We start from the raw sequence: 57,671 nt of genomic DNA, 5'->3' as shown, positions 1-57,671 counted from the left end.
CCTCCACACGCCCGATGAGCGCCGGTTCGAGATCGCTCCAGTCGCGCACCCGCGAGCGGATGCGCCGCCACGCCCGCGCGATGTCCGCCTGGTTGGCGTGCGGCAGGCCCAGCGCCGCGCACGCCCCGTGCTTCCACTCCATGTGGCGCGGGACCTCCGGCCAGGCCGCCAGGCCGAGCCGCTGCGGCTTCACCGCCTGCCAGATGTCGACGTAGGGGTGCCCCACGATCAACGTGTCGGCCCCGCCCGGCCCCCTGCGCACCGCGTCGGCGATCCGCGCCTCCTTCGAACCCGCGACCAGGTGGTCCACCAGCACCCCCAGCCGGCGCCCCGGGCCGGGCCCGAACTCCGCGACGATGCCCACCAGGTCGTCGACGCCGCCGAGGTGCTCGACGACGACACCCTCGATGCGCAGGTCCTCCCCCCACACCTGCGCGATCAACTCCGCGTCGTGCCGGCCCTCGACGTAGATCCGGCTGGCGCGCGCGACCCTGGCCCGGGCACCCGGCACGGCGACCGAGCCGGACGCCGTCCGGGCCGCGGCGCGGGGTGCCGGGCGACGCGGTGCGGTGAGGATCACCGGGCGGCCGTCGATCAGGTAGCCGGGGCCGAGGGGAAAGCCGCGGGTGCGGCCGTGCCGGTCCTCCAGGTCGACGCGACCGTATTCGACGCGCACCACCGCACCGACGTAGCCGCTTTCCGCGTCCTCGACCACCAGGCCGCGCTCGGCCGGGTGCTCGGTCGAACGGGGTTTGCGCCGGCCCGGGGCGAGGACGTGGGTTTTCGAGGTTTCATGGCGATCCTGCACCCGGCAATACTAGGAAGCGTTGCGGCCAAACGCCGTTACGGCACGCCTGGAAGGCACCAGAAGTCCCAGGAACCCGAAATTGTTAAAGCGCTAAGGATTCGGGCGCAAGACTGAAAAATTCATAAATAGTCGTAAGTAACTGCGTTGTCTTACCGGGCAGTTGGCGCTGCCGCTGATAAGTTGCTAGATGCCGCTAATGCACAGCGTGTGGCGGTGAGTGAGGTGACGTTATGGACCTGTCCCATTGGGTGTCGAGCTTCGTCGCTTTTTTGCGCGCCGGCTACGTCCCGCCGACGGTTTTGCCGCATCGGCGCGTATCCAATGACGAGATCACCGCCATCACAAGAGAACTGATCATGCGCAGGTGCCGGCCGATCAGCGCCGCCGACGTCGGGGTGGCGATCACCTACGTCACCAACGAGCTGCCCTCGGAAGGCGACATCGCGCGCGTGCAGCGCCGGCTGCATGCGATCGGCTGCGCGCGCGACTAGGGCCGGCTCGATATCGGGCGCCCAACGTCGACGTGTTGGGCAAAATCGCGGAAAGTCGGCCCCACAACTCGACGTTCGGCGCCGGGCGGACGGAGACGATGGTCACGAAAGCCGCCGCCCGTCGGTGCCGAAGAAATGCAGATGGGCGGCTTCGGGCTGCAGCCGCACGCGGCTGCCCTTCTCCGGCGGGTGGCGCCCGTCGGCGCGGGCCACGACGGGCTGGCCGATCACATTGCCCGAACCCGTGATTCGGCCGTACAGGTAGGCATCCGCGCCGAGATCCTCGACCACGTCGACCTCCATCTCGACGCCGACACCCCCCAGTTGGAAGTGCTCGGGGCGGACCCCGACGACGACGTCACCCGCCGTGCCGGCGATCTCGCGCGGCACCGGGATCGGCCAATCCCCCAGCGAGACCGACGCACCCACGATCGGAAGGGTGAACAGGTTCATCGCCGGTGATCCGATGAATCCCGCGACGAACACGTTGGCGGGGTTGCGGTAGAGCTCGCGGGGCGTCGCGAACTGCTGCAGCACCCCGTCGCACAGCACCGCGACGCGGTCACCCATGGTCATCGCCTCCACCTGGTCATGGGTGACATAGACCGTCGTGGTGCCCAAATGCCGTTGCAGCGCGGCGATCTGGTTGCGGGTCTGCACCCGCAGTTTGGCGTCCAGGTTCGACAGCGGCTCGTCCATCAGGAACACCTGCGGGCGGCGCACGATCGCGCGGCCCATCGCCACCCGCTGCCGCTGCCCGCCGGAGAGGTCCTTGGGTTTGCGGTCGAGATAGGGTTGCAGGTCAAGCAGTTTCGCCGCGTCCAGCACCCGTTCGCGGATTTCGGCCTTCGGGGTCTTGGCGATCTTCAGCGCGAAGCCCATGTTCTGCGCCACGCTCATGTGCGGGTACAGCGCATAGTTCTGAAAGACCATCGCGACGTCGCGGTCCTTGGGATCGACGCGGCTGACGTCGCGGTCGCCGATCAGGATGCGCCCGGAATCAAGCGTTTCCAGGCCGGCCACCATCCGCAGCGAGGTCGTCTTGCCGCACCCGGACGGCCCCACCAGCACGACGAATTCGCCGTCCCCGACCACCAGGTCGAGGCCGTCCAGCGCCGGCCGGTCGGCTCCCGGGTAGCGCCGCGTCGCCCGCTCGAAGCTCACGGAGGCCATGGCTACCCGTTCATCCCGGTGACGGCGATGCCGCGCACGAAGGAGCGTTGGGCGACGGCGTAGATGACGACGAGCGGCACCATGATCACGATGGAGGCGGCCATGATCACCGGCCACCGGGCGACGTATTCGCCCCGCAGCCGGACCAGGCCCAGCGTCAGCGTCGCCAGGCTGTTGCGCTGCAGCATCAACAGGGGCCACAGGAAGTCGTTCCACACGTTGACCCAGGTGAGCACCGCGAGCACCATCACCGCCGGCCGCGCGTGCGGCAGCAGGATGCGCCAGTAGATCTGCCACGGGGAGCAGCCGTCCAGGGTCGCCGCCTCCTCCAGATCGGTAGGGAGCGTTCGGAAGAACTGCCGCATGAGGTAGGTGCCGAACGCGCTGCCGAACAGGCCCGGCACGATCATCGCCCAGGGGGTGTCGACCCAGCCCAGCGTTCGCATCAGGATGAACTGCGGGATCACCGTGACCGTCAGCGGCACCATCAGGGTGCCGAGGTACAACACGAACAGCGTGTCGCGGCCGCGAAACTTCAGTCGCGCGAACGCGTACCCGGCCAGCGAGCAGAAGAAGACCTGCCCCGCGGTGACGCACCCGGCGTACAGCACGGTGTTGAAGAACATGCGCCAGAACGGCATCAGCGTGAAGACGTCGGTGTAGTTGGACCACCGCGGGTGGGCCGGCAGCAGCCTCGGTTCGGCTACCTCGCCCTCCCTCTTCAGGGATCCGGAGACCGCCCAGGCGATCGGGAACAGCCAGCACCACGCGACGCCGAGCAGCGCGGTGTAGACCAGGACCGCGCGAAGGGCGTGGCGCGTGAACACCCGCTCAGCCGAACCCACCGGAAGCCTCCAGCGATCGCTGCCGGGTGAGGCGCAACTGCACGACGGTCAAGACCAGCAAGATGGCGAACATCACCCAGGCCAGTGCCGACGCGTAGCCGAATTCCAGGAACGAGAACGCGTGCTGGAACAGCATGATGCCCAGCACATAGGTCGCGGTTTCCGGCCCGCCGTTGGCGCCGTTGAGGACGTAGACCAGGTCGAACGCCTGGAACGCGTGGATGATCGAGATGACCGCGACAAACGACACCGCGCCCCTGATCAACGGCACCGTGATGAACGCGAACTGCCGTATTTCGCCGGCTCCGTCGATCCTGGCCGCCTCGTAGACGCTCTCCGGCACCCCCTGCATCGCCGCGAGCAGGATGACGGCGGCGAACGGCACGCTGCGCCACACGCTGACGATGCACAGCGAGATCATCGCCCATTGCGGGTCCACCAGCCATGGGATGGGCCCGATCCCGACCCAGCCGAGCATGATGTTGAGCAGCCCGTTGTCGGTGTCGAAGACGAACTGCCACACGACCGCCATGACCACCGACGAAATCGCCAGGGGCAAAAAGACGATGGTGCGAAAGACCCCGATGCCCTTGATCTTCCGGTTCAGCACACCGGCCACCACGAGGCTGATGAGGACGGTCGGCACGACGGTGCCGATGGTGAAGACCACCGTGTTGCGGACGGCGATGAGAAACAGCGGGTCGGAGGTGAACAGCTCTTGGAAGTTTTTGAGGCCCACGAACTTCGGCGGGCTGAAGATGTCCCACCGCTGAAAACTCATGTACAGCGAGAACCCGAGCGGAAACAGCATGAACACCGCGACCGCGGCCAGGTTGGGCGCGACGAACAGCCGACCCGCCCGGGCGCGCCGCCGCGAAGGACCGGAGCCGCTGGGCCCTTGGCGGGCAATCGATGTCATGGGCTGCGCAGCACCTCGTCGATGGCGGGAGACATCGCGGTCAGCGACGTCGCGGGACGGGATCCGCGCAACACCGGACCGAAGTTGCGGTCCATCAGCGCAACGATCTTCTCCCACGCCGGGGTGACCGGCAACCCGTCGGAATACTCCGGTCCCTCGGTGAGCACCGCCTGGTTGCCGACCCTGTGGTGGGCCGCGGCGAAGCCGGCAGAGCCGAGCGCCGACCGCAGTACCGGCACGAAGAGGTTGGACTCACCGATCAGCGCCTGCCCCTCCGGGCCGGTCGCGAATTTCACGAATTCCCATGCCTGTTCCTTGCGGCGGCTGCTCGACGAGATGGCCAGCCCGGTGGAGCCGATGTTGGAGCGCGCGGGCTGCCCCTGGCGGCGCGGCCCCACCGGCAGCGGGGCGACGTCGAAATCCAGGCCCTCGGCGCGGACGAAAGTCTGGTGGCGCCAGTGGCCGCCCAGCGCGATCGCCGCCTTGCCCGAGGCGAACAGGTCCGGCGTGGACATCGACTGCACGTCGGAGGCGTTGGGCGCCACGCGGTGCTTGTTGGCCAGGTCGGCGTAGAACTGCACCGCCTCGATGAAGGCGTCGTCGCCGAAGTTGAAGTGGGCCGGGTTTTTCAGCGGGGTGGACCACGGCACGCCGTTGTTCATGGCGAACAACCCCGCCGAATAGTACGAAACGAACACGTTGACGAACCCCCACTGGGTGGTGCGCCCGGATCGGTCCCGCTTGGTGAGAGCGGTTGCGGTGTCAAGGAATTCGCCCCAGTTCCATGGTTGGTCCCACCGTCGGGGCGGCGCCGGGACGCCCGCGTCGGCGAACAGCCTTTTGTTGTAGAACAGGTAGTTCCCGGACCACTGCTCCGGGAGCGCGTACTGCCCCCCGTTGAACGTGAAGGTCTCGTACAACGACGAGATGCCGTCCGCGGCGAGTTGCGTTGCGAAAGCCCGATCGTGGGCGAGCATGGTGTCGAGGTCCAGCAGCACCCCCCGGGCGGCCAGCTCGGCGTAGGTCAGGTCCCAGGCCATCAGGACGTCGGGGCACCGGCCGCCGGCGCAGAACGTCGACAGCTGCTGCATCACGCCCGGGGCGGACAGGACGGCCCGGACCTTGATGTCGGGGTGGCGGCGCTGGAATTCGTCGACGATGCGCATCCTGGCGTCGCGCTCCTCCGGGTTGGCCGCGAAGAAGAACGTCAGCGCGTCGTCGTCGGGGGCGCAGCCGCCGACCCAGGGGGCGGCCATCGAGGCCGCCGCGAGCGCCCCGGCGCCCCGCAGCAGCCCGCGCCGCCCGAACGGCCTATCCGGCATCGCGCGCCCCCTGGGCTGGTGCGGGGAGCGCGAGGACGGCCCGGCGCAGGTCGTCGGGATTGCCGGTGATGTCGACGGTGTGAATGCGGTCGTCGGCCCCGATGCCGATCCGCAACAGGACCTGCGGGCGCCCGCGCGGGGCGATCACGATGCCCGGCAGGCCGTCGACGAGCAGGACGGCACCGGCCCGCGCGCGCCCGGCGAAGCGGCGGGTCTCCTCGGCGACGCGCCGCGCCCCGCGCAGCTCGGTCGGCACCTCCTTGCCGACCAGCGCCGGATCGACCCGGCGGACCACGTCGGGAGCCAGCAGTTCGAGCAGCGTGGCGATGTCGCCGCCGGCCGAGGCCGCCAGAAACGCCTGCACGACCTCGAGGTGCCGGACCGCGCGGCCGGGCGGGGCGGCGGGAGGGGCGTGCAGCCGCGCGCGGGCCCGGCTGGCGAGCTTCTTGGCGGCCGCCGGCGAGCGGCCCAGCAGGCCGCCGATCTCCTCGAACGGCATGGCGAACGCGTCGTGCAGCACGAACGCGACACGCTGCGCGGGCGAGAGCCGGTCGAGCACGACGAGCAGCGCCTGACTGACGGAGTCGGCCAGCAGGGCGGCCTCATCCGCGGGCGCCGCGGCCGCGGCGAGCCGGTCCAGCTCATCGGGATCGGCGAGGGGTCGCTCGGCGCGCCGCTTGCGCACCCGAAGTTGGTCGATCGCCTCGCGCGCGGTGATCGTGGTGAACCATCCGGTGAGGTTGGTGATCTCGCCGGCGTCCGAACGACTGGCTTTTAGCCACGCCGCCTGCACGGCGTCGTCGGCGTCTGCCGCCGAGCCGAGCAGCTGATACGCCACCGACCTCAGGTGTGGTCGATCCGCGTCGAACCGTCGCGCGAGATCCACAAGTCCCCGGGGTGCGCTCATGGGTCACCTTTCCTGCGTGGGAGTCGTCAAGAAGATGACCGCATCCATCGAACTCTCTGTCGCAAAAAGGAGACCAGCACCATGACCCTATCGATTGTGCGTCGCGGCGTGCGCCGTCGCCATTCGGCTCGCCGTTGCCGAAACACCGGAAACAGCTGTCAGCCAAGGGGTTGAGATCCGATGTCGCACCTGAACACCGCGTACCTCGTCGTGACGCTGGCGACCGCCGCCGTCACCGCCGCCATCGCGGTCGCCGATCTGATCCCCGCCGGATTCGTTGTGGCGAACTCGGCCGAGGTCGGGGTGCCGCGGTCGTGGTTACCGGCGCTGGGCTGGGTGAAGCTGGCCGGGGCCGTCGGGCTCGTGACCGGGCTGCTCGGGCTGCCGGCGCTGGGGATCGCGGCCGCCGCCGGCCTGGTGGCGTTCTTCGTCGGCGCCGTCGTCACGCATATCAAGGCCCGGGTCCTCTACAACATCGCGTTTCCCGGCGCCTACCTCGGCCTGTCGGCGGCGACGCTGGCGCTGATGGTCGCGCGCTGACCCGCGCGAACGGGCGGCTTATCAGGCGGGTTAAGCGGGAAAGTAGCGGACCGCGTCGATCGCGTTGGGTCGCCGCGCCACGTCGACGAACAGAATGCCGCGCCCGTGTGCCGTGGTGACCGACGCCGCGACGGTGCTGCCCGCGCCGATCACCTTGGTCCAGCTGACCCCTTCGAGCCGCTCGACGAGTTCGGCGGCGTCGAGCCGGTCCCCGTGATCGGGGTCGCCCAAAGTCATTGCGGCCGTTGAGGACAGCGGCCGCAACGCGCCGGCTTCGTCGTTGGCGGCGACGGCGCCGAGGAATGCCTCCGCCAGCCTCTTGTGCCGCGCGCCGGCCCGCCGGAAGCCGGCCAGGAATCCGAGGCTCCCCCGCAGCCCCTGATTGGCCAGCAGTCCGCGCGACAGCTGCACGGCGGGCGCGGCGGCGCGCGACCCGGTTCGCAGGAACTGCTGCACCATCGCCGGCAGCTCCCAATAGGCGCGCAATCGGGCGATCCGCCAGTCCCCGTTGGCCTCTCGGAGGTCGTAGCGCAGCAGCGCCGGGATGTGCATCGTCACCGCGGCGCTCATCGACACCTCGAGTTCGAGGTCGCGCAGCACGGCGGTGCCGAACACGATGTCGAGGTCGCGGTGGAACGTGATGTCGCGCGGGCCGATGAAAGTGTCGTAGAAGCGCCCGATCTGGGCGTGCCCCACGTGCGGGCGCGACCCGACCGGGTCCTCGACCCGGCCGTCGTCGCTGAACAGCCCGGTCCACCCGGCGCGGTCGTGTGCCGCGGCCGCCTGCGGCGACCGCTCCACCGCGGCGAGCAGGCGTTCACGATTCAGCGGCACCACCATCACGGGCCGCCGACCAGTTCGACGCCGGCCGACCGCATCGCCGCCAGCGCCTCGTCGGCCGACTCCGGCGCCACGGCCGCGGTCAGGTCCAGCAGCACCCTGGTGGTCAGGCCGGCCCGCGCCGCGTCCTCGGCGGTGCGCCGGACACAGTGGTCGGTGGCGATGCCGACCACGTCGACCTCGTCGACCTCGCGCCGGCGCAACCATTCGAGCAGCGGGGTCCCGGTTTCGTCAGCGCCCTCGAAGCCGCTGTAGGCCGCCGCGTGGGCGCCCTTGCGGAACACCGCCTCGATCCGGGCGGGGTCGAGCTCGGGACGGAAATCTGCGCCCGGGGTTCCCGCGACGCAGTGCGGGGGCCACGACGACGAGTAGTCGGGCCGGTCGGAAAAGTGGTCGCCCGGGTCGATGTGAAAGTCCTGTGTCGCCACGACGTGGTCGTAGCCCGGCCCGCCGACCACGTATTCGTCGATGGCGGACGCCAGGCGCGCGCCGCCGCGCACCGGCAGCGAGCCGCCCTCGCAGAAGTCGTTTTGCACGTCGACGATGATCAACGCTCGCACGCGCTCCACCCTATCCTCGCGCGGGCGGCCGCGAGCTGGGCCGATACGCGGGCGGTTTGTTTGCGGGTCGTCGGGGTAACCCAGCTGCCATGTTGTTCCGCAGAATCGCGAGGCCCCTTTTGTCAGCGGTGTTCGTCGGCCAAGGCATCGACTCGCTGCGCAATCCCAAGCCGGCGGCCGAGGCCGCGGCGCCGACCGTGGATGGCCTGCGGGCGCTGCCGGACCCCGTGGGCAGCCGGATTCCCAGCGATCCCCAGACCTTCGCGCAGATCACCGCGGCCGTCCAGATCGGCGGCGGCTTGCTGCTCGCCACCGGCAAGGCGCCGCGCGCCGCGTCGGCGGCCCTCGCCCTGACCGTGCTCCCGGCCAACCTCGGCGCGCACATGTTCTGGAGCGAGCGCGACCCGCAGCTCAAAGCGCAGAAGCGCAAGGACTTTCTGACCGACCTCAGCCTGTTGGGCGGGCTGATGATCGCGTCCGCCGACACGGCGGGCCGGCCGTCGCTGGGGTGGCGGGGCCGCCGGGCCGCCGAACGGCTCTCCGAGCGGGTGTCTTCGGCGCTCCCCGGATCCGCGGAGTCCCACGCTTTCGACGCCGACTTCGGTGAGCTCGGGGAGAAGATCGCGCGCGGCCTGCACGTCGGCGCCGAGCGCGGCCGCGAACTGGCCGGCACCGCCGCCGAGAAGGGCGCGCCCTACGCCGGGGCCGCGCTCGAACGCGGGCGCGAACTGGCCAGCACGGCCGCCGAGCGGGGCGCCCCGTACGCCGAGGCCGCCCTCGAGCGGGCCCGCGAATTGGCCGAAACCGCCGCGGAAAGGGGTGCCCCGCTGGCGAAGAGGGCGCGCAAGCGCGGCGAGGAACTCGCGGGCACGGCCGCAGAGCGGGGCGCTCCCCTGGCGAAGAAGGCGCGCAAGCGCGGCGAAGAGCTGGCCGACGTGGCCCGCGACCGCGGCGTTGAACTCGCGGAGATCGCGCGGCTGCGGGGCAGCCAGTTCGCCAGCGAGGCCGCCGCGCGCGGCAGCCAACTGGCCGACGCCGCGCGCGAGCGCGTCGAGGACGGGGTCAAGCCGTCCCGTCGCCGGCGCCCCTGGTAACCACGCGATCGATCGGCTTTAGCGGGCGCTAGCGGCCGCGCACGTACAGCGCCCACGACACCGCCACGAGAGCGAAAGCGGCGAGCTGGACGCCCACCAGCCAGCCCGCCGGATAAAGCGTTCCGGTGACGTAGTGGGCGATGAAACCCCCGGGTGGCAGTGGCGGCAAACCGGCGTGGTGGCGGGCCCAGCGTTCCGCCCACGTCAATGGGCAGTCCGTCCGGTTCGTGGCGATGGCCGCGCCCCAGAGCACCGCGGGCACATGCAGCCACATCGTCCACCGCCAGCGCAGCGCGAGGAAGCCGCCGGCCACGACATACCCGATGAAGGCGAAGTGCGATGCCACGATGAGCCCGACCGCGAGCGTGTACATCGATTAGTCCCCCGCCACGAACGCGGCGACGATCGCGTCGACGCCCCGACCGGCATCGACGGTCATGCCGTCCTCGTCGGCGCCCAACGGCTCCAACGCGTCGAACTGCGAGCGCAGCAGCGCGGCCGGCATGAAATGCCCGAGCCGCGCGGCCAACCGGGCGCCGATGAGTTCCGGTGAACCGCGCAGGTGCAGGAAGGTCACGGGCGGGCAGTGCGCCCGAAGCCGATCGCGGTAGGTGCGTTTGAGCGCCGAGCAACTCACCACGCCGCCGTCGCGGTGGGCGGCCAGCCATTCGCCGACCCTGTCCAGCCAGGGACGGCGATCGTCGTCGGTGAGCGGCTCACCGGCGGCCATCTTGGCGATGTTGGCCGGCGGGTGCAGGGTGTCGGCGTCGATGAAGGGCACCCCCAGCCGCCGGGCCAGCGCCGCCCCCACCGTCGACTTGCCCGATCCCGAGACGCCCATCACGACGACGGGTGGCGCGGCGCCTACTCGGCTCGGTGGCGGTTCCATTCCACCCAGCCGACGCCGCTGCGGCCATCCGCGGTGCGGACGCTGGCCCAGGCGCGCGGAAACTGGCTGGCCCGCCCGTCGTCCGCGGTCAGGCGCACCGGCGCGTGGCCGCGCACCTCGAGGTCCGCGGCGATCTCGCCGGGGCTCAGGTTCAGCGCCGCGTCCAGGGGTAACCCGTTGGCGTCGAAGGCCTCCCGCGAGGCGACGGTTGCCAGCTCGGTGACCGTCACGTCGGCGCCGCCGGGCTTCTGGGCGTAGCCGATGCTGAACTCCGGGGCGCCCGGAATCCGGATGTTCACCCCGTGCAGGTGGGTGCCGTCGTCGAGGTGCAGCGCGGTCCAGATCCAGTCCATGCTCCACCAGTCGCGCACGCCCCACGAGTGATCGCGCTGCCCGGGGACCGCGTCGAGCCGGTAGCTGGTGCCGTCGACCGTGACGGTTCCCGATACGGTGCAAGGGATCTCGTAGCGCGTGGTCACCCGGTACTTGTACGGCGCGCCGTCGGTGGTCCACACCAGGTTCATCGTCACCTCGACGGGGGTTCCCGGCTCACCGCGCAGCAGCGCCGACGGGTCGGGGTAAGCCTCCCCACGCCCGCGCACGTCGACTCGGTAGGCCCGCAGCGGGACGGTGGCGGAGTGGCCCGCCTCGAAGGCGTCGGTGCGCACCGCCCACGGGTCGGTCGGGAGCGCGACCTCGGCGTCGGCGACGGCCACCGTCGGCATCTCGGGCCCGCACAGCAGCGCGTGCACCCAGGCCTTCTTCTGATTCGCGATCAGGCCGATGCGGAACCAACCGCCCAAACCCTGTGCGGCGTCGATGAAGTCGGCGTACCAGCTCTCGCTCCACAGCGGTTCGGCGGTCGGGGCGTGCGCGAGTTCGTCGTCCTCCGACGGGCGCAGCGGCTCGGGCGCCGCCGCGTCCGGCGCGGCAACCGGCAGCGTGGCCAGCGCGTCGGTGTCGAGCACGTGGTCGCAGTTGCGTTGCAGCATCGTCATGAACATCCGGTCGCCGCGGTCGGTGCGCTCCACCAGCATCGACGAGACGATCGCCATCATCACGCCGAAAAAGCTTTGGCGCCGCACGCCTTCGGCGACGTCGGCGAGGCCGATCGGCGGGTGGGTGCCCAGCGCCTCGTGGTAGGCGCCCAGCAGTTCGTCGTAGCGCTCGCGGCGGTCCTCGGTGCGCAGGGCGCAGCCGAGGAAGTAGGACAGGTCGGTGAGCGCCGGCCCCCAGGCGACGGTCTGCCAGTCGACCACCGTCAGGGCGCGGTCGGCACCCGCGGTGCCGAACAGGAGGTTGTCCAGCCGGTAGTCGCCGTGCACCAGCCCCCGGATGCGGTCCGGCTCCGACTCTTGGGCGAGGTAGCCGTCGAACGCGGCCACCAGGCGCTCGCACACCACCCGGTGCTCCGGCGCGATCAGGTCGCCGTACCGCTCGACGAAGCCGGCGTACAGCGTCGCGATCATGGCCTGGTTCAGGGGCGCGTCCCGGTTCAGCCAGGGCGCCTCGGCCAGCGTGGTGTCCCCCAGCAGCGGGCCGTGCAGCCGCCCCAACTCGACGACCGCGATGTGGGCTTGTTCGGTTGTGGCGCCCGCGATTTCGTCACCGACGACGGCCGGCCCGGCATCGCCGAGCAACAGGTCGAACACGCCCGTCGCGGTGTCGAGGGCGGCGTGGTAGCACGGCGCGATGGGCCCGCCCAGCCGCGGGGCGATGTCGCCGTAGAAGCGGACCTCGCGCTCGTAGAGGCCCAGCGCCGACCCCGTCTGCCGGCTCACCGGGTCGGAGGCCGCGACCTTGAGCACCACCGACGCGGGCCAGCCGGCTTCTTGATGTGCGTAGGTCAGGCGGACCCGATAGCACTCGCTCATCTGGCCGGTGCCGATGCGCTCCACAGCGAAATCGGAAATGGGTCCGGTCCCGATGGCGGCGGCCAGCCAGGCGGCGGTGAGATCACCGGGGCGTTCGATGACTTGCTCGGTGTCGGCGTGCATGAGCGTCAGCGTGCCAGGTCACTGGGCAAGGGAGAAACCGTCCCAGGCGATTCGGCGGTGCGGGTGGGGGTCGAACTCGACCCGGGTCTTGCGGTCGAAGACCATGACGGCGCGGTCGGCGAGGGTGTAAGCGGGCCAGTCGTCGCCCGGCGACCCCGTGCGGCCGAACGACCGCCACCGCCGCTGCACCTCGTTGCTGACCCGCAGGGCGGCGCGACGATCGGCGGCGGCGGTCAGCAGCGCGCCGAACCGGGTGCGGTAGACGTCGAAGACGGCCAGCAACTCGGTGGCGTGCGTCGCCCCCAGGCCCGTCCAGCGCAGGGTGCGCGGGGCGTAGTCGTACCGGTACAGGTAGGTGGGCGCGTGGCCGCAGTGGGCCTCGGCGAGCTGCCAGGCCGCCGAGCTGAACGCGAAGTCGCCGCCGAGCTGGATGCACGCGGCGGGCGCGGGATAGTCGGGGTAGGCGGCCGTAATGCGTTCGCGGGCACCCGGTTCCGTGTCGGCCAGCAGTTCCTCGATCATCGACTCGTTCGTCGGCAGCATCTTGAGGAACCGGGTGAACAGCCGGCCCTCCTCGGCGTTGGTGCCCACGATGAGCGGCACCCGGTGCGCCCGGCCGCGCCGTATGGCCTCGACGGGCTCGACGGGCAGGGTGTCGTCGCCGAAGCTCGGGCCGATGGGGAAGGCGCCCAGCCGGTTCTCCATGCCGTCGTCGATGAGCCGGTGCTGGGCCGCGACGATCTGCGCCGCCGACGCCCGCATCAGCGCGTCGGCGGCGTTCCCGGTGCGCGCGCCGAGCAGGCGGGCGAACCGGGTGGCGAATTCGTCGGCGACCTCCTTCGGGCGCACCAGCCCCGACGCCGGGCTCTCCGAGATCGCCCGGGCGAACAGGCCCTCGGCGGCGGGCACGGCCAACAGCGTGGCGGTGATGCACGCCCCCGCGCTTTCGCCGAAAATGGTGACATTGCCCGGGTCGCCGCCGAACTCGGCGATGTTGTCCCGCACCCACTGCAGCGCCAGCACGAGGTCGCGCAGGTACAGGTTGCTGTCGATGGGGACCTCGGGTGTCGACAGCGACGACAGGTCCAGGCAACCCAGCGCGCCCAGGCGGTAGTTGACCGACACGTACACGCAACCGCGCCGCGCCAGCGCGGCGCCGTCGTAAAGCGGCGTGGCCGAGCTGCCCAGGATGTAGCCGCCGCCGTGGATGAACACCATCACCGGCAGCGGCGCGTCGGACGCGGCCTCCGGGGCGACGACGTTGAGGGTGAGGCAGTCCTCGCTCGTGGGCTGGTAGCGACCCAAGCCCAGCATGGTGTAGCGGCGCTGCTGCGGCGCGCAATTGCCGAAGCCGTGGCAGTGGCGCACGCCCGACCACGGCGGCGCCGGACGCGGCGCCCGCAGGCGCAGCCGCCCCACAGGCGGGCGGGCGTACGGGATGGATCGCCAGCGGTGCACGCCGTCGCGGGTGAAGCCCTCGACGATGCCCGCGGTGGTGCGGGCGCGCGTGGTGCGCTCATGCATACCAGTGACGGTAACCGACACCGCGGGCGCACCGTGCGGGTAGCGGCCGAATCCCGGCGCGTGGCGGCTAGCCTGGCGGGATGCGGATCGCCGCGCTTCTCGCCACGACGTTGCTGCTCGCCGGATGCTCGCACCCGGGGAACTCGGGTCAGCCGCAAACCACCACGCCGACGTCGGCGGGGGCATCTCCTTCCGCCCCGGGCACGACCGGGCCGTCGGGCGGCAAGCCGCCCGCCCCGTCCGCCGCGCCCGCGGCCGGCGCCGCGGTCTCCGACGTCATCGCGTGGATCGAGGCGGGTCACCCCGCCGACCCGGGCCGCTATCACAGCGCGACGCGCGACGGCGCCAGCACCCCGCTGGGCGCCGACATCGCGCTGGCGGCGGCGTCCGGCGCCGTCTCGTGCATGACCGATTCCCAGCACACCGGCGGCGCGCTGGCGTGCCTGGTGAACCTGACCAACCCCCCGCCCCGCCCCGAGACTGCCTACGGCGACTGGAAGGCCGGCTGGGTCGATTTCGACGGAACCAGCCTGCAGGTCGGGTCGGCACGCGCCGACCCAGGCCCCTTCATCAACGGCAACGGGCCCGAGCTCGCCGACGGGGATTCGCTGTCGTTCGGCGACTACCGGTGCCGCGCGGACCAGGCGGGCCTGTTCTGCGTGAACTACGCCCACCAGTCGGCGGTGCGTTACGCCGCCGCGGGCATCCAGCCGTTCGGCTGTTTGAAGCCGGTGCCGCCGCCGGACGGCGTCGGCGCGGCGTTCCGCTGCTGAGCGCCCCGAGGCCCGGCGTCGACTTGTTGCGAGAAATCCGCCGTTTCCGCCTCAACTACTCGACGTTGGGCGCCGCGAGCGTGGCGAACAGCTCGCGCATCTCGTCGGCGGGTCCGCCCGGCACGGTGTAGCCGGCTTCGTCGCGGATCTCGTCGAGGTGGTCGCGCACGTCCTCGACGGACAGGCCGTCGCGGTGGAAGCCCCGCGTCCTGCCGATGAAAAATCGCGCGACGTGCCCGGCGCCGACGGTGAAGATCTCTCCGGATACCGGGCACTCGCGGTGCGTCAGGAACGCCGCGACCGGGGCCACCAGTGCCGGGTCCAATCGCCGAAGATACTGTCCGACAAGGTCATCCAGCACCGCCTGGGCCGCCGCGTCGCCTTCGGCGACCGGTCCGCCGGTCGCGCCGTCGACCGAGTGCGCCATCATCCGGGTGGAGGCGATCGGGGCGATCGCGTTGACCTTGATGTGGTGCTCGGCGCCCTCGGCGGCGAGCGCGCGGGTGAAACCGATCAGGCCGGTCTTGGCCGCCCCGTAGTTGCTCATCCGTTCGGCGCCAAGGATTCCGGCGGCCGAGCAGGTGTTGAGTATGCGGCCGTAGCGCCGGTCGCGCATCACCGTCCACGCCGGTCGCGTCACGTAGAACGCGCCGTTCAGATGCACGTCGACCAGGGGGTCGAGCCGATCGGAGGTCATGTCCTCGAAGGGCGCGTCACCGACGATCCCGGCGTTGTTGATCACGATGTCCACCCGCCCCCAGGCGCGCAGCGCGGTGTCGATGATCGCCTGCCCGCCTTCGGGGCTCGCCACGCTGTGTGCGTCGGCAACCGCCTGGCCGCCGCTGCGGCGGATCTCCGCGACCACGGCGTTCGCCGCCTCACCGTCCGCGCCATCCCCGGTCACCGATCCCCCGGTGTCGTTGACGACGACGCGCGCGCCCCGCGCCGCCAGCAGCAGCGCGTACTGCCGGCCCAGTCCGCCGCCGGCGCCGGTGATGACGGCGACCCGGTCGTCGAAGCGCAGCTCGGGGGATGACATCGTCACCAGCTGACCGGGAGCTCCTTCAGGCCATAGATGTTGGCCCGCTTGAACTGCAACTCATCCAGGGGCACCGCCAACTTCAGGCCGGGCAGCCTGCGCGCCAGCGTGGCGAACGCGACCTGCATCTCGACACGGGCCAGGTTGGCCCCGATGCATTGGTGCACACCGTAGCCGAAACCCAGGTGTCCGCGGGGGTTTCGGTCGGGGTCGAACGTCTCCGGGTCGTCGACGAACTCGGCGTCCCAGTTCCCCGCGGGCAGGTTCATGATGACGAACTCCCCCGCGCGGATCCGCTGGCCGCCGATCGTGAGGTCCTCGGTCGCCACCCGGTCGACCTGGCTGTGCACGATGCTGAGATAGCGCATCAGCTCCTCGACGACGTTGGCGATGACGGCGGGGTCGTCGGTGCGTCCGAGCCGTTCGAACACGTCGGGATGGTCAAGCAGCGCAACCGTTCCCAACCCGATCATGTTGGCGGTGGTCTCGTGGCCGGCCTGCATCATGATCACGCTGTTCATGGCCGTGGTGGCATGGTCGAGCTTGCCCGTGGCCACGTATTCGGTGAGCAGGCGGCTGATCAGGTCGTCGCCGGGTTCGCGCTCCTTGCGCAGGATCAGCTCCTCGATATAGGCGTACATCGCCGCGAAGGCGCGGCCCCTCTCCTCGTCGGCGCACTTCGGGTCCAGCCCGACGGTCGTGTAGTGCTGGAAGAGCGCAAGATCCTCCGGCGGCACCCCCAGCAGCAACGCGATCACCAAAGACGGCACCGGCAAGGCGAATTCGCGCACCAGGTCGGCCGGTGCCCCGGTTGCGACCATCTCGCCGAGATAGTGGTCGACCATTTCCTGGATCTGGGGGCGCATCGACTCGCAGCGCCGGAAGGTGAAATTGGTGGTCAGCATGCGCCGCAACCTATGATGCTCGGGGTCGTCGGCGCGTGCGAACATCACCGGGACCTTGTTGTCGTCGTCCGTCGGCATGATGGAGTCCGGAATGGTCTTGGCGGACAGGCGCGGATCGAGCAGCGCCGCCCTGATGTCGTGGTAGCGGCTGACCACCCAGATCGGGTTGCCGCCGAACATCGCCCGGCGCAGCCCGGGCCGCGCCCGCCACTCCGTGAACTCCGCCGGGGGCGCCAACGGGCAGCGCGAGTCCCGCTCTATGGGCAGCATAGGAAGATCGGCGTCCCGACCGCATTCGGACGACACGGAAGGTTCGGAAGGCTCGTAAGGCTCGGAAGGCATTGCCATAGGCCGCATTTCCCACTAACTGTCAGGTGTCTGCCAGTTCTACAGGGTAGAGTGAAGGCTTGTTGGCAGTCAACTGTCAGTTAGGCTGGGTCCATGACGACGGTTGAGGAGGTCGAGGATCGGCCGTTGCGGGCGGACGCGGCCCGCAACGTCGAGCGCATCCTCCGTGCGGCGCGCGACGTCTACGGCGAGCTGGGGCCCGACGCGCCGGTGGAAGCGGTCGCGCGGCGCGCCGGTGTCGGCGAGCGAACGCTCTACCGCAGGTTTCCGACGAAGGCCGACCTGGTCCGGGCCGCCCTGGACCAGAGCATCGCCGAGGATCTCACGCCGGTGATCGATGCCGCCCGCCGCGCCGACGACCCGCTGCGCGGCCTCACCCAATTGATCGAGGCGGCGATCTCGCTGGGGGCCCGCGAACACAACCTGCTGACCGCCGCGCGCCGGGCCGGCTCCCTCACGCCCGACATCTCGGTGTCGCTCAACGCCGCGCTCGGCGAGCTGGTCCGCGAGGGCCAGCGCGCCGGCCGGGTCCGCGCCGACCTGGTGGCCGACGACCTCCCGCGCCTGGTGGCGATGCTCTTCGGCGTCCTGTCGACGATGGACGCGCGCAGCGACGGCTGGCGGCGCTATGTCGCCCTCGTCGTCGACGCGATCTCCATCGACGAGCGCCTGCCGCTGCCCCCGGTCGCGGAGCTGCGCTATGAGGTGGGCCCCCACAGCTGGCCGCTCTGACGGTCCTAGTTGATGGTCACCCCGGCGTCGACCTTGAACTGCAGCCCCGTCACATACCGGGACTCGTCGGAGAGCAGGAACAGCACCGCGTTGCTGACGTCGGCGGGCTCGACGGCCGGCGTGGGCATCGCGTTGACGAAGATCGGTATCAGGTCGGGCCTTTGCTCGCCCAGCGCGACGCCGAACGACGGCGGGATCATGCCGGTATGGCAACCGGTGGGAAGCACCGCATTCACGCGCACGTTCTGGGCGGCCAGTTCGTTGGCCAATCCCAATGTCAAACCCACGACACCATATTTCGCGGCCGTGTAAGGCATCTGTAGCGGGAAACCTTTCATGGCGCCCGCGGAACTGATGTTGACCAGACTGCCGCCTCCCTGCTCGAGCAGGTGCGGTATCGCCGCCGCGCAGGTGTTCCACACCCCGATGAGATCGATGTCGACCACCGTGCGCCACTGATCGAGTGTTGTTCTGTCCCAGGGCGCCGACGTCAACACGCCGGCATTGGCCACCGCACCGTCCAGCCCGCCCAGCTCGCTGACGCCGTCATCGACAGCCGAGCGCAACTCCACGTCGTCACGGACGTCGACGACGCGGCTCACGCAGCGACGGCCGAACTCCCTCACCAGTCGTACGGTCTCGGCGAGGTCGTCCTCGCTGGCCAGCGGGTAGTCGATCTGCGGCAGGGATTGACAGATATCGACCAGAATGAGGTCAGCGCCTTCTTCCGCGAGGCGCACGGCATGGCTGCGGCCCAAACCGCGGGCGGCGCCGGTGATGAGCACACGTTTCCCGGCAACCCGCCCCGGCGGCGAATTCGTCACCGCCCGTTCCACATCAGGCCGCGCATCGTCGCCGACAGGGGAACGTCATCCACGGCGATCAGACCCCGGGGCGCGCGGCACACCCAATCGATCGCGTTGACCACGCGGCCCGCCGTCGAAATGCAGCCGGCGTCAGTGGAATCGAACAGTGGGTGGCTGACGTGGGTGTTGATCTCCACCCGCGGTTCGCCCTCGACGACGACGCGGTGCACGCCGGTGTGCCCGTCAGGCGGAAACTCCCAGTCCGGCGCCGCGGCCCGGGTGAGCCTGGTGACGTGCTCGAGGGTGATCACCGGCGTGCCGTCGCGCACGCCCTCGGTGGCGAACCGCACGGCGGCCATCCGCCCGGGCTCCACGGTCATCATCGTGCAGTCGATGCGTTCCGGCGTGTACCAAGGTTCGACACGTTGGCGCACGTCGTCCAGTTTGATGTCGAGATTGTCCGCCAGGCTGCGGACCTGACCTCCCCACATCGACACGATCACCCCGGGCAGAAACATCATCGGCGAGTCGTCGTCCGGCGCGGAGCCGAACCCCATTGCGGCACCGGTGAACTCGGCGTCGTCGTAGTTTCCATAGTCGAAGATCTCCTGAACGGTGATCGACGAGACGCGGGTGGTCAGGCTGACCGCCGAGTGCACCAGCGTGTCGCCGGAGAAGCCCGGGTCGATTCCGTTGACGTACAGCGACGCGTCGCCGGCCTCGCACGCCTGTTCCAACGGCACCCGCAACCAGTCCTCGGCGTGGCGGGGCGTGACCAGCCAGACCAGCGACGTGCCAACCACGTTGGTTCCCGCCGCGAGGAACTTGGCCATCTGCTCGATGGCCTCCATGGGCCGCGTCTCGCCCTGCGAGGTGTACACCACGCAATCGGCGCCGAGGCCCACCAGGGCGTCGACGTCGTCCGTGGCCAGGACGCCGGTCGGCTCGTCCAGCCCGCACAGCTCGGCCGCGTCCCTACCGATCTTGTCTGTGCCGGCGGCGTGCACGCCGACCAGCTGCAGATCCGGCCTGCCGATGATGGCGCGCAACGAGTGCCGCCCCACATTGCCCGTCGAGAACTGAATTACCTTGCGCACCGCCCGCTTCTCCTTCGCCAGGTCACCTCAGTAGTCCGGTATCGGCAGCGGCGAGTTGTTCGAGTCGATGCCGCCGTCGACGTGGAAGATGGCGTTGGTGGCGTAGCAGTCGCGCGTGCACAGATACACCGTAAGGCGCCCGAGGTCCTCGACGTCGCCCAGCCGATGCAGCGGCGTGGCCTCCTGCATCTTCTCCAGCGAACCCGGCATCAGGTCCAGGCTGCTCTGCAGGCCGTCGGTGGCGAACGAACCGAGCGCGATGGCGTTGACCCGAATCTTCGGCGCCAGTTCCTGCGCCATCGCGCGGGTGAGCGATTCCAGGGCGCCCTTGGCCACGCAGTAGGCGGTCAAGGCGCGAATGCCGAACCGGGCGGAACCCGACGAGATGTTGACGATGGAGCCGCGCCCGGCGGCGAGCATGTGCGGGGCCGCGAGCTGACTCATGATGAAGGCGGAGGTCACGCACCAGTCGAAGGTGTGCCGGAAATCCTCGTCGGTGATGTCCAAAAACCGGGCGTACGTGGAGCCGCCGACGTTGTTGACGAGGATGTCGATCCGGCCGAAGCGCTCCATGGCGGTGTTCACGACCCGTTCGCCGTCCGGGCGGCTCATCGCGTCCGCGACGAGCGCCAGCCCCTTGCCGCCGGCGTCTTCGATCCCCTTGATCGTGCCGACGATATCCGCCTCCGTACGTGCCGTACCGACCAGCGTGGCGCCGGCCTCGGCCAGCACCCGGGCGATGCCGGCGCCAACCCCCTTACCGGCGCCCGTGACGATCGCTACCTGGCCATCCAGCCGGAACTGCTCCAACGCCATGCTGGCTCCTTTAATCGACGGCGACGGGGGCGGGGTCCAATCTAAGGGCGCTTTCTGACTAAAGTCAACGAATGTGCGGCGCGCCGATGAGATACTCTCGAAGCTGTCGGACGAGCCGGGTCAACCGTGAGGACTGAAATGGCGGTGGCGGACAAGCTATCTGCGCGTGAGGCGAAGCGCCTGCAGACCAGGGAGCGGTTGTTGGGCGCCGCGATCGCCGAGTTCACCAGGTCCGGGATGACCGACGCCGACGTCAGCACGATCGTCGCCGCGGCCGGGGTCGCTCACGGCACCTTCTTCTTCCACTTCCCGACCAAGGAGCATGTGCTGCTCGAGCTGGAGCGCCGCGAAGAGGAGCGCATGGCCAAGCAGCTGGCACAGTTCCTCAAGTCCAAGCACGACCTCTCGGCGACCCTGAACGAGGCCGTCCGGATGGTGGTCGGGTTGGAGCGCCGGCTGGGCGATCTGCTCTTCAAAGACTTTCTGGCGCTGCACTTCTCACCCACGCGGCCGCCCGCCGAGGACGGCCGGGATCACCCGTTGATCGTCGCGGTCGCCCAGGAGATCGCCGACGCTCAGGAGCGCGGTGAGACGGCCGCCGACGTCAACCCGATGAACAGCGCGGTGTTCTTCCTGCTGGGCCTCTACGCGCTGTTGGTCACCACGACCGGGTGGCCGACGGGCAACGCGCTGCTCGAAGACTACGTCGCGCGGACGCTGCGCAGCCTGGCGCCCTAGGAGCGCACGAGGCCGCGCAGCGACACCAGCCCGAGTTCCTTGTGCGTGAGGAACCCCGGGGCGGCGTCGCACACCGCCGGAATCGTGTTGGCCGGGCCCATCGCGGTCCAGGTGTACCCGGGCTTGGGATAGTTGCCGCTGGCATCCGGCGGTGCTTGCAGGATCAACTCGGTGGGCTCGTCGCCCCGGATCACGATGCGGTAGTGATAGTGACCGCCCCAATCCGGTTGCGGCTCAATGGCGTCGTATTCGTCCATGGTGTACATCTCGTGGAACGTCATGAAGGGCCTGCCGTCCACCCACGTCGTCCACTTGTGATGCTGGGAGGCGACGGTGCCCTTCTTGATCACGCCCTTGAAGCCCGGCATGTCGCTGGTCGGCCCTCCCTCGAACGGGATGTCCCGCGTCGCCGTGCCCAGATCCACCTCGGTCGTGTACTTGTCCACCACCTTCCCGAACCCTTCGGCCACCATGGCCATCGACTGGGCGAACAACGGCCATGCGTTGCCCAAAAGATTTGGCCCGGACCGAAACTCGTCGGGGTCGCTGCCCATCCCCATCTCGTGCAGATACTTCAGGGTGTCCTTGCCGAAGTTCACCACCTCGTAGATGTCGATGGCGTCGATCCGGCTCACGATGCGGGCCAGGGTCAGCACGAGCAGGTCCCCGGCGAAACCGGGGTTGATGCCGCCCGCGTGGAACGAGACGCCGCCCTCGCGGCAGGCCGCGTCGATCTTGTCGATGTCGGCCCTGCTGTGTTCGGTTGGGTACCACCAGGCCCCGCCCGAGGCGACCACGTTTTTGCCGCCGCGCAGCAGGCGGCAGACCTCGTCGGGATCCGACCACAGCGGCGCGTAGAAGACACAATCGGCGTCGAGCGCCTCGATGGCGTCCTTGTCGGTGGTGGCGAGCACGCCGATGGGGGCGGTGCCGACGAGCTCGCCGGCGTCCTTGCCCACCTTCTCCGGGCGGTTGCACAGCACGCCGACCACCTCGTATGCGGGGTTGCCGATGAAGTGGCGCAGCGCCACCGATCCGACATTGCCCATGCCCCACTGGATCACGCGATATTTGCGGTCGGTCGAAGATTCCAACGGCTGCAACGACATTGCGACTCCTCGGCTGAGCGTTCGCACAGCGTAGGCACGCCGCCGAGCCGATGTCAACGGTCGGACCGGCTGACTGATGTCAGTTTGGGGATACAACCGCTCCGATGAGGAGTGCCACATAGCCGCTATGTCACAGACGCATCCGCCACCGGTCTTCCCGGCCGCGCGCTTACGATGACTATAGTCAGTTTGTTATGGTGGTACCCGCACTTGATCTGCCGGCGTTGACGGCGAGGAGGGCCCGTGAATCTGGCGCAGGCGCAGCAAGGCCACGTCGCGTTGGACGACCACGTGGAGCGGTCGGCGCTGGCCCAGCGGCAGGCCGACAAGTGGCTCATCAGCGGGAGCCTGTTGATCGGCACCGCCGCCCTCGGCGTCTTCGGCCTGCCGCTGTTCCTGCGCGGCGTGTGGCTGCTGCGCCGGGGACAGCGCGAGGGGCTGTCGGTCCGGCCGATGCTCGTGACCCTGATCGGTTATCTGGTCATCATCGACGCCGCGATCAACACCGTCGGGTGGGCTCTCGACCTGGTGGCCAACCACACCCTGCTGGCCCGCGTGCTGCTCAACGGCTGGGGCAACATGTTCGACGCCGGCTACTTCTGGCACTACAACGAGCTGTGGGTCGGCGGCGCCGCGGGTCCCGGGGAGAAGGCCTGGGAGGTCGGCCTCATCCTGACCGTCTTCACGATGCGGATCGCGGCCGCGATCGGCTTCCTGCAGATGAAGCGCTGGGGCCACCAATGGATGGTGATCACCTGCTGGATGGGCGTGGTGATCTGGATCGGCTACGTGTTCAACATGACCATGTTCGCGGACGTGCGCTACGCCGGCGTCGTGCTGCCGGTCGTCGGGTGGTGGCTGTACGACATCTTCTACATCACCCCGTTCCTGGCGATCCCGTACCTGCACAGCGTCAACCGCGAGATCTTCACCGATTGACGTGGCGGCCAACAGGTATCACCGAATGTTTCGCATGTTTCGAATGTTTCAGTCCTTCGGCACAGGGGCGGTGTGGAACCCGCCATCGAGGAGGTCGGATCGTGGCTTATGTCTGGGAGATCCTTCGTTACGTCGCCGCCTGGGGCGGCACCGGGCTGGTCATCTGGTTCTGGTATTGGCTGTTCTCCAACATCGGGACGTTCTAGGCGGTTCGGCCCATGGCTGACTGTTCGGATGCGGGCGCGATGGCGGTCGAACGGAGTTGCGCCGTGACCGCGGTCGCGTTCAGCGAAGGCCGCCGCGAGGGCGCCCGCCTGGTCACCGGCGAACGCCGCGCGTTCGGCCTGAACGGGAGCCTGGCGTTCGTCCACGTCCCCTATCCCGCCCCCGACTTGGGCCCCGATTCGGCCAAGCCCGGCTGGACGCGCCGCACCCTGACATGCGGTGTGGCAATGCAGTGTTCGCCGTCGAAGGAGCGCATCACCGACTACCGGTTGAACGAGCTGTCGACGCGCGAGCTGTGCGCGCTCACGTTGGTCGAAGCCGGCGTCGCCCTCGGCTGGATGGCGCGGCGCTGGCCGGGCCTGCTGCCGGAGCTGCGGCGGGCGGTGCCCGACCTGTGCGCCCGCGACGCCGACCTGGGCGCGGTCGAAATGCTCAACCTGGCGATATCGCTGGCCCGGACGACCCGCGCCCTCACGGTCCATCCGCTGCTGGGCGGCCTGCCGGCGGCCCACACGACACCGCGCGGGCTGGCCGACAACCTGCGGCGCCGGTTCGGCAGGATGCCATGGACCTCAACGCAAAAGCGCCTGCCGCAGCCCTACTCCGTTCCCGTCGGCGGCGACGGCGGCATCCGCAATCCCAACTTGCCGCCGCCCAGCAGGCCCCAGGACGACGACGCCGGCGTCTCCCCCGAGAACCGGCCCGGCATCCCGTACCCCGAATGGAACATGTGGACGCAGCGCTTCCTGCCCGACCACGTGGCCGTCCTCGAGCGCGCGCACGCCCGCCCCATGCGGGACCCGGCACCGGTCACCGTCGACGTGCGCAAGTGGTTCGAGGAACACACCCATCGCGCCATGACCAACCGCCGCGAGGACGGCTCGGACCTCGACGTCGACCAATACGTCAGCCACTACATCGATCTGGCGACCGGTGAGGCCGGCGAGCCGCGCATCTTCCGCGAACTGCTGCCGAGTGGCCGCGACGTCGCCACCGCCCTGCTGCTCGACGGCAGTTCGTCGCTGGGGGTGCACGGCGGACGCATCTTCCGGCTGGAACTGACTTGCGCCGATGCCCTTTCGCGGGCCATGACGCTCGCCCGTGAGCGCCACGGCGTGTTCGTGTTCACCGGCAACACCCGGCACCGGGTCGAGGTGCACTGCCTCAAGGACTTCGAGGACCGCCGGTTCGTGCCGCCCAGCGGACTGGGCCTGCGCACCAGCGGCTACACCAGACTCGGTGCGCCACTTCGCCATTTGACCAGCCGTCTGCTGGCGCAGCGTTCCGAGCGGCGGCTGCTGATCGTCATCGGTGACGGGCTCATCTCCGACGAGGGTTACGAGGGCCGCTACGCCTGGGCGGACGTCGCCCACGCGGTCGAGGAGGCCGGCGACGCGGGGGTGTCGATGTACTACGTGGGCGTCGGGCCCGCCCGTGTCGATCCCCTGCCGGACGTGTTCGGGCCGCGCCGCTCCCAACGCATCCGGCGGGTGGAGGACCTGCCGCGGGTGCTCGCCCACGTCCATCGACAACTCGTCGCCGCATGACCGCCCACCACCGCCCCGTCACCGCAAGAACGACGCCAAGGACGACATGACCACCGACACCTACCTCGCGAGCGGCAACGAAGTGCGGCTGTTCGAGCAGGCCTACCGCCGCCGCATGCCCGTGATGCTCACCGGCCCAACCGGTTGCGGCAAGACGCGGCTGGTCGAGCACATGGGGGTGCTGCTGCAGCGACCCGTCGTCACCATCAGCTGCCACGACGACCTGACCAGTTCCGACCTCGTCGGCCGGTTCATGGTGACCGGCGGCGACGTGGTCTGGACGGACGGCCCGCTGACCCGGGCGGTCAAGGCCGGTGCCATCTGCTATCTGGACGAGGTCGTCGAGGCCCGCCACGACTCGCTGGCCGTCCTGCATTCGCTGACCGACCACCGCCGGTCGCTGTATCTGGACCGCGCCGGCGAGGTGGTGCGCGCCCCGGACACGTTCATGCTGGTGTGTTCGTACAACCCGGCCTATCGCAGTTCGCTCAAGGAGCTCAAGCCGTCGTTTCGCCAGCGGTTCGTCACCCTCCCGATGACGTATCTGGCGCCCGACCGCGAGGCCGAGGTGATCGTCGCCGAGGCGGGCATCCCGATCGCCGCGGCGCGGCGGCTGGTCCGGTGCGCGGTCGCGATCCGCACCGCCGACCAAGCCTTTCACTTCGAGCCGCCGTCGACCAGGGTGCTGGTCAGCGCCGCGCACCTGATCGCCTCGGGCGCGGACGAACTGGACGCGGCGGAGGCCTGCATCCTCGCGCCGCTGAGCGTCGACGGCGCGGTCACCGACGGTCTGCGCGAGGTCGCGGCCGCCACCCTGGCCGCCGCCGAAACGTCAGCAAGTCAGACCACGTAAGAAAGGGAGCCGATCGTGATCGACCAGAAAGAACGCAAACGCAAGAGGGCGCTCATCGTCGTGCAGGTCGCCATCTACGGCTACCTGCTGACGATGTTCCTCATCCAGCTCTACATGTCGTTCGCCCGGGGCTGGTGGAATTTATGAATCCGCCGTCGGTGAACCACGTTTCGGCCGACGCGGGCCAAGCCGCCCCGGTCGGGCTCGACGATCACTACGAACGGTCCCGTCGATCGCAGCGCCGGGCAGACAAATGGATGATCGTCGGGGCCGCGCTGATGGGAATGTGGGTCCCGGGGCTGATCGGGTTTCCCATCTTCGTGCGCGGCGTCTGGTTGCAGCGGCAGGCGCTGCGCGCCGGGCTGTCGGTTCGCCCGATGATCGTGACCCTGATCGGGTATCTGGTCCTGATCGACGGCTGCCTGAACAGCCTCGGCTGGGCGCTGGACCTGGTGGCCAACCACACCCTCATCAACCGGGTCTTGATGGTCGGTTGGGGCAACATGTTCGACGCGGGCTACTTCTGGCACTACAACGAGCTGTGGGTCGGCGGCGCCGCGGGTCCCGGGGAGAAGGCCTGGGAGGTCGGCCTCATCCTGACCGTCTTCACGATGCGGATCGCGGCGGCGATCGGCTTCCTGCAGATGAAGCGCTGGGGCCACCAATGGATGGTGATCACCTGCTGGATGGGCGTGGTGATCTGGATCGGCTACGTGTTCAACATGACCATGTTCGCCGACGTGCGCTACGCCGGCGTGGTGTTCCCCGTCGTCGGCTGGTGGCTCTACGACATCTTCTACATCACCCCGTTCCTCGCGATCCCCTACCTCCACACCGTCAACCGCGAAATCTTCACCGACTGAACACTTTCGAAGGAGCACCCACCGTGACAGCCACACCGGCCCCCGCACCCGACGAGGAAAAGAACCCGGCCGAGGAGCTGCCGCCGGGCACCACGCCGTACTACGCGCGGATGCACAAATGGATCAAGCGTGCGGTCCTGGTCTGCCTGGTCGCCCTGGTCATCGAGGGCGCGTTCACCCTGCCGTTCATGGCCGTCTACTACGGCTACCCCACGCTCAGCCTCACCGAGATCTGCAGCGAGCTGCTCAAGGTGCGGTACTCGAACGACACGCTGGAATGCAAGTACCCCTACCCGCCGTTCGGGCCGCCCGAGGGCGCCGAGGGAAAGGCCACCGCCCAAGACATCTGGGGAATCCAGCCCATCCCGAAGTATCACCGCCTCGGATTCCGCGAACTCGTGAAGATCCACGACGACCGGCTCGCCCGCCAGGCGGCCCGCGATCACGCGGCGCCGCACCCGTGAAAGGGCCGGCCGGTTGACCTATCGGGTCGTTCAGTGGACGACGGGTAACGTCGGCAAGGCTTCGGTGCGGGCGATAGTCGCCAACCCGACACTGGAGCTCGTCGGCTGCTATGCCTGGTCGCCGGGCAAGGCCGGGCGCGACGTCGGCGAGCTGTGCGGGATCGAACCCATGAATGTGAAGGCCACCAACGACGTCGACGCCCTGCTGGCCCTGCGGCCCGACTGCGTGGTCTACAACCCGATGTTCGCCGACGTCGACGAGCTCGTCCGCATCCTCGGCGCCGGCATCAACGTGGTGGGCACGGCCGGCTTCATCACGGGCCACTTCCTCGGTGCGGGTCGCGACCGCATCGCCCGGGCCTGCCGCGAGGGCGGGGCCACCATATTCGGCAGCGGCATCAACCCGGGCTTCATCCAGCTGTTCGCCATCGTGTCGGCGGGCCTTTCCGACCGGGTGGACAGGGTGTCCATGCTGGAATCCGTTGACACGACTATTTACAACTCGCCGGCCACCGAAATACCGATGGGCTTCGGTTATCCCATCGACCAACCGGACCTCCCGGCGATCACCGCGAACGGCTCCGGGATCTTCCGCGACGGCGTGCTGCTGATCGCCGACGCGCTGGGCACCGAACTCGACGACGTGCGCTGCGCAGCCCAGTACGCCCAGACCACAGAGGATCTCCACCTCCCGGGAGACTGGACGATCGGGAAGGGTTGCGTAGCCGGCGTCGACGTCCGGTGGCAGGGCATCGTCGGTGGCCGAGAGGTCATCGAGATCCGCGGACGCTGGCGCAAGGGCCAGTCTCTGGACCCGGACTGGCCGCTGGACATGGGCTACACCATCGAGGTCCAGGGGCGGCCGACGATCAAGACCACGCTGAGCTTCCTGCCACCCCCGGACTTTGCGGGCGAAACGTTGGACGACTACATCATGCTGGGACTCACCATCACGGCCATGCCGGCGATCGCCGCGATACCGGCCGTGGTCTCGGCTCCTCCCGGCATCCTGACCTACACCGATCTGTGCGGCGTCCTGCCGCGCGGAGTGTTGACCACCGGCTGAAGGAGGCACGATGCCCGCCGAAACCCAATCGTCGCTCCACCACGTCGTTTTCGCGGTGGCGCCGGAGCGGCGCGCGGCCACGGCGCAACTGTTCACCGATCTCGGCTTCGCGTTCGAGACCCTGCAGCTGGCCGAACTCGGTGTCGACGTTCACCTGGATTGGAACCGCGGCGTCGAGCTGATCAGCCCGACCCCCGGCTCGGACGCCGCGGTCGCCCGATCGGTCGCCGAGTTCCTCGACCGCCACGGCGACGGGATCTACACGGTGGTGCTGCGCGTCCCGGACGCCGCGGCGGCCGAAGCCATCGCCGAGCGCAACGGGGCCACAACGCGATTCCGCCAGAGCTTCTCCGGTGAGGGCTCCTATCTCGACGAGATCGACCTGTCCGTTTTGGGTTTGCCGCTGACCTTCCTGGCGACCAACATCCCGTGACCCCGCCGAACGAAGGGAACAGACGGCATGGCCGCGACGCGTGACCCCAGGGGGCTCCCGCAGCTCGACCTGGCCGACCTGCCGATGCCCCGCCTGCAGCTGCGGATGCTCGCGACGGAGCCGTCGTGAGTGAGCTCAGGTTCGACGGAAGGGTCGCGATCGTCACCGGCGCCGGGGGGCGGGAGCCGAGCCTGGGCCGGTCACACGCCAGGCTGCTCGCCGAGCGCGGAGCCAAGGTGGTCGTCAACGACCTCGGTGTCGGTCCCGATGGGCGAAACATACTGCGGGCCAACGCCGAACAGGTGGCCGAGGAGATTTGCGCGGCGGGCGGCGAGGCGGTCGCCGACCTGCACAGCGTCGCCGACGAGGACGGCGCACGCAGCGTCGTCCAGACCGCGCTGGACGCGTGGGGCCGCCTCGACATCCTGATCAACAACGCCGGGATCTGCTTCATGACGCAGTTCGACGAGATCACCGACGCCGACATCCGCAGGGTCATCGACGTGCACCTGATGGGAACGGTGTGGATGTGCCGGGCGGCGTGGCCCCACCTGCGACGCGCCGGCTACGGCCGCATCGTGAACACCACGTCCGGGGCGATGTTCGGGGTGCAACACCTGTCCATCTACGGTGCCGCCAAGGGCGGGATATTCGGCCTGACACGCGGCCTCGCCCTCGAAGGCGCCCCGCTCGGCATCAAGGTCAACGCGCTGGGCCCGGCCGCCAACACCAGCGCCATAAGGCATTTCAACGACCCATCCGCGTTCACGAAGCTGATGGAGGATCACTTCCCGACCGGTTTGGTGTCACCGGCCGTGGCGTTCCTGGCCCACGAGGATTGTCCGGTGTCCGGCGCCAACCTCGAGGCGGGCGGCGGAAACGTGAGCGTTCGCGTCTTCGGTCAGACCACCGGCCACTACGACTCCGAGCTCACGATCGAAAAGGTGCGGGACAACTTCACCGCGATCGCCGACACCGCCACGGCGAGGTTGATGCCGGACCTGCCGAATTCCGGGGAGCTGGCTCCAGGTGAGGCCATCGCGGCACCGATCGAAGTCCTTCCCAAACGCTACCAACCGGGCTGATCACAACGCTTCCGTCGCATAACGCGTTGCGCCACAAAAGGAGTCACGATGACCGTCGGCACCGCAGCACCCAGCGTCTTCGACGCGGGACTCCCGACCCTGCACTACGACATCACCGACACCGTGCACGAAGTCGCCCCGCGCATTCACGAGGTCCGCGAGCAGTCCCCGATCGCCATCGGCCCGCTGGGTCCCGAGGTACTCGGCTACGAACTGGCCCGCGGGATACTGCGCGACCCCCGATTCGTGTTCCCGCCCGGCATGCACATGACCGCGCGCGGCATCACGTCCGGCCCGCTCTACGACAGGGTGCTGGGCACCATCCTGGGCATGGAAGGCGAGGAGCATCGGCGATTGCGCAGCCTGGTGTCGAAGGCCTTCACGCCGCGGGCGTCGGCGCGCATGGAAGGCACCATCGCCTCCGTGATCAACGAACTGGTGGATCGGGTCGCCGACACCGGCCGATGTGATTTCGTCGCCGACATCGCCCGGCCCTACCCGATCCCGATCATCTGCGCGCTGCTGGGCGCGCCGCCCGAGGACTGGGAGCAGTTCTCGCGATGGGCCGAGGACATCTTCAAGATCGTCCGGTTGGACTCCGACCTCGTCGGCGAGCAGGACGTCGTCATGCGGGCGTGGGACGAGTTCGACGCCTACATCGACGACATGATCACCGAGCGGCGCGGCCGGCTGACCGACGACCTGATCTCCGAATTGATTCGCGCCCAGGACGGGGGCGACCGACTCAGCGACGCGGAGATGCGCATGCTGGCGTTCAGCATTCTCAGCGCCGGCACCGACACCACCCGCAATCAGCTCGCCGCGTCCATGCACGCGCTGTGTGACCATCCCGATCAGCTGGCGTTGCTCCGCGACGATCCCGGCCTCGCGATGCAAGCGGTCGAGGAATGCATGCGCCACTCGCCCGCCGTGTGTGCCACGCTTCGCACCGTCCTCGACGATGTCACGTTCGCCGACTACACCTTTCCGGCCGGCACCTTCATTTCGGTGAACACCTACGCCGCCAACTGCGACCCGGAGGTCTATCCGAACCCGGACCGATTCGACATCACCCGGACCGACCCGCCACCCATCCTGACCTTCGGCGGCGGCGCCCACTACTGCCTGGGCGCCAACCTCGCCCGAGTCGAGCTCGCCGGGGCCCTCAAGGTCCTCGCCCGGCGCATGAGCAACCCGCGCCGCGTCGCGGTGTCACCGTGGAAGCCGATGCTGGGACTGAGCGGGCCGCTGGGCCTGGACATCGAATTCGGCTAGCGCACCGTGTCTTCCGCGGCGAGCTCGAGCACCCGGATCTCGCCGGTGGCGCCGTCGACCTCGACCATCGCGCCGGGTGGCAGCGACTTGGTGGCCCCCTGAACGTCGACGACGCACGGGAACCCGAACTCGCGCGCGACGACCGCGGCGTGCGACATCGGGCCGCCCAGCTCGGTCACCACCGCGGCGGCGTAGCAGAAGGCGGCGGTGTAGCCGACGTCGGTGACCTCGGCCACCAGGATCTCGCCGGGCTGGAGGTCGTCGATGGTTTCGGGCCGCACGATCCGGACCCGGCCGCGAACCCGCCCCCCACAGACGCCGACCCCGCGCAGGGTGTCCCCGCCGGCCAGCGCCGGGGACGACGTGCCGGTCGGCTGCCAGCTGCCACTGAACACCGTCGGCGGCACGACGCCGGCCAGCCTGCGTTGTTCCTCGCGCCGCCGGGCCACCAGCTTCGCGACATCCGCCGGCAGGGCGTCGATCTCGTCGACCAGGAGGTAGAACACGTCATCGGGGCCGGCGAGGGCGCCGGCGCCGGCCAGCCGGCGCCCGCATTCGCGCAGCAGCGCGCGCAGCACCCAGTTGGCCCGCACCATTTTGTCGCGGCGGACCTCCCGGTCGCGCAGTTGCCGGGCGAACAGCGCGGCGACGGGCCTGGCGCGCAACGGGATCCGCGGGTGGGCCGGCTGCGCCGCCGCGGGCGCGCTCATCGCGCGGGTGACCATCCGGATCAGCAACTCGGGGTCGTCGGCGTAACTGGTGGACAGCATCTCCAGTTCGGCGGGGCCCCGGTGCCCGATCAGCCCCAGCTCGTCGCGCACTGCGGCGTAGAAGCCGGGCGCATCGGCGGCCAGCCGCTCGAGGTGGGGGCCGGGATCGGCCAGCGCGCCGGTCACTTTCGGGTCTCGCCGGGCGGCGACCACCAACCGCTGCACCGCCTCCACCGAACGCGCGCTGACCAGTTCCGGGCCGGCCGGCGGGGCGGCGTCGCGGCCCCACAGGCCGCGCAGCAACACGTTGTACGCCGCGCACAGCATGAACGACCCCGACGCCAGCACCCAGCTGTACACGACGTCGTCGCGGGCCAGCAGGATCAGGCTGTGCAGCCGGGGATCGTCGAGGCGGGAGAGGTCCCCGCCGGCGAGGCGCTCCAACCGGTCGACATCGGCGGCCAGGGCGCGGGTGTCCTCGGCCGAGCCCGCGCTCAGCCCGACCAGGTTCACCGCGAACACCCCGATGTTGCGCAGCGTGCGCAATCGCCTTCGCGCGCGGCCGGTTTCGATCGGGGGGCGTTCCTCCCCGAAGATCGGCAGCGACGCCATGCTGGGGCCGAAGAATCCGCTCTTGCTGACGATCGTCGCGGGCTTGGCGAACGGCACGGTTTCGGCCATGAAATGCGCGGACGTGATGGCGCCGTACAGCCGGTGCGCGAACACCGCGACGGTGCGCATGGCGATCTCCCGCTGGATGATCCCGCCCGGCCGGAGCCGCTCCGCGATGGCCACGCCGCCGGCCCGCAGGCCGCGCACGGTCACCGACGCCGACGACGGCGAGAAGGGGCCCGGCAGCGCCTCCGAGAGGTTGGTGGCCAGGTAGGTCGGGAAGCGGGGGTCGATCGGCGTGTCGAATTCGCCGTTGGCCCCCTCCGGCCCGGCCAATCGGGGCGCCACCCCATCCTCGGCGGGCGCGTCGACGGCGGGCAACTCCTGGATGCGGGCCAGCCGCCACGGCACGGATATCACCCGCTTGCCGAGCGTCACCCGCCCGCGCACGCCCGACTCGAGGTCTTCGAAGCATTCATCGGCGCTGAAGGCCGGTTGAAACCCCCACTCGTCGCGCAGCCGCGCGGTGTTCATCAGCGGCGCGCACAGCCCGGCGAACGCGGCGAGGCGCACCGGGACGAGCGGACGCCCGAGCGTACCGGCGATGTCGCGGACCGTCGGCGCTCCGGGGGCGGCGAGATTCACGGGACCACTTGCGATTTCGTCGTCCAGGACGGCGCGCGCAAGCAGCCGCAGCGCGTCGTCGACGTGGACGACCTGCACGCGGCGGTCCGCCCAGCCGCCGGGAAAGGCGGGCAGGGCCAGCACCCGGCGCACCCAGTTGTCGACGCCGCGCCCGACGACGAGCGCGCAGCGCACCGCCACCGATTCGACGCCCGCGCGCGCGAGCATCTCCTCGACGCGGGCCTGGTGGGCGCCGACGGCGGACCCGGGCGACGCCGCGTCGGACTCGGGGTGCGGCGCCTTTCCCCCGCCGTAGACGTGCGCCGATGACGGGAAAACGATGCGCGCCGACGGCGCCGTCGCCGCGAGGACGTTGCTCGTTCCGCCGATGTTGACCTGCTCGCTGTCGCGTGCCTTCCGTGTGTCGCGTGCCCACGCGCAATGGGCGACCGCGTCCGCGCCGGCGACGGCGCGGCGGACCGCGGCGGCGTCGCGGATGTCGGCCGCGACGAACTCGGCCGCGCTCGACCAGCTTTCGGGCCGGTGCCGGGCGATGCCGACGACGTCGTGACCCATGCCGAGCAGGCGGGCGGCCAGGCCGCGGCCGAGCACACCGCTGGCGCCGGTGACCGCGATCCTCACGAAAAAGGCCTGAGCTCACTCATGCGCGCCGCTATTCGTCGTCGTCCATCAGCGCCGCGTTGACCAGGTCGTCGAGGTCCATGTCGGCCAGGTCCTTCTCCGCGGCCGCGGCGGCGGCCGGCGCGTTCGCGCCCCCGTCGGCCTCATTGGCCAGCGCGAGCAGCAGCTCCAAGACCCCGGCCTGCCGGAGGCGCTTGACGGGGATCGACCCGACGACCCGCTGGATTTCGGCCTCCCCGGCCGCGGCGGCCGCGGGGGGTTGTTCGGACGCGCCGACGAGCTCGCGGTGCATGTAGCCGGCCAGCGCGGCGGAGTTCGGGTAGTCGAAGATGAGCGTCGGCGAAAGCGCCAGCCCCGTCGCCGCTTTCAGCCGGTTGCGCATCTCGACGGCGGTCAGCGAGTCGAAGCCCAGCTCCTGGAACGCCCGGTCCGGGTCGATGGCCTCCGCGCCGGCGTTGCCCAGCACCGTGGCGATGTGCGAACGCACCAGGTCCAGCAGGATCGCGTGCTGCTCGTCCTCGGGCAGCCCCTCGAGGCGTTGCAGGAGCGCCGATTTCGACTTCGCGGCTGCCAGCGAGTCGTCGACCCGGCGCCGGGTGGGCGCGTTGATCAGGTCGACGAACATCGGCGGCAGCGTGCCCGCGTCGAACTTGGCGCGCAGCGCCTCGAGATCGATGTGGGCGGGCAGCATGAACGGCTCGTCGACGACCAGCGCGGTGTCCATCAATTCCAGCGCCTGCCCCGAGGACATCGCGACGATCCCGTCGCGGCCGAAGCGGGCGAGGTCGGCGGCGCCCAGCCCACCGGTCATGGCGCTGGCCTGATCCCACAGGCCCCAGCCCAGCGAGACCGCCGGCAGCCCGTGGGCCCGCCGATGCGCCGCCAGCCCGTCCAGGAACGAGTTGCCCGCGGCGTAGTTGCCCTGGCCCGATGCGCCCGCGAGCCCCGCGATCGACGAGAACATCACGAACGCCGACACATCCAGGTCGCGGGTCAATTCGTGCAAGTTCCATGCCGCATCGACCTTGGCGCTCAGCACCGCCTCGAGCCGCTCGGGAGTCAGTGACGTCACCACCGCGTCGTGCAAGACCCCGGCGGCGTGAATGACCGCGCTCAGCGGGTGCTGCATCGGGATCTCGGCGATCACCTTCGCCAGGGCCTCGCGGTCGGCGGCGTCACAGGCCACCGCCTCCACCCGCGCGCCGGCCGCGCTCAACTCGGCCACCAGCTCCGCCGCGCCCGGCGCGTCCAGCCCGCGCCGGCTGACCAGCACCAGGTTGCGCGCGCCGTGGCGGGCCACGACGTGCCGTGCGACGGCCGAGCCGGCCATCCCGAACGCACCGGTGATCAGCACCGTGCCCGCCGCCCACGCATCGGGCATGGTCATCACGACCTTGCCGACGTGGCGGGCCTGGCTCAGATAGCGCAGCGCGGCGGGCGCGCGCCGCACGTCGAACCTCGTCACCGGCAGCGGCCGCAGGACGTCCTCGCCGAACATCGCGGCCAACTCGTCGAGCATCTGCGCGATGCGGTCCGGCCCGGCCTCGAAGAGGTCGAAGGCGCGGTAACGGACCCCGGAGTGGTCGCGGGCGACGGCCTCGGGGTCGCGGATGTCGGTCTTGCCCATCTCCAGGAACACCCCGCCGGGCGCCGTGAGCCGCAAAGAGGCGTCCACGAAATCACCGGACAGCGAGTCCAGCACGATATCCATCCCGGCCATGCCGGTCCTGGCGGTGACCGCCCGGAACTTCTCCTCGAACTCGAGGCTGCGCGAATCCGCGATGTGGTCGTCGTCAAAACCCATGGCCCGCAACGTGTCCCACTTGGCGCGGCTGGCCGTCGCGAACACCTCCAGGCCGAGGTTGCGGGCCAGCTGCACCGCGGCCATCCCCACCCCGCCGGCCGCGGCGTGCACGAGCACCCGCTGGCCGGGCCTGGCGTCGGCCAGGTCCACCAGCGCGTAGCGCGCCGTGGCGAACACCACCGACGTCGTCGCGGCGGCGGTGTACGACCAGCCGTCCGGCACCCTGGCCAGCAGCCGCTCGTCGGTCCTGGCGATCGTGCCCGTCCCGTCCGGGAACAGCCCCATGACGCGGTCGCCGACCGCGAAACGCCGGTCCTGCGAGTCGGTTTCGGGGCCGGCTTCTGCGACTTCTACGACGACGCCCGCCGCCTCGATGCCCATGATCGCGTCCGGATCGGGATAGAGGCCCAGCGCGATCATGACGTCACGGAAGTTGGCCGCGATGGCCGACAGCGCGACCCGCACCTGCCCGGGCCCCAGCGGCGCGTCGGCGTCGGGAATCCGCTCCAGCCGCAGGTTCTCGATCGTGCCGTAACTGCTCATGCCCATCCGCCACGGCCCGTCGTCGGGCGGCACCAACAGGCCCCCGACCGCGCGGCTGCCGAGCACCCGGGCGGTGTAGGCGGTCCCGTCGCGCAGCAACGCCTGCGGCTCGCCGAGCTGGAGGACCGCCGCCACGGCGTCGGCGTCCAGGGGCGCATCGGTGTCGACGAGCACGATTCGCCCGGGGTGTTCGGTCTGCGCCGAGCGCACCAGCCCCCAGACCGCGGCGCCGGCCAAATCGGTGACGTCCTCGCCCGGCAGCGTCATCGCCCCACGGGTCGACACCACCAGCGTTCCCACGCCGTCGCCCGCCAGCCACGCCTGCAGCACCGGCAACACGGCTCGGGTCGCCGCGTAGACCTCCGCCACGACGTCGCCGGCCACCGGCGCGGATTCGAACAGCACCGCCGAGCGTTCGGCCGTGCCGTCGGAGCCGGGTTCCGCAGGGGCCGTGTCACCCCAGACCGACAGCGACACCGGCTGCACCGCCGCGGACGGCTGGGCGGACCACACGAGCTCGAAGAGCCGATCCGGCCCCGAACTCGACACCGCGGCCAGCAGCTGCCGATCGGTCACCGGGCGCGCGACCATCGACGCCACCGACAGCACCGGCAGCCCCAACCCGTCGGCCAATTCGATCGACACGGACGACTCGCCGGCCGGCACGATCCGCGCCCGCACCGCCGCCGCCCCCGCGGCGTGCAGCGACACCCCCTGCCACGAGAACGGGACCAGCATCGAGCCCGCCGCGAGTTCGTCGTCGCCGGAGGCCAGGATGACCGCGTGCAACGCGGCGTCGAGCATCGCCGGGTGCACCCCGAACCCGGCCGTCGACACCCCGGCGTTCGCCGGCAGGCTCACCTCGGCGTAGACCTCGTCGCCGCGGCGCCACATCGACGTCAGGCCGCGGAACGCGGGCCCGTACCCGTAGCCCCGCTCGGCCAGTCGCTCGTATCCGTCGCCGACGTCCACCGGGACCGCGCCCGGCGGCGGCCACGCCGACAGGTCCGCGCCCGGCTGCACCGAGCCCGCCCGCAGCGCACCTTCGGCGTGCAGGGACCAGCCCGGGCCCGCTTCGGCGCGGGAGAACACCGAAACCGCGCGGGCGCCCGAGTCGTCGGGTCCGCCGACGACCACCTGAACCGCGACCGCCCCGTCGGCCGGCAACACCAGCGGCGCCGCCAAATTCAGCTCGTCGACGATTCCGCAGCCGACCTCGTCGCCGGCGCGGATCGCCAGCTCGACGAATCCCGCCCCCGGAAACAGCACCACACCGCCGACGGCGTGATCGGCCAGCCAGCCCTGCGCGCTCGGCGACAGCCGACCGGTCAGCACCACCCCGCCGGAGGCCGGCAGTTCGACCACGGCGCCGAGCAGGGCGTGCTGGCTCGCGGCCAGCCCCAGGCCGGCGGCGTCGACCGTGGCGTCGTCGCCGCAGAGCCAAAAGCGCCGGCGGTCAAAGGCGTACGTGGGCAACTCGACGAAGCCCGCTCTGCCGAGGGGGCCGCGCCAGTTCACGTCCATCCCCGCGACGAACCCGTGCGCGACGGCGTCGACCAGGGCCGCCGGCTCGGGCCGGTCTTTGCGCAGCGCGGACATCGTCGTCACCGGCACGTCGGCCAGCGTCTCTTCGATCGATGCCGTCAGGCCACTGCCCGGTCCGACCTCGAAGAAGCGGGTGGCGCCGGCGGACTGCGCGAACCGCACGCTGTCGGCGAACCGCACCGCCTCGCGCACGTGTCGCTTCCAGTACGCCGCGGTGGCGAAGTCCTCCCCCGCCGGCTGCCCGGTCACGTTCGACACGATCGGGATGGTCGGCGCGCCGACGGCGAGTCCCGCTGCGACGGTTCCGAACTCGTCGACCATCGGGTCCATCAGCGGGGAGTGGAAGGCGTGGGAAACCGCGAGTCGATGGGTTCGGTGGCCGTCCGCGCGAAGCCGGTCGGCGACCGCGGCCACCGCTTGCTGTGCGCCCGAGATGACCACCGAGGTGGGCCCGTTGACGGCGGCGACGCCGGCCCGGTCGGCGGACGCCAGCAGCGGCCGCACCTCTTCTTCGGTGGCCTGCACCGCGATCATCGCCCCGCCCTCGGGCAGCGCCTGCATGAATCGGCCCCGGGCCGCCACCAGCACCGCGGCGTTCTCAAGCGACAGGACCCCGGCGACGTGCGCGGCCGACAGCTCTCCGATGGAGTGGCCCAGCACGAAGTCGGGGCGCACGCCCCAGGATTCCAGCAGCCGGAACAGGGCAACCTCCACCGCGAACAGCGCCGGCTGTGCGAATTCGGTGCTGTTCAAAAGGTTTTCGTCGTCCCCCCAGATGACTTCGCGCAGCGGGCGGAGCAGGTGCCGATCCAGTTCGGCCACGACGGCGTCGAACGCCTCGGCGAAGACCGGGTATGCGGCGTGCAATCCCCTTCCCATGCCCAGCGTTTGGGATCCCTGGCCGGGGAACACGAAGGCGGTCTTGCCGGCGCTCGCCGCGCCGCGAACGACCGAGGGGGCCAACTCGTCCCCGGCCAACTCGTCCAGACCGGTCAGCAGCCGGTCGCGGTCGGCGCCGGCGACGACGGCCCGCTGTTCGAAGGTCGAGCGGCCCGCGAGCGACCAGCCCACATCCGCGATGTCCAGGTCGGGGTGGGCCCGCAGGTGAGCCGCCAGGCGGGCGGCCTGAGAGCGCAGGGCCGACGGCGATTTCGCCGACACGACCCACGGCACCACCGGCACCGCGGGGCGGTCCGCGGGCGGCGGCTCGGCCGGCACGGCCTCGACGATCACGTGTGCGTTGGTGCCGCTGATCCCGAACGACGACACCCCGGCGCGGCGCGGCCGATCGGCGGGCCAGGGTCGCGCCTCGGTGAGCAGCGACACCGAGCCCGTCGACCAGTCCACATGCGGGCTGGGCTCGTCGACATGCAGTGTCGCGGGCAACGTTTCGTGGCGCATGGCCAGCACCATCTTGATCACCCCCGCGACGCCGGCGGCGGCCTGCGTGTGCCCCATGTTCGACTTGATCGACCCCAGCCACAGCGGCCCGTTCGAACCCCGGTCCTGCCCGTAGGTCGCCAACAACGCCTGCGCCTCGATCGGGTCGCCCAGGGTGGTTCCGGTGCCGTGGCCCTCGACCGCGTCCACGTCGGCCGCCGACAGTCCCGCGCTGGCCAGCGCGGCACGCACCACCCGCTGCTGCGACGGGCCGTTCGGCGCGGTCAGCCCGTTGGAGGCGCCGTCCTGGTTGATCGCCGAACCGCGCAGCATCGCCAGCACCGGGTGCCCCAGCCGCCGCGCGTCCGACAACCGCTCGACGACCAGCATGCCGCCGCCCTCGGCGAAGCCGGTGCCGTCGGCGGCCCCGGCGAACGCCTTGCAGCGGCCGTCGACGGACAACCCGCGCATGCGGCTGAACTCCACGAAGATGTCGGGCGTGGCGTTGACCGTGACGCCCCCGGCCAGGGCCAGATCGCATTCGCCCGAGCGCAGTGACCGCGCCGCCATGTGCAGCGCGACCAGCGACGACGAACACGCCGTATCCACCGACACCGCCGGGCCTTCCAGCCCCAGCGCATACGAGATTCGCCCGGACGCGACGCTCGACGACTGCCCGGTCAGCCGGAAGCCCTCCACGGTCGGCGCGGCGCCCATCCCGTAGCCCTGGGTGTACACCCCGGCGAACACGCCGGTGGCGCTGCCCCGCAGCCCGCCGGGCTCAATTCCCGCCCGTTCCAAGGCTTCCCACGACAGCTCGAGAAACATCCGCTGCTGCGGGTCCATGGCCAGCGCCTCGCTCGGCGCGATCCCGAAGAAGGCGGGGTCGAAGTCCGCGACACCGTCCACGAAGCCACCGGTGCGGGTGTAGCAGGTGCCCGGGACGTCGGGGTCCGGGTTGTAGACCCCGGCCAGGTCCCAGCCGCGATCGCGCGGAAATTCGGAGAGCACGTCGCGGCCCTCGATCAGGATGTCCCAGAGGTCCTCGGGGGAATTCACCCCGCCCGGATAGCGGCACGCCATGCCGACGATCACGATCGGGTCGTCGTCGGTGGCGCGAGCGACCGGGGCGTGCTTGATCTCCTGCGGGACCCCGGCGAGTTCGGTGCGGATGTAGCCGGCCAGGCCGTTGGGGGTCGGATAGTCGAAGATGAGTGTGGGCGAAAGCGCCAGTCCCGTCGCGGTTTTGAGCCGGTTGCGCATCTCGACCGCCGTCAGCGAGTCGAAGCCCAACTCCGAAAACGCCTTGTCCGGGTCGATCGCCTCGGCGGTGGTGTTGCCCAGCACCGTGGCGATGTGCGCACGCACCAGATCCAGGAGCACGGCGTGCTGCTCGGCTTCGGAGAGCCCGTCCAGGCGATGCGCGAGCGCCGATTTCGACTTCGCGGCGGCAAGCGAGTCGTCGACCCGGCGCCGGGTCGGCGCGTTGACCAGCTCCGCGAACATCGGCGGCACCGCGACCGCGTGGGCGCGCAGCGCGCCGAGATCGATGCGGGCGGGCGCGAGGAACGGCTCGTCGACGATCAGGGCGGTGTCGAACAGTTCCATCGCCTCGTCCGAGGACAGCGCGAGGATCCCGTCGCGGCCCAGCCGGGCGAGGCCCGCGGCGTCGAGTCCCCCGGTCATGGCGCTGGCCTGATCCCACAGCCCCCACGCCAGCGAGATCGCCGGCAGCCCGTGCGCCCGCCGGTGGGCGGCCAGCCCGTCGAGGAACGAGTTGGCCGCCGCGTAGTTGCCCTGCCCCGAAGAGCCCACCAACCCGGCCATCGACGAAAACATCACGAAGGCGGACGGATTCAGGTCACGGGTCAACTCGTGCAGGTTCCACGCCGCGTCGACCTTGGCCCGCAACACCGCGTCGACGCGCTCGGGCGTCAGCGAGCCGACCGTGGCGTCGTCCAGCACCCCGGCCGCGTGGATCACGGCCGACAACGGCCCCCGCGCGGAGACGTCGGCGATCACCCTCGCCAGCGCGTCCCGGTCCGCCGCGTCACACGCGACCGCTCGCGCGCCGGCACCGGCGGCCGCCAGCTCGGCGACCAGATCGGCGGCACCCGGCGCGTCCGGGCCGCCACGGCTGAGCAGCACCAACTCCCGAACACCGTGCCGCGCCACCAGGTGGCGGGCCAGCGTCGAACCCGCCATGCCCGTGCCGCCGGTGATCAGCACGGTGCCCGATGCCAGCCCCGCGCCCGGCCCCACAGGCACGGTCATCACGACCTTGCCGACGTGGCGGGCCTGGCTCAGGTAACGCAACGCCGCCCGGCCGCGCCGCACGTCGAATGTCGTCACCGGCAACGGGTTCAGAATCCCGGCGTCGAACAGGGCGGCGAGCTCCAGCATCCACTCGTGCATCCGGGGACGGCCGGGCTCGAACAGGTCGAAGGCGCGGTAGCGGACGCCCGGGTATTCCCGGGCCACCAGGCCCGGGTCGCGGATGTCGGTCTTGCCCATCTCGAGGAACACCCCGCCGGGGGCGACCAGGCGCAGGGAGGCGTCGACGAACTCGCCGGCCAGTGAGTCCAGCACCACGTCCATGCCGGCCGCGCCGGTCCTTTCGGTGACCGCCCGGAACTTCTCCTCGAACTCGAGGCTGCGCGAATCCGCGATGTGGTCCTCGTCGAAACCCATGGCCCGCAACGTGTCCCATTTGCCGCGGCTGGCGGTGGCGAACACCTCCAGGCCCAAATACCGGGCCAGCTGCACCGCGGCCATCCCCACCCCGCCGGCCGCGGCGTGCACCAACACCCGCTGCCCCGGCTTGACGTCGGCCAGGTGGACGAACGCCATGTAGGCGGTCGTGAAAACCGCCGAGACGCCGGCGGCTTCGGCGTAGGACCAGTCGGCGGGCATCGGCAGCAGCAGGCGGACGTCCCCGGGCACCACCGTGCCGCTGCCGTCGGGGAAGAAGCCGTACACCGAATCGCCGACCGCGAACTCGGTGACCCCCGGCCCGACCTCGACCACCACGCCGGCGCCCTCGCCGCCCAGCAGCGCGTCGTGGGTGAACATGCCCAGGGTGATCATCACGTCGCGGAAGTTGGTGGCGATGGCGCGCAGCGCCACCCGGACGTGACCCGGCTCCAGGGGGGCATCGGCGTTGGGAACCGGCTCGAGCTGCAGGTTTTCGAAGGTGCCGGCGCTGCTGATCCCCAGGCGCCAGGGCCGGCCTTCCGGCGGCGTCAGGATGCCCTCGACCGCGCGGCTGCCGCGTACCCGCGCGGTGTACGCCGTGCCGCCACGCAGCAGCACCGCCGGCTCGCCGGTCGCGAGCGCGGTCGCGATCGCGCCGTCGTCGAGGGCCGCATCCGAATCCACCAGCACGATCCGGCTTGGGTGCTCGGTCTGCGCCGAACGCACCAGTCCCCATACCGCCGCGCCGGCCAGATCGGAAACGTCCTCCCCGGCCAGCCCCATCGCGCCCCGCGTGGCGACGACCAGCACCCCGGTGTCGTGCTCGGTCAGCCACGACTGCAGGGCGGCCAGCGCCCGCAGGGTGCGCTCGTGCGATCCGGTAACCGGATCCTCCTCCGCGACAAGGGATTCGAAAAGTTCATACGGGGGTGTCTCGGCGTTGGCCGCGGGCGACGCCGGTGACCACACCACCTCGAACAGGCGGTCCGGGCCCGATGCCGCCACCGCCGCGCGCAGCTGCCCCTCGCTCACCGGGCGCGCCACCATCGCGCGCACCGACAGCACCGGCAGCCCCAGCCCGTCGGCCAGCTCGATCGAGACGGCGTTGGCCGACCCGGCGGCCGGGGCGATGCGCGCACGAACCGCCGACGCTCCGGCCGCGTGCAGCGACACGCCCTGCCAGGAGAACGGCAGCACCACTTCGTCGCCGGCGATTTGGTGGCTGACGACCAGCGCGTGCAGCGCCGCATCGAGCAGCGCGGGGTGGACGCCGAATCCGCCCGCTCCCCCGGCGGCGTCGGGCAGCCGCACCTCGGCGAACACCTCGTCGCCCCGCGTCCACGCCGCGGTCAGGCCCTGGAACGCCGGGCCGTAGCCGTAGCCGCGCGCCGCCAATCGCGCGTAACCGTCGGCGGCGTCGACCTTTACGGCCCCCGCCGGCGGCCACGCCGACAGATCCCCGCCCGGCTCGACCGAACCGGTGCTCAGCGTTCCCTCGGCGTGGCACACCCATCCCGAGCCGGAATCGGGCCGCGAAAAGATCGACACCGCGCGCTGACCGGACCCGCCGTCGTCGGGACCCACCACGACTTGCACTGCAACGCTGCCCGAGGTTCCCGACCCGGAACCCTTGGCCGGCAACAACAATGGCGCCCGCAGGGTCAGCTCGTCGACCGTCGAGCACCCGACCTCGTCGCCGGCGCGGATCGCCAGCTCCACGAAGCCGGAGCCGGGGAACACGACCGTGCCCGAAACGGCGTGATCGGTCAGCCAGCCCTGCAGGCTTGGCGACAAGCGGCCCGTCAAGAGGACGCCGCCCGAGGCGGGCAGCTCGACGACCGCGCTCAGCAGCGGGTGCCCGCTGGTGTCCAGCCCCAGGCCCGAGGCGTCGGCCGCGACACCCTCCCCGGACAGCCAAAACCGGCGCCGGTCAAAGGCGTACGTCGGCAGCTCCACCAAGCCGGCGCCGTCCAGCGCACCGCGCCAGCCCACGCTCACGCCCGCGACGAACGCGGTGGCAACCGAAGCCAGGAACCTGTCCAGTCCGCCGTCGTCGCGACCCAGGGTGGGGATGACTTTGGCCTCCGAGGCCTCGGTCTTCGCGCCCGCGTGGTCGTTGACGGTGTCCTCGATCCCCGCGACCAGGGCGGGATGCGGACTGGATTCCACGAACGTGCGGTACCCGTGCTCGCACGCGCTGCGCACCGCCTGGTCGAATTGCACCGTCTGCCGGATGTTGCGATACCAGTATTCGGCATCCAATCCCGCTGTGTCCAAACGACTTCCGGTCACGGTAGAAAAGAACGCGATGCGCGAGGAACGCGGCTCGATGCCGGACAGCGCTTCGGTGAGGTCGGTGCGAATGGCCTCGACCTCGACCGAGTGCGAGGCGTAGTCCACGTCGATCCGGCGGGTGCGCAGCTCGAGGTCGGCGCAGAAACCGACGAGCTCATCGAGCGCGGCGACGTCACCCGAGACCACAACGGCCGAGCGGCCGTTCACGGCGGCGATGCTGACGCGACTACCGTAGGGCGCCAACAGCTCCCGGGCGCGCTCGGTGCTGCAGGCGATCGACAGCATGCCGCCGGGCCGGGCCAGCGACCGCAGCAGCTTGCTGCGCAGCGTGACCACCCGGGCCGCGTCGCGCAACGACAAGGCGCCGGCGACATAGGCCGCGGCGATCTCCCCCTGCGAATGGCCGATCACCGCGTCCGGGCTCACCCCGACCGACTTCCACAGTTCGGCCAGCGACACCATCACCGCGAACAGCACCGGCTGCACGACGTCGACGCGGTCCATCCCCGCGGCACCGGGCACGCCGCGCAGCACATCGGTCAGCGACCAGTCGACAAACTCCGCGAAGGCCTCTTCGCACGCCTGGATCTGTTGGGCGAATACCCGGGCGGTGTCCAACAATTCGACGCCCATGCCCAGCCATTGGGAACCCTGGCCGGGGAACACGAACACGGTCTTGCCAGCCGGCGTCGCGACGCCCCGGACGACCGATCCGGCCGGGTCGTCGCGGGCCAGCTCGTCCAACCCGGCCAGCAGCGCCGCCCGGTCACCGCCCACCACGACCGCCCGATGCTCGAACGTCGAACGCCCCGCCAACGTCCATCCCACGTCGGCGATGTCCAAATCAGCGCGGGCGCGCAGGTATTCGGCCAGTCGCGTCGCCTGCGCCGCCAGCGCCGCCGCCGACTTCGCCGACACCACCCACGGAACCACCGGCCGCCCCGGAGGGGCTTCGCGCACCGGCTCCGGCGGGGCGGCCTCGACGATCACGTGCGCGTTGGTGCCGCTGATCCCGAACGACGACACCCCGGCCCGGCGCGGTCGATCTGTTTGCCAGGGCCGCGCCTCGGTGAGCAGCGACACCGAGCCCGCCGACCAGTCCACGTGCGGGCTGGGCTCATCGACATGCAAAGTCGCCGGCAACATCTCGTGGCGCATCGCCTGCACCATCTTGATCACGCCGGCCGCCCCGGCGGCGGCCTGGGTGTGGCCCATGTTTGACTTGATCGACCCCAACCACAGGGGCTCGGCCCGGTCCTGCCCGTAGGTCGCCAACAACGCCTGCGCCTCGATCGGATCGCCCAGCGTCGTGCCGGTGCCGTGGCCCTCGACCACGTCGACCTCGGCCGCCGACAGCCCCGCGTTGGCCAGCGCCGCCCGCACCACCCGTTGCTGCGAGGGGCCGTTGGGGGCCGTCAGCCCGTTGGAGGCCCCGTCCTGGTTGACCGCGCTGCCCCGGATCAGCGCCAGCACCGGGTGACCCAGCCGCCGCGCGTCCGACAGCCGCTCCACCACCAGCATGGCGCCGCCCTCGGACCAGCCGACCCCGTCGGCCGCCCCGGCGTACGCCTTGCAGCGGCCGTCCGGCGCCAGCCCGCGGTGCCGGCTGAACTCGACGAAGACGGTCGGCGTGGCGTTCACGGTCGCGCCGCCCGCCAGCGCCAGGTCGCACTCCCCCGTCCGCAGCGACTGCACCGCCATGTGCAAGGCCACCAACGACGACGAGCACGCCGTGTCCACCGACACCGCCGGGCCCTCCAGTCCCAGCACGTACGACACCCGCCCCGAGGCGACGCTGGAGGTCATGCCGGTCAGCCGGTAGCCCTCGATCTCCTCGGCCAACATGCCGTAGCCCTGGACGATGAGCCCGGCGAACACCCCGGTGGCGCTGCCGCGCAGCCCGCCCGGGTCAATCCCGGCCCGCTCCAACGCCTCCCACGACAGCTCCAGCAGCATCCGGTGCTGCGGGTCCATCGCCAACGCCTCGCTGGGCGCGATCCCGAAGAAGGCGGCGTCGAAGTCGGCGACGCCGTCCACGAAGCCGCCGCGGTTGACGTAGCACTTGTGGCGCGCGTCGGGATCCGGATCGTAGAGGGCGGCGAGGTCCCAGCCGCGGTCGGTGGGAAACTCCGACATCACGTCGCGGCCGTCGGCCACCATCTGCCAGAGGCCATCCGGGGTGTCGATCCCGCCGGGGAAGCGGCACGACATCCCGACGATGGCGATCGGCTCGCTCGAGCGCTCCAGCAGCGCACGGTTGGTGCGCTTCAGGCGTTCCACCTGGACCAGCGCCTTGCGCAGCGCCTCGGTCGCATGCTGGAGTTGGTCCGCCATCCCTAACCTCGCCTAACCCTCACTGGCATTGGGGCGTCGTGTCACCGCCGGATGCGGCCCCGCCGAGCGCCGAGTCACGGAAGTTGCCGCACGAAACGGGCACGTGGACTTTTCGACCAGCGCCGTGCCGCTGTCCGACCCAAGAATGTCGCTGGTGAGTATGGCCAACTCCGGCAGGATTTCAAAACGCGCGATTCCCCCGACTTGTCGAGGAAGACCGGTTTGCAGGTGCGGACGCGCGTGTACGCCCGCGTACCACTGGCCCGCCACCCATGGCGCGACTGTACCCGGCTATTCATCGGCGGTGGTCAAGAGCGGTTAGACACCCGCCCGGCGCCAGCCGTCGGCCGCGCGGGCCGCCTTGATCAGCACGTCGCACAACTGGCGCAGCTCGGTCGGCGCGGCCCCCTCGTCGAGCGCCGTGGCGACGTCCTCGGCCGCACATCGGACCTGGTAGACGCGGTCTGAGAGGTCGGCCGCGTCGTCGGCGGAGAGCACCACCGCGTCCGGCGGCAGGACCGCCGAGACGTCCCCCCCGTCCCCGTTCAGGCCCCGATTCAGCGCGGCCCGCTGCTCGTAGGCGCGTTGCCGGCAGGACTGCCGGCAGTACTGGCGGCGACGGCCCATCCCGGCGTCGGCCACGTCCCGGCCACACCAGCGGCACGGCTGGGGGCGGGCGCGGCGGGTCACGCCGCCGACTCTAGCCCGCGGTGTTCGCCGGGCCCGGTATCTCCCGGTATCCTTGGAGGTCGCGTCGCGTGTGCCGCGTGTCGGCACGGGAACTACGCAGACCGTCATAACGTTTGCTAAACGGACAGCATCACAGCCCATAACAAGCCCACAAAGTTTTCCAGGAATCTGAAGGAGTAGCGCGCATGGCCGATCGCGTCTTGAGAGGCAGTCGCCTTGGAGCCGTGAGCTACGAGACCGACCGCAACCACGACCTGGCGCCGCGCCAGATCGCGAGGTACCGCACCGAGAACGGCGAGGAGTTCGAAGTCCCGTTCGCCGACGACGCCGACATCCCGGGCACCTGGCTGTGCCGAAACGGGATGGAAGGCACCCTCATCGAGGGTGACCTGCCCGAGCCGAAGAAGGTCAAGCCGCCGCGCACGCACTGGGACATGCTGCTGGAGCGCCGCACCATCGACGAGCTGGAAGAGCTGCTCAAGGAGCGCCTCGACCTGATCAGGTCCCGCCGGCGCGGCTAGCCCCGGCGGGCCCCGCTATCCCCGCTATGAGGCGCGGTTGGGCGCGCGCGTGGCGTCCTTGCGTGCCCGGCGCCCCTCGATGCCCCACCGGGTGACCTTGACCAGCGCCTCGCGGATGTTGGACCCGCTCATCTTGGACACGCCCAGTTCACGCTCGGTGAAGGTGATCGGCACCTCGGCGATGACGAACCCGTTGCCGACGGTGCGCCAGGTCAAGTCGATCTGGAAGCAATAGCCCTTGGAGTCCACGGCCTCGAGGCCGATCGCCTCGAGGACCTCGCGGCGGTAGGCGCGGTAGCCGGCGGTGATGTCGTGCACGCCGATGCCCAGCGCGAGCCGCGCATAGGTGTTGGCCGTCCACGACAACGCCCAGCGGCGCCACGGCCAGTTCCGCACGGCGCCCCCCTCGACGTAGCGGGAACCGATGGCCAGGTCGGCCCCGGCGTCGACGGCGTCCAGCAAAAGATGCAGCTGCTCGGGTGCGTGGCTGCCGTCGGCGTCCATCTCGACGAGCACCGAATAGTCACGGCCGAGGCCCCACGCGAAGCCGGCCAGGTATGCCGCGCCCAGCCCGTCCTTGGCGGTGCGGTGCATCACGTGGGTGCGACCGGGGTCCGCGGCGGCCAGCTCGTCGGCGAGCTGACCGGTGCCGTCGGGGCTGCCGTCGTCGACGATCAGCACGTGCGCGGCGGGGCAGGCGTCCTTGAGCCGCCGGTGGATCACCGGCAGGTTTTCCCGCTCGTTGAACGTGGGGATGATCACCAGGACGCGCTCGCTGGGACGGTTGCCCGCGGGCGCAGGCTGGCCGGTGGTCATATAGCTCCTTGGTCGTCGCTGTCTCGCCCGACGTCGGGTCGGTCGCCCGCCTCGGACGGGGTGTCGCGCGCGGTCTCCGCGTCGCCCTCGTCGGGCGGGGGTTCGTCCGGGGGCGTATCGGCATCCCCCGATTCACCGCGAGGCCTGGACCTTCGGCGAACCGGGCGCGCGGACCCTCCGCGCATGAACGTTCCATTCTGCCGTATCCCCCACAGAATGGCCGCTGCGGCGCCGGCGACCAAAATCCACTGCAGGACCGGGCCCCAGCGGGTGGCCGGGGTCAGCTTCGTCTTGAGGCGCACCTGGGTGTCCAGGTAGGCGGGCTCGAAGAAGTCCGTGCGCACCAGCTCGGCGCCGTCCGGGGCGACGACCGCGCTGATCCCGGTGGTGCCGGCGATCACCACGTATCGGTCGTGCTCGACGGCCCGGACCTTGCCGAACGCGAGCTGTTGTTCGCTCATGGTCTGGTTGAAGGTGGCGTTGTTGCTGGGCACCGCCAGCAACTGCGCGCCGCCCAGGACCGCCTTCCGCGGGGCCCGGTCGAAAATGACCTCCCAGCACGTGGACACCCCGACCGGCACCCCGGCGATGTGCACCACGCCGCTGCTCTTGCCGGGCACCATGTGGCCGGCGCGGTCGGCGTAGCCGGAGAGGTGCCTGAACAGCCACGGCATCGGCAGGTACTCGCCGAACGGCTGCACGATCTCCTTGTCGTGGCGGTCGGCCGGCCCGGTGACCGGATTCCACACGATCACCGTGTTGGTGTACCGCGGCGTCTCCGGGGTGCGACCGGGCACGTCGAGGACGGCGCCGACGAGGATGGGCGCGCCGATCGCCGCGACGGCCCGCGCGATCTGTTCGGCGGCGTCGGCGTTGGCCAGCGGGTCGATGTCCGACGAGTTTTCCGGCCAGATGACGAATTGGGGTTGGGGGGCCAGGCCCGCGCGCACGTCCTCGGCCAGCCGCTGCGTCTCCCGAACGTGGTTGTCGAGCACCGCGCGCCGCTGCGCGTTGAAGTCGAGGCCCAGCCGCGGCGCGTTGCCCTGCACGAGCGCCACGGTGACGGCGGGCTCCCCGCCCGATCCCGCGCCGGCGTGCCGCACCTGCGGCCAGACGACGACGGCGGCGAACAGCACCAGGCAGATGCACACCCCCGGCAGCACCACGGCGGGCGGCTTCGCGTCGGCGCCGCCACCGCCGCCGGATTTCCACCACTCGACGATCTCGAGCGCGATGGCCGTCGCGCTGAACCCGACCAGCACGATCGCGGTGGACAGCAGCGCGACGCCCCCGAGCTGGACCAGCGGCAGCAACGGCCCCTGCGTCTGGCCGAACGCCACCGTGCCCCAGGGGAAGCCGCCGAACGGCAGGGTCGACTTCAGCCACTCCTGGGCCGCCCACACCACCGCGAACCAGATCGGCCAGCCGGGCAGCCGCCGCACCAACACGGCGCACAGGCCGAACAGGCCGGGAAACAGCGCGCACGCCGTCGCCAGCACCAGCCAGGGCACGGCGCCCACCAGCGTGCCGATCCACGGCAGCAGCGGCAGGTAGAAGGCCAACCCGAACAGGAAGCCGTAGCCCAAACCGCCGACGGGCGTCGTCGCCGGGCGCGTCAGCACCCAGCCCAGCAGCGCGGCGGCGACGACGGCGGCCCACCACCAGTTCAGCGCGGGGAAGCTGGCGAACAGCAGCACGCCGCCCGCGACGGCGAGCAGCAGGCGGGGCAGGCGGGGCCGCAGCGCCGCCCACGCGCCGGGCAGTCGCGCGATCGCCGCCGCGGCCACCCCGGCCAGCGCCCGGCGCGATGCGCCGCCCAACCGCGCGGGCAGGCCCGGCCCGGCGCGGTCGGGCTCATCGGCGCGCTCGGGCTCTTCGGCGGGCTCGGGCTCTTCGGCGGGCTCTTGATGCTCTTCGGCCTGCCCCTCGACCAGCGGGGCAGCCTCCGGGTCCTGGCCCGGCCGCTCGTGGCGGCCCCCGTTAGCCATGGATGACTGCGCCTCGATGCACGGTTCGACGGCACCGCGGCAGCGGGTCGCAAGGGCCCAGGGGCGGCAGCGGCGGCACCCGGGAGCGCGGATCGGTGGACCAGCGCTGAACGGCGTCGCGGGGCGCGTGGACGTCCAGGGGGCCCGCCTCCCACACGGCGTAGGAGGCCGGCGCGCCGGGGACCAGGGTCCCCGCCTGGCCGTCGCGCACGCCGCTCGCCCGCCAGCCCCCGCGGGTGGCCGCAGCGAACGCGGCCCGCGCCGACACCGCGTTGCCCGGGGTGCGATGGTTGACCGCCGCGCGCACGCTGACCCACGGGTCAAGGCCCGTCACCGGGGCGTCGGAACCGAGCGCGAGGGGCACGCCTTGGGATGCTAACAGCGCGAGCGGGTTGAGTTGACCGCCGCGATCGGCGCCGAGCCGGCGGGCGTACATGCCGTCGGCGCCGCCCCACAGCGCGTCGAAATTGGGCTGCACGCTGGCGATGACGCCCCACGCGCCCAGGTTGGCGGCCTGGTGCGCGGTGACCATCTCGACGTGCTCGAGGCGATGCCCGCACCGCGCGACCGCGGGCACGCCGAGGTCCGCGGCGACCCGTTCGAACGCGCCGACGACCGCCGAGACCGCGGCGTCGCCGATGACGTGGAAACCCGTGGTCACCCCCGCCTCGGTGCAGGCGCGCACGTGGGCTTCGATGGCGTCGGGGTCCAGGTAGCAGGTGCCGGTGCGGTCCGGCGCGTCGGCGTAGGGCTCGTGCAGCCAGGCGGTGCGCGACCCGAGCGCGCCGTCGACGAACAGGTCACCGGCCAGTCCGCGGGCGCCGGTCTCGTCGATCAGCGCGCGCGCCCGCGCGGCGGTGGTGACCGCCTCGCCCCAGTAGCCGATGACCTCGACGCCGTGCTCGAGGTCGCGCAGGCGCAGCCAGTCGTCGAGGCCGCCGATCTCGGGGCCCGCGCACTCGTGCACCGCGACGATGCCGGCCGCGGCGGCCGCGTCCAGCGCGGCCACCCTGGCCTCGGCCAGCTGGTCGGGGCTCAGCAGGTCGCGCGCGACGGCCCGGACCCGGTGGTGGGCGTCGCCGACCAGGGGTCCGTCGGGGCTGAAACCGGCCGCCGCCGATAGTTCGGGGACCCGTTCTCGCAGCCCGGTCGAGGCCAGCGCGGAGTGGACGTCGACGCGGGCCAGGTAGGCGGGCCGATCACCGAGGATGGTGTCGAGGTCGGCGGTGGTCGGCGGGGCGGCTTCCGGCCACGACGACTCGTCCCAGCCGTGCCCCCACACCGCCCGGCCCGGGTGGGCGGCCGCGTAGTCGGCGAGCATCCGCAGGCAATGGGCGCGCGACGCGGCGGCCCGCAGGTCCAGGCCGCTGAGCGTCAGGCCGGTCGCGGTCAGGTGGATGTGGCTGTCGACAAACCCCGGCGCGACGAACCCGCCGTCGAGGTCCTCGACGCGCGCGCCGGGGAACTGCTCGCGCCCGACGTCGTCGCTGCCCAGCCAGACGATGACGCCGCCGCGGACCGCCAGCGCGGTCGCGTCGGGGTGGCTCGGGCTGTGCACCCGGCCGTTGACCAGCAGCGTGGTCGCGGGGCGATCAGTCTGGGTCACAGGCCAAAACTACGTGGGGCGCGGGGCGGTCAGTCCCAGCCCGGGTGGCCCGGGTACCCGCCGCGCGCGTCGTCGCGCAGCGCCGGCGGTTCGAAGTCCCTGACGTCGACGACCTCGCCGTCGACGAAGTCGCCCCTTGCGTAGCCGCCGCCGGGCACATAGTCGACATAGTCGACATAGTCGACCCGCGGCGCCCGCCGGCGCAGGCCGCGCGCCCCGATCGCGGCCAGCCCGGGGCGGGCGACGGCGCGGATCGGCGGCACCAGCAGCAGCACGCCCAGCGCCGTGGTGACCACCCCCGGAATCAGGACCAGCACCGCGGCCAGCGCGACCAGCGCCCCGTCGCTCACCGCGCGATGCGGACCGGTCAGCCCGGACCGCAAGCGCCCGATCTGGCGGACGAGGTGCGATCCCGCCATCGGCGCCAGGACGCCCCACCCGAGCAGGAAGGTTCCCAGCACGACCAGCAGCGTCCAGCCCCATCCGACGGTCGAAACCAGCGCGATGACCGCCGCCAGCTCGACGACGGCGTAGATCAGCAACAGCCGCGACACCATGTCATGCCAACGCCTGCGTGCCGCCCTCGAGTTCCCCTGTCGGTGGTGATCCAGGCTGCAGTTAGATGACGGTATGACGACGATTCAGATCGACACGCCCGAGGGACCGATCGACGCGCTGCTTGACCTTCCGGAGGGCCAGGGCCCGTGGCCGGGAGTGGTGGTGATCCACGACGCGTTCGGCTACGGCCGCGACAAGAAGTCGACCAACGAGCGCATCGCCCGCGCCGGCTACGTGGCGCTCACACCGAACATGTACGCGCGGGGTGGCCGCATCCGTTGCATCACCAGGGTCATGAAGGAGCTCCAGACGCAGCGCGGCCGCGCGCTCGACGACATTGTGGCGGCCCGCGACCACCTCACGGGGATGCCCGAGTGCACCGGGCGGGTCGGCATCGCGGGTTTCTGCATGGGCGGCCAGTTCGCCCTCCTTATGTCGCCCAAGGGTTTCGGCGCCTCGGCCCCGTTCTACGGCACCCCGCTGCCCCGCAACCTCGACGCCACGCTCGAGGGGGCGTGCCCGATCGTCGCGAGCTTTGGCGCCCGTGACCCCCTGGGCAGGGGCGCGCCCGAGAAATTCCGCGCGGTGACCGAGGCCAAGCGGATTCCCACCGACATCAAGGTGTACCCCGGCGTCGGGCACAGTTTCGCCAACACCCTGCCCGCGCAGCCGCTGCTGCGCATCACGGGTTTCGGCTACGACCAGGCCGCCACCGAAGACGCGTGGCGCCGAGTGTTCGCGTTCTTCGGCGAACACCTGGCGACCGCCTAACCCGTTGTGTCACTTGAGCTTTCGCGACAGACTGGCCGCGAAGGTGTGCGTGTCGCCGGGCCAGCGCGCCGACACGTAGCCGCCGTCGTCGACGACGAACGCCGGACGGGAGTCGGTGGCCGTGTCGCGCGCCATACCCGAGGCCTTGAGCCGCCAGTGCGGTGAGCCGCGCGCGACATCACGGAAATCCGCCGGATCCGCAAGGGCGCGAGTGACTTCCGCCTGCACCGACATGTAACCGCCGGGCTGGCCGGGTTCCTCGGTGTAGGTCCGGTAGTAGTCGCGGTCCCAGAACCGGGTGATGCGCGTGAGGCGCCAGGCGGTGCGCTCCATCGCCCAGGTCAGCGCCGTGGTCTTGCGCCCGTGCAGCACCGAGCGACCCGTGCCCGGATCGACGCTGCGCGCGGCGAGCAGCACGCCATGACAGATCGCGGCAACGGTCAGCCCGCGGTGGAAGGCGTCCACGACCAAGCGCTGCAGGACGTCGCTGTCCAGGTAGCCGCGCATGCCGCGGGCGCGGTGGCCGCCGGGCAACAGCAGCGCGTCGACACCGTCGAGGGACGCCCGCGCCCACGTGGTTGGGTGCCGAAACTCCGCCGATTGCAGCATCTGCCGATACGCGGCGCGGCCGTTTTTGTCGGCCCGCAGCGCCAGCCCGACCAGCCGGACGGATCCCAGCCCCGGCAGGGCGGACCAGGCGTCCAGCCCGCGGCCGGTCACCATGATGTCGTCGGCCACCCCGGGCGAGCCCGTCCCGGTGGCGAAGACGACCCGGTGACCGTCGCGCGTCAACACCCGCCAGCTGACCGCGACCTCGGTGGGGTCGAAGTCACGATCCGGGATCGGGATGAGGACGGTGCCCATCTGTCCCCAGTTGCCCTAGCCGGGCGCCACTTTCAGCTCGAGCCCGACGTTGTTGTCCATGCCGCCGCGCAGCTTGCTGACGAAGTTGAACAGCTTGCCCGCGATGCCGTAGCGCCGCCCGATCGCGTCGTAGACGGCGCCCGTCTGGGACTTGTCGAGGATGGCCGCGGTGCCCTCGACTGCCTCGCTCGTCGGGCGGCCGCGCACGGTGCAGGTGGCCAGGGTCACCTTGGGAGTGTGGCGGATCCGCTTGACCTTCCACGACTTTGCCTCGGTGATGACGAGCAGCCGGTCCCCGTCGGCCGCGGCCCAGATCGGGACCGGCTTGGGCCGGCCGTCCCTGGTGAACGTGGTCAGCAGGATGTACTGCGACTTGGCCAGATCGGCGAAGGTGGGCGTCACGGTGTCAACCTACCTCCCGCGGCCGCGACGGCTGATGCGGCGTTGATTTTTGGGGCGCTGCGCGGCGCGGAGTCATCAACGTTGGCCGAATAGCAGTTTCATTTAGGGGCTTTGGGTACGTGAGCGACCCGAAGAACCCGCTGGCGTAATTGCCGTCTCGATCGCGGAGGCGGCGCTGTCCGGCGTCACGGCGAATTGGGCGGAGAGCACACGGCGCACCCGCCGCAGCGGTGTCGGCGACCGTTGCGCCACCGACATGATGACCGCACCCTCCGCCGCGGCAACCGCGGTGGTGGCCAGATCGGCGGCCGCCGATCGCTCCACGCCGGCTTCGCGGAGGAGCTGGGCCAGTAGGCCCTCCCACGCGCTGAAAGCCGCGGCGGCCGCGTCGGCTGCGGCAGGCGCCTCCGCGCGACCAAAGGTCGCCGCGACGATCGGGCAGCCAGCCGTGTAGCCACTGTCGGCCAGCATCGCTTCCCACATCCGCAGGAAGGCGGCCACCGCCCGCGCGGGGTCGTCGTCGTCCATGCAGTCCCGGATGGCGGCGGTGAGCTCGGCCCCGGCGGCGTCGGTTGCCGCCTCGACGAGCTCTGGTTTGCCGCCGGGGAAGTTGAGATAGAGCGTTCGGCGTGCCAGGCCGGAGTGGTCGAGCAGCGCGGACACGCTCGCGCCGGCGACTCCGGCGGTCCGAACGAGCGCAATTGCGCTGGTGATCAAGCGCTCCCGTGCAGACATCGATCTTCCTCGCCTTCGCCCGCCACCATCCGCTTGCAGTAGACCGATTATTCTACTAGATTGCACCCAACGGTAGACCGATCGTTCTACCGAGACGAAGACCGGAGGCTGACCATGTCGAGCAACGCGGCTGACCCCATCACCACCCGGCAGGCCGTCCGGAAGTTTCGCAGGGAGCGCCTCATCGGTCGCTACCTCGCCAATCCCGCCGTGGCCTTGCTCGGCCGGCTCGGCATCCGGACGACCTTCGCGACCGAGCTCGAAACGACCGGCCGAAAATCCGGGGCCCGTCGCCGCGTTCCGGTTTCTGCCAACTTCGACGATGAGGGCGCCTGGGTGATTTCCCAGCACGGGCGACGCTCAGGGTGGGCCCTCAACATCGAGACCGACCCCAAAGTGCGTATCCGGCAACGGAACCGGTGGCGGTCCGGAATTGCCCGGTTCGAACCCGACGACGACCCGGCGAAGCGGGCCAGCACGTTCGCGACGTCGCGGCTGCTGTCACCGCTCGTCGCCGCAACTTTCCGCGCCCTGCAGTCCGACCCGATCAGCGTCCGGATTGACTTCACGGACTGACCGGGCTCAAGGGCGGCGCACCGCGCGGAGCTAGCCTTCCAGGTCGCCCTCGGTCTGCAGCAGCGCCTGGCGCAGGCCGTCGAGGGTCTCCGGCTGGGGTTCGGCCCACATGCCCCGGCCGGCGGCCTCCAGCAGCCGTTCGGCCATGCCGTGCAGCGCCCAGGGGTTGGACTCCGCCATGAACTTGCGGTTCTCCTGGTCCAGCACGTAGCGCTCGGTGAGTTGTTCGTACATCCAGTCGGCCATGACGCCGGCGGTGGCGTCGTAGCCGAACAGGTAGTCGACCGTCGCCGCCATCTCGAACGCCCCCTTGTAGCCGTGCCTGCGCATCGCGGTCATCCAGCGCGGGTTGACAACACGCGCGCGAAACACGCGCGTGGTCTCCTCCGAGAGGGTCCGGGTGCGGATGGCGTCGGGGCTGGTGTTGTCGCCGATGTAGGCGGCCGGCGCCCGGCCGGTCAGCGCGCGCACCGTGGCGACCATGCCGCCGTGGTACTGGAAGTAGTCGTCGGAGTCGGCGATGTCGTGTTCGCGGGTGTCGGTGTTCTTGGCCGCCACCGCGATGCGCCGGTACTGGCGGTTCATGTCATCGACCGCCTCGCGACCGTCGAGGTCGCGCCCGTAGGCGAATCCGCCCCAGGCCGTGTACACCTGGGCGAGGTCGGCGTCGTCGCGCCAGTTGCGGCTGTCGATCAGCTGCAACAGGCCGGCGCCATAGGTGCCCGGCTTGGAGCCGAAAATCCGTGTGGTGGACCGTCGTTGGTCACCGTGTTGGGCCAGGTCGGCCTGGGCGTGGGCCCTGACGTAGTTGTCCTCGGCGGGCTCGTCGAGATCGGCGACCAGCCGCACCGCGTCGTCGAGCATGGTCACGACGTGCGGGAAGGCGTCGCGGAAAAAGCCGGAGATCCGCACGGTCACGTCGATGCGCGGGCGACCCAGCTCGGCCGGCGGGATCGCGGTCAGCCCGACGACCCGCCGCGACGCGTCGTCCCAGACCGGCCGGACGCCCAGCAGCGCAAGGACTTCGGCGATATCGTCGCCGGCTGTGCGCATCGCCGAGGTGCCCCACACCGACAGGCCCACCGACTGCGGCCAGTGCCCGTGATCGGCCCGGTACCGGGCCAGCAGCGAATCCGCCAGCGCCACACCGGCTTCCCAGGCCAGCCTGGACGGCACCGCCTTGGGATCCACCGAATAGAAGTTGCGCCCGGTGGGCAGCACGTTGACCAGGCCGCGCAGCGGCGACCCGGACGGGCCGGCCGGTATGAACCGGCCGTCGAGCGCCCGCAACACCTGATCGATTTCGGCGGCGCTGCCGGCCAGCCGCGGCACCACCTCGGTGGCCGCGAACCGCAGCACCGCCGCGACGCCGGCGTCGTCGGTGAGCCGGTCGGCGGCGCCGGGATCCCAGCCGGTGACCTGCAGCGCCGCGACCAATTCCCGGGCCGCGGCCTCGGCGCGGTCCACCGCCAACCGCTCGTCGGTCCCGTCCTCGGCCAGCCCCAGGGCCTGACGCAGGCCGGGAATGGCGTGTTCGCCGCCGAACAGCTGGCGCGCCCGCAGGATCGCCAGCACCAGGTCGAGTTCGGCTTCCCCCGTTGGCTTCTGACCCAAGACGTGCAGCCCGTCGCGGATCTGGACGTCCTTGATCTCGCACAGCCAGCCGTCGACGTGCAGGATCATGTCGTCGAACGCGTCCTCGGCGGGGCGCTCGCTCAGCCCCAAATCGTGGTCCATCCTTGCGGCGCGGATCAGCGTCCAGATCTGCTGGCGGATGGCGGGTAATTTGCCGGGATCCAGGGCCGCGACCGTGGCGTGTTCGTCGAGCAGCTGCTCCAAACGCGCGATGTCGCCGTAGGTTTCGGCGCGGGCCATCGGCGGGATGAGGTGGTCGACGAGCACGGCGTGGGCCCGCCGCTTGGCCTGGGTGCCCTCGCCG

The 57,671-nt window shown here is 70.8% G+C and carries 46 protein-coding genes and 1 pseudogene (2 of these 47 only partly in view); 19 read left to right on the top strand and 28 right to left on the bottom strand.

Features of this window, described 5'->3' with window-relative positions; translation table 11 throughout:
- Positions 1-808: the 5' portion of a DUF3097 family protein gene (locus BST11_RS10535; RefSeq protein WP_083137924.1), read on the bottom strand. 44 nt of this gene lie to the left of the window's left edge; the window shows 808 of its 852 coding nt (coding positions 1-808); it begins with the start codon at positions 806-808; its stop codon lies off the left edge, out of view.
- A 230-nt stretch (positions 809-1,038) separates the two neighbouring features.
- Between BST11_RS10535 and BST11_RS10530 the strand changes: the two genes are divergently transcribed.
- Complete coding sequence (locus BST11_RS10530; protein ID WP_083137923.1) at positions 1,039-1,299, top strand: DUF3349 domain-containing protein; 261 nt, start codon at positions 1,039-1,041, stop codon at positions 1,297-1,299.
- 102 nt (positions 1,300-1,401) lie between these two features.
- On the opposite strand, the gene BST11_RS10525 is transcribed toward BST11_RS10530, so the two are convergent.
- Genes BST11_RS10525 through BST11_RS10505 form a run of 5 tightly spaced genes read right to left on the bottom strand, consistent with a single transcriptional unit; the run spans position 1,402 to position 6,465 of the window.
- Positions 1,402-2,472 (bottom strand): ABC transporter ATP-binding protein, encoded by a 1,071-nt coding sequence (locus tag BST11_RS10525; protein ID WP_083137922.1) that lies wholly within the window; start codon positions 2,470-2,472, stop codon positions 1,402-1,404.
- A 2-nt stretch (positions 2,473-2,474) separates the two neighbouring features.
- Complete coding sequence (locus BST11_RS10520) at positions 2,475-3,317, bottom strand: carbohydrate ABC transporter permease (protein ID WP_083137921.1); 843 nt, start codon at positions 3,315-3,317, stop codon at positions 2,475-2,477.
- Positions 3,304-4,236: a carbohydrate ABC transporter permease gene (locus tag BST11_RS10515; RefSeq protein WP_083137920.1), complete on the bottom strand. Its 933-nt coding sequence runs from the start codon at positions 4,234-4,236 to the stop codon at positions 3,304-3,306. Before BST11_RS10515 ends, BST11_RS10520 begins: the two co-directional genes overlap by 14 nt.
- Complete coding sequence (locus BST11_RS10510; RefSeq protein ID WP_083137919.1) at positions 4,233-5,558, bottom strand: ABC transporter substrate-binding protein; 1,326 nt, start codon at positions 5,556-5,558, stop codon at positions 4,233-4,235. The genes BST11_RS10515 and BST11_RS10510 overlap by 4 nt, the downstream gene beginning before the upstream one ends.
- On the bottom strand, positions 5,548-6,465 hold the full coding sequence (locus BST11_RS10505; RefSeq protein ID WP_083137918.1) for a sigma-70 family RNA polymerase sigma factor: 918 nt from the start codon (positions 6,463-6,465) through the stop codon (positions 5,548-5,550). The genes BST11_RS10510 and BST11_RS10505 overlap by 11 nt, the downstream gene beginning before the upstream one ends.
- A gap of 180 nt (positions 6,466-6,645) precedes the next feature.
- Between BST11_RS10505 and BST11_RS10500 the strand changes: the two genes are divergently transcribed.
- A complete protein-coding gene (locus BST11_RS10500) occupies positions 6,646-7,005 on the top strand; it encodes a DoxX family protein (protein WP_372509725.1) in 360 nt (119 codons plus the stop codon).
- A gap of 30 nt (positions 7,006-7,035) precedes the next feature.
- Here BST11_RS10500 and BST11_RS10495 read toward each other — a convergent pair whose 3' ends face one another.
- Positions 7,036-7,845 carry a ketosteroid isomerase family protein gene (locus BST11_RS10495; protein WP_083137917.1) on the bottom strand — a complete coding sequence of 270 codons (810 nt, stop codon included), beginning with the start codon at positions 7,843-7,845 and terminating at the stop codon, positions 7,036-7,038.
- On the bottom strand, positions 7,845-8,405 hold the full coding sequence (gene pncA / locus BST11_RS10490; RefSeq protein ID WP_083137935.1) for a pyrazinamidase PncA: 561 nt from the start codon (positions 8,403-8,405) through the stop codon (positions 7,845-7,847). Before pncA ends, BST11_RS10495 begins: the two co-directional genes overlap by 1 nt.
- Positions 8,406-8,494: 89 nt before the next feature.
- Here pncA and BST11_RS10485 point away from each other — a divergent pair, with 89 nt between their 5' ends.
- Positions 8,495-9,499, top strand: coding sequence for a DoxX family protein (locus tag BST11_RS10485; protein ID WP_083137916.1), 1,005 nt, complete (start codon positions 8,495-8,497; stop codon positions 9,497-9,499).
- A gap of 28 nt (positions 9,500-9,527) precedes the next feature.
- Here BST11_RS10485 and BST11_RS10480 read toward each other — a convergent pair whose 3' ends face one another.
- Genes BST11_RS10480 through BST11_RS10465 form a run of 4 tightly spaced genes read right to left on the bottom strand, consistent with a single transcriptional unit; the run spans position 9,528 to position 13,909 of the window.
- The gene (locus tag BST11_RS10480) at positions 9,528-9,872 is read right to left on the bottom strand and encodes a DUF2784 domain-containing protein (RefSeq protein WP_083137915.1); all 345 of its coding nucleotides are present in this window, start codon (positions 9,870-9,872) and stop codon (positions 9,528-9,530) included.
- A 3-nt stretch (positions 9,873-9,875) separates the two neighbouring features.
- Entirely contained in the window at positions 9,876-10,388 is a 513-nt protein-coding gene (locus BST11_RS10475; protein ID WP_083137914.1) for a gluconokinase, read from the bottom strand.
- Complete coding sequence (locus BST11_RS10470; RefSeq protein WP_083137913.1) at positions 10,364-12,385, bottom strand: DUF7064 domain-containing protein; 2,022 nt, start codon at positions 12,383-12,385, stop codon at positions 10,364-10,366. The genes BST11_RS10475 and BST11_RS10470 overlap by 25 nt, the downstream gene beginning before the upstream one ends.
- A gap of 18 nt (positions 12,386-12,403) precedes the next feature.
- On the bottom strand, positions 12,404-13,909 hold the full coding sequence (locus BST11_RS10465) for a carboxylesterase/lipase family protein (RefSeq protein ID WP_083137912.1): 1,506 nt from the start codon (positions 13,907-13,909) through the stop codon (positions 12,404-12,406).
- A gap of 80 nt (positions 13,910-13,989) precedes the next feature.
- Here BST11_RS10465 and BST11_RS10460 point away from each other — a divergent pair, with 80 nt between their 5' ends.
- Positions 13,990-14,682 (top strand): hypothetical protein, encoded by a 693-nt coding sequence (locus BST11_RS10460; RefSeq protein WP_083137911.1) that lies wholly within the window; start codon positions 13,990-13,992, stop codon positions 14,680-14,682.
- Positions 14,683-14,737: 55 nt separating this feature from the next.
- On the opposite strand, the gene BST11_RS10455 is transcribed toward BST11_RS10460, so the two are convergent.
- Both BST11_RS10455 and BST11_RS10450 read right to left on the bottom strand, forming a co-directional pair.
- A complete protein-coding gene (locus tag BST11_RS10455) occupies positions 14,738-15,721 on the bottom strand; it encodes an SDR family NAD(P)-dependent oxidoreductase (RefSeq protein ID WP_083137910.1) in 984 nt (327 codons plus the stop codon).
- 2 nt (positions 15,722-15,723) lie between these two features.
- On the bottom strand, positions 15,724-16,968 hold the full coding sequence (locus BST11_RS10450; RefSeq protein ID WP_425320598.1) for a cytochrome P450: 1,245 nt from the start codon (positions 16,966-16,968) through the stop codon (positions 15,724-15,726).
- A gap of 99 nt (positions 16,969-17,067) precedes the next feature.
- Between BST11_RS10450 and BST11_RS10445 the strand changes: the two genes are divergently transcribed.
- On the top strand, positions 17,068-17,706 hold the full coding sequence (locus BST11_RS10445; RefSeq protein WP_083137908.1) for a TetR/AcrR family transcriptional regulator: 639 nt from the start codon (positions 17,068-17,070) through the stop codon (positions 17,704-17,706).
- A 5-nt stretch (positions 17,707-17,711) separates the two neighbouring features.
- Here the strand turns inward: BST11_RS10445 and BST11_RS10440 are convergent, their stop codons facing one another.
- From BST11_RS10440 to BST11_RS10430, 3 genes are read right to left on the bottom strand one after another with little or no spacing between them, the layout of a single operon-like run.
- Positions 17,712-18,530 (bottom strand): mycofactocin-coupled SDR family oxidoreductase, encoded by an 819-nt coding sequence (locus tag BST11_RS10440; RefSeq protein WP_083137934.1) that lies wholly within the window; start codon positions 18,528-18,530, stop codon positions 17,712-17,714.
- Positions 18,527-19,609 carry an NAD(P)H-dependent amine dehydrogenase family protein gene (locus BST11_RS10435; RefSeq protein ID WP_083137907.1) on the bottom strand — a complete coding sequence of 361 codons (1,083 nt, stop codon included), beginning with the start codon at positions 19,607-19,609 and terminating at the stop codon, positions 18,527-18,529. Before BST11_RS10435 ends, BST11_RS10440 begins: the two co-directional genes overlap by 4 nt.
- 27 nt (positions 19,610-19,636) lie before the next feature.
- Positions 19,637-20,425, bottom strand: coding sequence for an SDR family NAD(P)-dependent oxidoreductase (locus tag BST11_RS10430; protein WP_083137906.1), 789 nt, complete (start codon positions 20,423-20,425; stop codon positions 19,637-19,639).
- Between the two features lie 138 nt (positions 20,426-20,563).
- Here BST11_RS10430 and BST11_RS10425 point away from each other — a divergent pair, with 138 nt between their 5' ends.
- On the top strand, positions 20,564-21,163 hold the full coding sequence (locus BST11_RS10425; protein ID WP_083137905.1) for a TetR/AcrR family transcriptional regulator: 600 nt from the start codon (positions 20,564-20,566) through the stop codon (positions 21,161-21,163).
- On the opposite strand, the gene BST11_RS10420 is transcribed toward BST11_RS10425, so the two are convergent.
- Positions 21,160-22,272: an NAD(P)H-dependent amine dehydrogenase family protein gene (locus BST11_RS10420; protein ID WP_083137904.1), complete on the bottom strand. Its 1,113-nt coding sequence runs from the start codon at positions 22,270-22,272 to the stop codon at positions 21,160-21,162. The genes BST11_RS10425 and BST11_RS10420 overlap by 4 nt on opposite strands.
- A 243-nt stretch (positions 22,273-22,515) precedes the next feature.
- On the opposite strand from BST11_RS10420, the gene BST11_RS10415 reads away from it, so the two are divergent.
- The 10 genes from BST11_RS10415 to BST11_RS10375 all read left to right on the top strand — a co-directional run bounded on the left by BST11_RS10415 (position 22,516) and on the right by BST11_RS10375 (position 31,022).
- Positions 22,516-23,211 carry a hypothetical protein gene (locus BST11_RS10415; RefSeq protein WP_083137903.1) on the top strand — a complete coding sequence of 232 codons (696 nt, stop codon included), beginning with the start codon at positions 22,516-22,518 and terminating at the stop codon, positions 23,209-23,211.
- Between the two features lie 218 nt (positions 23,212-23,429).
- Positions 23,430-24,983: a nitric oxide reductase activation protein NorD gene (locus BST11_RS10410; RefSeq protein ID WP_083137902.1), complete on the top strand. Its 1,554-nt coding sequence runs from the start codon at positions 23,430-23,432 to the stop codon at positions 24,981-24,983.
- Between the two features lie 46 nt (positions 24,984-25,029).
- The gene (locus BST11_RS10405) at positions 25,030-25,836 is read left to right on the top strand and encodes a CbbQ/NirQ/NorQ/GpvN family protein (RefSeq protein WP_083137901.1); all 807 of its coding nucleotides are present in this window, start codon (positions 25,030-25,032) and stop codon (positions 25,834-25,836) included.
- A 15-nt stretch (positions 25,837-25,851) separates the two neighbouring features.
- Positions 25,852-25,983, top strand: a complete 132-nt coding sequence (locus tag BST11_RS28935; protein WP_264010450.1) for a hypothetical protein — start codon at positions 25,852-25,854, stop codon at positions 25,981-25,983.
- Positions 25,980-26,699 carry a hypothetical protein gene (locus BST11_RS10400; RefSeq protein ID WP_083137900.1) on the top strand — a complete coding sequence of 240 codons (720 nt, stop codon included), beginning with the start codon at positions 25,980-25,982 and terminating at the stop codon, positions 26,697-26,699. Before BST11_RS28935 ends, BST11_RS10400 begins: the two co-directional genes overlap by 4 nt.
- 23 nt (positions 26,700-26,722) lie before the next feature.
- A complete protein-coding gene (locus tag BST11_RS10395; RefSeq protein ID WP_083137899.1) occupies positions 26,723-27,163 on the top strand; it encodes a hypothetical protein in 441 nt (146 codons plus the stop codon).
- A 13-nt stretch (positions 27,164-27,176) separates the two neighbouring features.
- Positions 27,177-28,229 carry an NAD(P)H-dependent amine dehydrogenase family protein gene (locus BST11_RS10390; RefSeq protein ID WP_083137898.1) on the top strand — a complete coding sequence of 351 codons (1,053 nt, stop codon included), beginning with the start codon at positions 27,177-27,179 and terminating at the stop codon, positions 28,227-28,229.
- Positions 28,230-28,239: 10 nt separating this feature from the next.
- Complete coding sequence (locus BST11_RS10385; RefSeq protein WP_083137897.1) at positions 28,240-28,662, top strand: VOC family protein; 423 nt, start codon at positions 28,240-28,242, stop codon at positions 28,660-28,662.
- A 125-nt stretch (positions 28,663-28,787) separates the two neighbouring features.
- On the top strand, positions 28,788-29,747 hold the full coding sequence (locus BST11_RS10380; RefSeq protein ID WP_083137896.1) for an SDR family NAD(P)-dependent oxidoreductase: 960 nt from the start codon (positions 28,788-28,790) through the stop codon (positions 29,745-29,747).
- Between the two features lie 48 nt (positions 29,748-29,795).
- On the top strand, positions 29,796-31,022 hold the full coding sequence (locus BST11_RS10375; protein WP_083137895.1) for a cytochrome P450: 1,227 nt from the start codon (positions 29,796-29,798) through the stop codon (positions 31,020-31,022).
- Here the strand turns inward: BST11_RS10375 and BST11_RS10370 are convergent.
- From BST11_RS10370 to BST11_RS28140, 3 genes are all read right to left on the bottom strand, one after another.
- Positions 31,019-33,610, bottom strand: a complete 2,592-nt coding sequence (locus tag BST11_RS10370) for a sugar epimerase family protein (RefSeq protein ID WP_083137894.1) — start codon at positions 33,608-33,610, stop codon at positions 31,019-31,021. The two genes, BST11_RS10375 and BST11_RS10370, sit on opposite strands and share 4 nt — an antisense overlap.
- A 31-nt stretch (positions 33,611-33,641) precedes the next feature.
- Positions 33,642-46,205: a type I polyketide synthase gene (locus BST11_RS10365; RefSeq protein ID WP_083137893.1), complete on the bottom strand. Its 12,564-nt coding sequence runs from the start codon at positions 46,203-46,205 to the stop codon at positions 33,642-33,644.
- Positions 46,206-46,523: 318 nt separating this feature from the next.
- Positions 46,524-46,895, bottom strand: coding sequence for a hypothetical protein (locus BST11_RS28140; protein ID WP_083137892.1), 372 nt, complete (start codon positions 46,893-46,895; stop codon positions 46,524-46,526).
- 185 nt (positions 46,896-47,080) lie between these two features.
- Between BST11_RS28140 and rbpA the strand changes: the two genes are divergently transcribed.
- On the top strand, positions 47,081-47,416 hold the full coding sequence (gene rbpA / locus BST11_RS10355; RefSeq protein ID WP_067327639.1) for an RNA polymerase-binding protein RbpA: 336 nt from the start codon (positions 47,081-47,083) through the stop codon (positions 47,414-47,416).
- Here the strand turns inward: rbpA and lnt are convergent.
- The 3 genes and pseudogenes from lnt to BST11_RS10335 all read right to left on the bottom strand — a co-directional run bounded on the left by lnt (position 47,394) and on the right by BST11_RS10335 (position 52,383).
- A pseudogene (gene lnt / locus BST11_RS27105) lies at positions 47,394-50,220 on the bottom strand (apolipoprotein N-acyltransferase). The gene rbpA and the pseudogene lnt overlap by 23 nt on opposite strands.
- A complete protein-coding gene (locus BST11_RS10340) occupies positions 50,213-51,826 on the bottom strand; it encodes an amidohydrolase (protein ID WP_083137889.1) in 1,614 nt (537 codons plus the stop codon). The pseudogene lnt and the gene BST11_RS10340 overlap by 8 nt, the downstream one beginning before the upstream one ends.
- A 29-nt stretch (positions 51,827-51,855) precedes the next feature.
- On the bottom strand, positions 51,856-52,383 hold the full coding sequence (locus BST11_RS10335; RefSeq protein WP_083137888.1) for an FxsA family protein: 528 nt from the start codon (positions 52,381-52,383) through the stop codon (positions 51,856-51,858).
- A gap of 73 nt (positions 52,384-52,456) precedes the next feature.
- On the opposite strand from BST11_RS10335, the gene BST11_RS10330 reads away from it, so the two are divergent.
- Positions 52,457-53,155, top strand: coding sequence for a dienelactone hydrolase family protein (locus BST11_RS10330; protein ID WP_083137887.1), 699 nt, complete (start codon positions 52,457-52,459; stop codon positions 53,153-53,155).
- Positions 53,156-53,164: 9 nt separating this feature from the next.
- On the opposite strand, the gene BST11_RS10325 is transcribed toward BST11_RS10330, so the two are convergent.
- The 3 genes from BST11_RS10325 to BST11_RS10315 form a co-directional block, all read right to left on the bottom strand.
- Positions 53,165-54,019 carry a type 1 glutamine amidotransferase domain-containing protein gene (locus BST11_RS10325; RefSeq protein ID WP_083137886.1) on the bottom strand — a complete coding sequence of 285 codons (855 nt, stop codon included), beginning with the start codon at positions 54,017-54,019 and terminating at the stop codon, positions 53,165-53,167.
- A gap of 15 nt (positions 54,020-54,034) precedes the next feature.
- On the bottom strand, positions 54,035-54,421 hold the full coding sequence (locus tag BST11_RS10320; protein ID WP_083137885.1) for a PPOX class F420-dependent oxidoreductase: 387 nt from the start codon (positions 54,419-54,421) through the stop codon (positions 54,035-54,037).
- 102 nt (positions 54,422-54,523) lie between these two features.
- A complete protein-coding gene (locus tag BST11_RS10315; protein WP_142276291.1) occupies positions 54,524-55,156 on the bottom strand; it encodes a TetR/AcrR family transcriptional regulator in 633 nt (210 codons plus the stop codon).
- A gap of 114 nt (positions 55,157-55,270) precedes the next feature.
- Between BST11_RS10315 and BST11_RS10310 the strand changes: the two genes are divergently transcribed.
- Complete coding sequence (locus BST11_RS10310; RefSeq protein WP_083137884.1) at positions 55,271-55,732, top strand: nitroreductase/quinone reductase family protein; 462 nt, start codon at positions 55,271-55,273, stop codon at positions 55,730-55,732.
- Positions 55,733-55,762: 30 nt separating this feature from the next.
- Here the strand turns inward: BST11_RS10310 and cobN are convergent, their stop codons facing one another.
- Positions 55,763-57,671 carry the 3' portion of a cobaltochelatase subunit CobN gene (gene cobN, locus BST11_RS10305; protein ID WP_083137933.1) on the bottom strand. The gene runs 1,667 nt beyond the window's last position, so the window shows 1,909 of its 3,576 coding nt (coding positions 1,668-3,576); its start codon lies off the right edge, out of view; it ends in the stop codon at positions 55,763-55,765.

Origin of the sequence: Mycobacterium alsense (assembly GCF_002086635.1) — a bacterium.
GTDB classification, from domain to species: Bacteria; Actinomycetota; Actinomycetes; order Mycobacteriales; family Mycobacteriaceae; genus Mycobacterium; species Mycobacterium alsense.
Note: the sequence above shows the minus strand (reverse complement) of the source record. Positions and strands in the feature narration are given on the sequence as shown.

Excerpts from the sequence above, each read along its gene's own strand:
- BST11_RS10530 (WP_083137923.1), top strand. The coding sequence starts at position 1,039 with ATGGACCTGTCCCATTGGGTGTCGAGCTTCGTCGCTTTTTTGCGCGCC.
- BST11_RS10525 (WP_083137922.1), bottom strand. The coding sequence starts at position 2,472 with ATGGCCTCCGTGAGCTTCGAGCGGGCGACGCGGCGCTACCCGGGAGCC.
- BST11_RS10515 (WP_083137920.1), bottom strand. The coding sequence starts at position 4,236 with ATGACATCGATTGCCCGCCAAGGGCCCAGCGGCTCCGGTCCTTCGCGG.
- BST11_RS10510 (WP_083137919.1), bottom strand. The coding sequence starts at position 5,558 with ATGCCGGATAGGCCGTTCGGGCGGCGCGGGCTGCTGCGGGGCGCCGGG.
- BST11_RS10505 (WP_083137918.1), bottom strand. The coding sequence starts at position 6,465 with ATGAGCGCACCCCGGGGACTTGTGGATCTCGCGCGACGGTTCGACGCG.
- BST11_RS10500 (WP_372509725.1), top strand. The coding sequence starts at position 6,646 with ATGTCGCACCTGAACACCGCGTACCTCGTCGTGACGCTGGCGACCGCC.
- BST11_RS10495 (WP_083137917.1), bottom strand. The coding sequence starts at position 7,845 with ATGGTGGTGCCGCTGAATCGTGAACGCCTGCTCGCCGCGGTGGAGCGG.
- BST11_RS10485 (WP_083137916.1), top strand. The coding sequence starts at position 8,495 with ATGTTGTTCCGCAGAATCGCGAGGCCCCTTTTGTCAGCGGTGTTCGTC.
- BST11_RS10480 (WP_083137915.1), bottom strand. The coding sequence starts at position 9,872 with ATGTACACGCTCGCGGTCGGGCTCATCGTGGCATCGCACTTCGCCTTC.
- BST11_RS10475 (WP_083137914.1), bottom strand. The coding sequence starts at position 10,388 with ATGGAACCGCCACCGAGCCGAGTAGGCGCCGCGCCACCCGTCGTCGTG.
- BST11_RS10470 (WP_083137913.1), bottom strand. The coding sequence starts at position 12,385 with ATGCACGCCGACACCGAGCAAGTCATCGAACGCCCCGGTGATCTCACC.
- BST11_RS10465 (WP_083137912.1), bottom strand. The coding sequence starts at position 13,909 with ATGCATGAGCGCACCACGCGCGCCCGCACCACCGCGGGCATCGTCGAG.
- BST11_RS10460 (WP_083137911.1), top strand. The coding sequence starts at position 13,990 with ATGCGGATCGCCGCGCTTCTCGCCACGACGTTGCTGCTCGCCGGATGC.
- BST11_RS10455 (WP_083137910.1), bottom strand. The coding sequence starts at position 15,721 with ATGTCATCCCCCGAGCTGCGCTTCGACGACCGGGTCGCCGTCATCACC.
- BST11_RS10450 (WP_425320598.1), bottom strand. The coding sequence starts at position 16,968 with ATGCCTTCCGAGCCTTACGAGCCTTCCGAACCTTCCGTGTCGTCCGAA.
- BST11_RS10445 (WP_083137908.1), top strand. The coding sequence starts at position 17,068 with ATGACGACGGTTGAGGAGGTCGAGGATCGGCCGTTGCGGGCGGACGCG.
- BST11_RS10430 (WP_083137906.1), bottom strand. The coding sequence starts at position 20,425 with ATGGCGTTGGAGCAGTTCCGGCTGGATGGCCAGGTAGCGATCGTCACG.
- BST11_RS10425 (WP_083137905.1), top strand. The coding sequence starts at position 20,564 with ATGGCGGTGGCGGACAAGCTATCTGCGCGTGAGGCGAAGCGCCTGCAG.
- BST11_RS10420 (WP_083137904.1), bottom strand. The coding sequence starts at position 22,272 with ATGTCGTTGCAGCCGTTGGAATCTTCGACCGACCGCAAATATCGCGTG.
- BST11_RS10410 (WP_083137902.1), top strand. The coding sequence starts at position 23,430 with ATGGCTGACTGTTCGGATGCGGGCGCGATGGCGGTCGAACGGAGTTGC.
- BST11_RS10405 (WP_083137901.1), top strand. The coding sequence starts at position 25,030 with ATGACCACCGACACCTACCTCGCGAGCGGCAACGAAGTGCGGCTGTTC.
- BST11_RS10400 (WP_083137900.1), top strand. The coding sequence starts at position 25,980 with ATGAATCCGCCGTCGGTGAACCACGTTTCGGCCGACGCGGGCCAAGCC.
- BST11_RS10385 (WP_083137897.1), top strand. The coding sequence starts at position 28,240 with ATGCCCGCCGAAACCCAATCGTCGCTCCACCACGTCGTTTTCGCGGTG.
- BST11_RS10375 (WP_083137895.1), top strand. The coding sequence starts at position 29,796 with ATGACCGTCGGCACCGCAGCACCCAGCGTCTTCGACGCGGGACTCCCG.
- BST11_RS10365 (WP_083137893.1), bottom strand. The coding sequence starts at position 46,205 with ATGGCGGACCAACTCCAGCATGCGACCGAGGCGCTGCGCAAGGCGCTG.
- rbpA (WP_067327639.1), top strand. The coding sequence starts at position 47,081 with ATGGCCGATCGCGTCTTGAGAGGCAGTCGCCTTGGAGCCGTGAGCTAC.
- BST11_RS10335 (WP_083137888.1), bottom strand. The coding sequence starts at position 52,383 with ATGGTGTCGCGGCTGTTGCTGATCTACGCCGTCGTCGAGCTGGCGGCG.
- BST11_RS10330 (WP_083137887.1), top strand. The coding sequence starts at position 52,457 with ATGACGACGATTCAGATCGACACGCCCGAGGGACCGATCGACGCGCTG.
- BST11_RS10325 (WP_083137886.1), bottom strand. The coding sequence starts at position 54,019 with ATGGGCACCGTCCTCATCCCGATCCCGGATCGTGACTTCGACCCCACC.
- BST11_RS10315 (WP_142276291.1), bottom strand. The coding sequence starts at position 55,156 with ATGTCTGCACGGGAGCGCTTGATCACCAGCGCAATTGCGCTCGTTCGG.
- BST11_RS10310 (WP_083137884.1), top strand. The coding sequence starts at position 55,271 with ATGTCGAGCAACGCGGCTGACCCCATCACCACCCGGCAGGCCGTCCGG.